Annotated in this window: 62 protein-coding genes, 1 tRNA gene, 1 rRNA gene, 1 other RNA gene, 1 riboswitch and 1 other annotated feature (1 of these 67 running past the window's edge); of the genes, 9 read left to right on the top strand and 56 right to left on the bottom strand. The window is 41.8% G+C overall.

All coding sequences use genetic code 11. The features are described 5' to 3' along the window. The 13 genes from purR to M3197_RS16005 form a co-directional block, all read right to left on the bottom strand. A protein-coding gene (gene purR, locus M3197_RS16065) for a pur operon repressor (RefSeq protein ID WP_025783699.1) crosses the window boundary here: on the bottom strand, nucleotides 1–447 show its 5' portion. It extends 387 nt beyond the left edge of the window; 447 of the gene's 834 nt are visible here — the first part of the coding sequence; the start codon lies at nucleotides 445–447; its stop codon lies beyond the left edge, outside the window. 58 nt (nucleotides 448–505) lie between these two features. Next, a complete protein-coding gene (ispE, locus tag M3197_RS16060; protein WP_251662802.1) occupies nucleotides 506–1369 on the bottom strand; it encodes a 4-(cytidine 5'-diphospho)-2-C-methyl-D-erythritol kinase in 864 nt (287 codons plus the stop codon). A gap of 193 nt (nucleotides 1370–1562) precedes the next feature. Then, the gene (locus M3197_RS16055; protein ID WP_251662750.1) at nucleotides 1563–1748 is read right to left on the bottom strand and encodes a small, acid-soluble spore protein, alpha/beta type; all 186 of its coding nucleotides are present in this window, start codon (nucleotides 1746–1748) and stop codon (nucleotides 1563–1565) included. 123 nt (nucleotides 1749–1871) lie between these two features. Continuing rightward, nucleotides 1872–2138, bottom strand: a complete 267-nt coding sequence (gene veg, locus M3197_RS16050; RefSeq protein WP_025783693.1) for a biofilm formation stimulator Veg — start codon at nucleotides 2136–2138, stop codon at nucleotides 1872–1874. 163 nt (nucleotides 2139–2301) lie between these two features. Next, nucleotides 2302–3192, bottom strand: coding sequence for a 16S rRNA (adenine(1518)-N(6)/adenine(1519)-N(6))-dimethyltransferase RsmA (gene rsmA, locus M3197_RS16045; protein WP_285851441.1), 891 nt, complete (start codon nucleotides 3190–3192; stop codon nucleotides 2302–2304). Continuing rightward, nucleotides 3186–3746, bottom strand: coding sequence for a ribonuclease M5 (gene rnmV, locus M3197_RS16040; protein WP_251662748.1), 561 nt, complete (start codon nucleotides 3744–3746; stop codon nucleotides 3186–3188). The genes rsmA and rnmV overlap by 7 nt, the downstream gene beginning before the upstream one ends. Before the next feature lie 151 nt (nucleotides 3747–3897). Continuing rightward, the gene (locus M3197_RS16035) at nucleotides 3898–5130 is read right to left on the bottom strand and encodes a resuscitation-promoting factor (protein ID WP_251662745.1); all 1233 of its coding nucleotides are present in this window, start codon (nucleotides 5128–5130) and stop codon (nucleotides 3898–3900) included. A 137-nt stretch (nucleotides 5131–5267) separates the two neighbouring features. Beyond that, nucleotides 5268–6035 (bottom strand): TatD family hydrolase, encoded by a 768-nt coding sequence (locus M3197_RS16030; protein ID WP_251662743.1) that lies wholly within the window; start codon nucleotides 6033–6035, stop codon nucleotides 5268–5270. A 123-nt stretch (nucleotides 6036–6158) separates the two neighbouring features. Continuing rightward, nucleotides 6159–8126 carry a methionine--tRNA ligase gene (metG, locus tag M3197_RS16025; RefSeq protein WP_251662741.1) on the bottom strand — a complete coding sequence of 656 codons (1968 nt, stop codon included), beginning with the start codon at nucleotides 8124–8126 and terminating at the stop codon, nucleotides 6159–6161. A 324-nt stretch (nucleotides 8127–8450) separates the two neighbouring features. After that, nucleotides 8451–9650 (bottom strand): M20 family metallopeptidase, encoded by a 1200-nt coding sequence (locus M3197_RS16020; protein WP_251662738.1) that lies wholly within the window; start codon nucleotides 9648–9650, stop codon nucleotides 8451–8453. Between the two features lie 15 nt (nucleotides 9651–9665). Continuing rightward, on the bottom strand, nucleotides 9666–10523 hold the full coding sequence (locus tag M3197_RS16015; RefSeq protein WP_251662737.1) for a MetQ/NlpA family ABC transporter substrate-binding protein: 858 nt from the start codon (nucleotides 10521–10523) through the stop codon (nucleotides 9666–9668). 36 nt (nucleotides 10524–10559) lie between these two features. Beyond that, complete coding sequence (locus M3197_RS16010) at nucleotides 10560–11222, bottom strand: methionine ABC transporter permease (protein ID WP_251662734.1); 663 nt, start codon at nucleotides 11220–11222, stop codon at nucleotides 10560–10562. Continuing rightward, nucleotides 11212–12237 carry a methionine ABC transporter ATP-binding protein gene (locus M3197_RS16005; RefSeq protein ID WP_251662716.1) on the bottom strand — a complete coding sequence of 342 codons (1026 nt, stop codon included), beginning with the start codon at nucleotides 12235–12237 and terminating at the stop codon, nucleotides 11212–11214. Before M3197_RS16005 ends, M3197_RS16010 begins: the two co-directional genes overlap by 11 nt. 146 nt (nucleotides 12238–12383) lie before the next feature. After that, nucleotides 12384–12496: riboswitch (SAM riboswitch) on the bottom strand. A 296-nt stretch (nucleotides 12497–12792) separates the two neighbouring features. Here M3197_RS16005 and abrB point away from each other — a divergent pair. Next, on the top strand, nucleotides 12793–13068 hold the full coding sequence (abrB, locus tag M3197_RS16000) for a transition state genes transcriptional regulator AbrB (protein ID WP_025783670.1): 276 nt from the start codon (nucleotides 12793–12795) through the stop codon (nucleotides 13066–13068). A 59-nt stretch (nucleotides 13069–13127) separates the two neighbouring features. Here abrB and rsmI read toward each other — a convergent pair whose 3' ends face one another. The 15 genes from rsmI to dnaX form a co-directional block, all read right to left on the bottom strand. After that, on the bottom strand, nucleotides 13128–14000 hold the full coding sequence (gene rsmI, locus M3197_RS15995) for a 16S rRNA (cytidine(1402)-2'-O)-methyltransferase (RefSeq protein WP_251662715.1): 873 nt from the start codon (nucleotides 13998–14000) through the stop codon (nucleotides 13128–13130). After that, the gene (locus M3197_RS15990; RefSeq protein WP_251662714.1) at nucleotides 13997–14272 is read right to left on the bottom strand and encodes a GIY-YIG nuclease family protein; all 276 of its coding nucleotides are present in this window, start codon (nucleotides 14270–14272) and stop codon (nucleotides 13997–13999) included. The genes rsmI and M3197_RS15990 overlap by 4 nt, the downstream gene beginning before the upstream one ends. Beyond that, nucleotides 14256–15008 carry a tRNA1(Val) (adenine(37)-N6)-methyltransferase gene (locus M3197_RS15985; RefSeq protein WP_251662713.1) on the bottom strand — a complete coding sequence of 251 codons (753 nt, stop codon included), beginning with the start codon at nucleotides 15006–15008 and terminating at the stop codon, nucleotides 14256–14258. Before M3197_RS15985 ends, M3197_RS15990 begins: the two co-directional genes overlap by 17 nt. 81 nt (nucleotides 15009–15089) lie before the next feature. After that, nucleotides 15090–15443, bottom strand: coding sequence for a DNA replication initiation control protein YabA (gene yabA, locus M3197_RS15980; RefSeq protein ID WP_025783666.1), 354 nt, complete (start codon nucleotides 15441–15443; stop codon nucleotides 15090–15092). Nucleotides 15444–15464: 21 nt separating this feature from the next. After that, the gene (locus M3197_RS15975; protein ID WP_251662712.1) at nucleotides 15465–16283 is read right to left on the bottom strand and encodes a PSP1 domain-containing protein; all 819 of its coding nucleotides are present in this window, start codon (nucleotides 16281–16283) and stop codon (nucleotides 15465–15467) included. Beyond that, a complete protein-coding gene (gene holB, locus M3197_RS15970) occupies nucleotides 16276–17283 on the bottom strand; it encodes a DNA polymerase III subunit delta' (protein ID WP_251662711.1) in 1008 nt (335 codons plus the stop codon). The genes M3197_RS15975 and holB overlap by 8 nt, the downstream gene beginning before the upstream one ends. 57 nt (nucleotides 17284–17340) lie before the next feature. Then, nucleotides 17341–17781, bottom strand: coding sequence for a YaaR family protein (locus M3197_RS15965; RefSeq protein WP_039043163.1), 441 nt, complete (start codon nucleotides 17779–17781; stop codon nucleotides 17341–17343). 21 nt (nucleotides 17782–17802) lie between these two features. Next, complete coding sequence (gene darA / locus M3197_RS15960; protein ID WP_025783662.1) at nucleotides 17803–18132, bottom strand: cyclic di-AMP receptor DarA; 330 nt, start codon at nucleotides 18130–18132, stop codon at nucleotides 17803–17805. A gap of 47 nt (nucleotides 18133–18179) precedes the next feature. Further along, complete coding sequence (tmk, locus tag M3197_RS15955; RefSeq protein WP_251662710.1) at nucleotides 18180–18809, bottom strand: dTMP kinase; 630 nt, start codon at nucleotides 18807–18809, stop codon at nucleotides 18180–18182. Further along, nucleotides 18802–20250 (bottom strand): aminotransferase class I/II-fold pyridoxal phosphate-dependent enzyme, encoded by a 1449-nt coding sequence (locus M3197_RS15950; protein WP_251662708.1) that lies wholly within the window; start codon nucleotides 20248–20250, stop codon nucleotides 18802–18804. The genes tmk and M3197_RS15950 overlap by 8 nt, the downstream gene beginning before the upstream one ends. 104 nt (nucleotides 20251–20354) lie before the next feature. Further along, nucleotides 20355–20618, bottom strand: a complete 264-nt coding sequence (locus M3197_RS15945; RefSeq protein WP_025783659.1) for a pro-sigmaK processing inhibitor BofA family protein — start codon at nucleotides 20616–20618, stop codon at nucleotides 20355–20357. Nucleotides 20619–20681: 63 nt separating this feature from the next. Beyond that, nucleotides 20682–20912 carry a YaaL family protein gene (locus M3197_RS15940; RefSeq protein ID WP_051508685.1) on the bottom strand — a complete coding sequence of 77 codons (231 nt, stop codon included), beginning with the start codon at nucleotides 20910–20912 and terminating at the stop codon, nucleotides 20682–20684. Continuing rightward, on the bottom strand, nucleotides 20909–21505 hold the full coding sequence (gene recR / locus M3197_RS15935) for a recombination mediator RecR (RefSeq protein ID WP_025783657.1): 597 nt from the start codon (nucleotides 21503–21505) through the stop codon (nucleotides 20909–20911). Before recR ends, M3197_RS15940 begins: the two co-directional genes overlap by 4 nt. A gap of 11 nt (nucleotides 21506–21516) precedes the next feature. Continuing rightward, nucleotides 21517–21837, bottom strand: coding sequence for a YbaB/EbfC family nucleoid-associated protein (locus M3197_RS15930; protein WP_039043168.1), 321 nt, complete (start codon nucleotides 21835–21837; stop codon nucleotides 21517–21519). A gap of 26 nt (nucleotides 21838–21863) precedes the next feature. After that, a complete protein-coding gene (gene dnaX / locus M3197_RS15925) occupies nucleotides 21864–23648 on the bottom strand; it encodes a DNA polymerase III subunit gamma/tau (RefSeq protein WP_251662706.1) in 1785 nt (594 codons plus the stop codon). Between the two features lie 624 nt (nucleotides 23649–24272). On the opposite strand from dnaX, the gene M3197_RS15920 reads away from it, so the two are divergent. Beyond that, the gene (locus M3197_RS15920) at nucleotides 24273–26549 is read left to right on the top strand and encodes a family 10 glycosylhydrolase (protein ID WP_251662704.1); all 2277 of its coding nucleotides are present in this window, start codon (nucleotides 24273–24275) and stop codon (nucleotides 26547–26549) included. Between the two features lie 175 nt (nucleotides 26550–26724). Here M3197_RS15920 and ffs read toward each other — a convergent pair. Then, nucleotides 26725–26992: signal recognition particle sRNA large type (ffs, locus tag M3197_RS15915), an RNA gene on the bottom strand. A gap of 127 nt (nucleotides 26993–27119) precedes the next feature. Between ffs and M3197_RS15910 the strand changes: the two genes are divergently transcribed. Then, a tRNA-Ser gene (locus M3197_RS15910) sits at nucleotides 27120–27212 on the top strand. Between the two features lie 435 nt (nucleotides 27213–27647). Here the strand turns inward: M3197_RS15910 and M3197_RS15905 are convergent. Then, a complete protein-coding gene (locus M3197_RS15905; RefSeq protein ID WP_251662702.1) occupies nucleotides 27648–28505 on the bottom strand; it encodes a helix-turn-helix domain-containing protein in 858 nt (285 codons plus the stop codon). 481 nt (nucleotides 28506–28986) lie between these two features. Here M3197_RS15905 and M3197_RS15900 point away from each other — a divergent pair, with 481 nt between their 5' ends. Next, complete coding sequence (locus M3197_RS15900) at nucleotides 28987–29709, top strand: YiiX/YebB-like N1pC/P60 family cysteine hydrolase (protein WP_251662700.1); 723 nt, start codon at nucleotides 28987–28989, stop codon at nucleotides 29707–29709. Nucleotides 29710–29774: 65 nt separating this feature from the next. After that, complete coding sequence (locus M3197_RS15895; protein WP_251662698.1) at nucleotides 29775–30956, top strand: YycP family beta-propeller protein; 1182 nt, start codon at nucleotides 29775–29777, stop codon at nucleotides 30954–30956. 166 nt (nucleotides 30957–31122) lie between these two features. Here M3197_RS15895 and M3197_RS15890 read toward each other — a convergent pair whose 3' ends face one another. The 5 genes from M3197_RS15890 to M3197_RS15870 all read right to left on the bottom strand — a co-directional run bounded on the left by M3197_RS15890 (nucleotide 31123) and on the right by M3197_RS15870 (nucleotide 35793). Beyond that, on the bottom strand, nucleotides 31123–31479 hold the full coding sequence (locus M3197_RS15890; protein ID WP_251662696.1) for a GIY-YIG nuclease family protein: 357 nt from the start codon (nucleotides 31477–31479) through the stop codon (nucleotides 31123–31125). 23 nt (nucleotides 31480–31502) lie between these two features. Beyond that, on the bottom strand, nucleotides 31503–32258 hold the full coding sequence (locus tag M3197_RS15885; protein ID WP_251662694.1) for a DUF2087 domain-containing protein: 756 nt from the start codon (nucleotides 32256–32258) through the stop codon (nucleotides 31503–31505). A 283-nt stretch (nucleotides 32259–32541) separates the two neighbouring features. Further along, a complete protein-coding gene (gene thrB, locus M3197_RS15880; protein ID WP_251662692.1) occupies nucleotides 32542–33438 on the bottom strand; it encodes a homoserine kinase in 897 nt (298 codons plus the stop codon). After that, nucleotides 33439–34497: a threonine synthase gene (gene thrC / locus M3197_RS15875; protein WP_251662690.1), complete on the bottom strand. Its 1059-nt coding sequence runs from the start codon at nucleotides 34495–34497 to the stop codon at nucleotides 33439–33441. Between the two features lie 3 nt (nucleotides 34498–34500). Continuing rightward, nucleotides 34501–35793: a homoserine dehydrogenase gene (locus M3197_RS15870; protein ID WP_251662688.1), complete on the bottom strand. Its 1293-nt coding sequence runs from the start codon at nucleotides 35791–35793 to the stop codon at nucleotides 34501–34503. A 157-nt stretch (nucleotides 35794–35950) separates the two neighbouring features. Here M3197_RS15870 and M3197_RS15865 point away from each other — a divergent pair, with 157 nt between their 5' ends. After that, entirely contained in the window at nucleotides 35951–37318 is a 1368-nt protein-coding gene (locus M3197_RS15865; RefSeq protein WP_251662685.1) for an aspartate kinase, read from the top strand. 192 nt (nucleotides 37319–37510) lie between these two features. Here the strand turns inward: M3197_RS15865 and M3197_RS15860 are convergent, their stop codons facing one another. Together M3197_RS15860 and M3197_RS15855 are read right to left on the bottom strand one after the other, a co-directional pair. Then, nucleotides 37511–38290 (bottom strand): cytochrome c oxidase assembly protein, encoded by a 780-nt coding sequence (locus M3197_RS15860; RefSeq protein ID WP_251662683.1) that lies wholly within the window; start codon nucleotides 38288–38290, stop codon nucleotides 37511–37513. Then, a complete protein-coding gene (locus M3197_RS15855) occupies nucleotides 38280–38783 on the bottom strand; it encodes a DUF2243 domain-containing protein (protein ID WP_251662682.1) in 504 nt (167 codons plus the stop codon). Before M3197_RS15855 ends, M3197_RS15860 begins: the two co-directional genes overlap by 11 nt. 192 nt (nucleotides 38784–38975) lie before the next feature. Between M3197_RS15855 and M3197_RS15850 the strand changes: the two genes are divergently transcribed. Continuing rightward, entirely contained in the window at nucleotides 38976–39392 is a 417-nt protein-coding gene (locus tag M3197_RS15850) for a hypothetical protein (protein ID WP_251662679.1), read from the top strand. Here M3197_RS15850 and M3197_RS15845 read toward each other — a convergent pair. The 14 genes from M3197_RS15845 to M3197_RS15780 all read right to left on the bottom strand — a co-directional run bounded on the left by M3197_RS15845 (nucleotide 39362) and on the right by M3197_RS15780 (nucleotide 49709). Beyond that, entirely contained in the window at nucleotides 39362–39703 is a 342-nt protein-coding gene (locus M3197_RS15845) for a hypothetical protein (RefSeq protein ID WP_251662677.1), read from the bottom strand. The genes M3197_RS15850 and M3197_RS15845 overlap by 31 nt on opposite strands. A 104-nt stretch (nucleotides 39704–39807) precedes the next feature. Further along, nucleotides 39808–40092 carry a hypothetical protein gene (locus M3197_RS15840; protein WP_251662675.1) on the bottom strand — a complete coding sequence of 95 codons (285 nt, stop codon included), beginning with the start codon at nucleotides 40090–40092 and terminating at the stop codon, nucleotides 39808–39810. 109 nt (nucleotides 40093–40201) lie between these two features. Then, nucleotides 40202–40948, bottom strand: coding sequence for a class I SAM-dependent methyltransferase (locus M3197_RS15835; protein ID WP_251662673.1), 747 nt, complete (start codon nucleotides 40946–40948; stop codon nucleotides 40202–40204). A 112-nt stretch (nucleotides 40949–41060) separates the two neighbouring features. Beyond that, on the bottom strand, nucleotides 41061–41555 hold the full coding sequence (locus M3197_RS15830) for a phosphoribosylanthranilate isomerase (RefSeq protein ID WP_251662671.1): 495 nt from the start codon (nucleotides 41553–41555) through the stop codon (nucleotides 41061–41063). Between the two features lie 278 nt (nucleotides 41556–41833). After that, the gene (locus M3197_RS15825) at nucleotides 41834–41998 is read right to left on the bottom strand and encodes a hypothetical protein (RefSeq protein WP_251662669.1); all 165 of its coding nucleotides are present in this window, start codon (nucleotides 41996–41998) and stop codon (nucleotides 41834–41836) included. A 252-nt stretch (nucleotides 41999–42250) separates the two neighbouring features. Further along, nucleotides 42251–42736 carry a tetratricopeptide repeat protein gene (locus M3197_RS15820; protein ID WP_251662666.1) on the bottom strand — a complete coding sequence of 162 codons (486 nt, stop codon included), beginning with the start codon at nucleotides 42734–42736 and terminating at the stop codon, nucleotides 42251–42253. Nucleotides 42737–42829: 93 nt separating this feature from the next. After that, on the bottom strand, nucleotides 42830–43006 hold the full coding sequence (locus M3197_RS15815) for a hypothetical protein (protein WP_251662663.1): 177 nt from the start codon (nucleotides 43004–43006) through the stop codon (nucleotides 42830–42832). Between the two features lie 146 nt (nucleotides 43007–43152). After that, complete coding sequence (locus tag M3197_RS15810) at nucleotides 43153–43695, bottom strand: metalloprotease family protein (RefSeq protein ID WP_251662798.1); 543 nt, start codon at nucleotides 43693–43695, stop codon at nucleotides 43153–43155. Between the two features lie 347 nt (nucleotides 43696–44042). Continuing rightward, the gene (gene kynB / locus M3197_RS15805) at nucleotides 44043–44681 is read right to left on the bottom strand and encodes an arylformamidase (protein WP_251662661.1); all 639 of its coding nucleotides are present in this window, start codon (nucleotides 44679–44681) and stop codon (nucleotides 44043–44045) included. A gap of 27 nt (nucleotides 44682–44708) precedes the next feature. Continuing rightward, nucleotides 44709–46049, bottom strand: coding sequence for a sodium-dependent transporter (locus tag M3197_RS15800; protein ID WP_251662659.1), 1341 nt, complete (start codon nucleotides 46047–46049; stop codon nucleotides 44709–44711). Nucleotides 46050–46081: 32 nt separating this feature from the next. Next, on the bottom strand, nucleotides 46082–46927 hold the full coding sequence (gene kynA / locus M3197_RS15795; RefSeq protein ID WP_251662656.1) for a tryptophan 2,3-dioxygenase: 846 nt from the start codon (nucleotides 46925–46927) through the stop codon (nucleotides 46082–46084). Nucleotides 46928–46949: 22 nt separating this feature from the next. Beyond that, nucleotides 46950–48233 carry a kynureninase gene (kynU, locus tag M3197_RS15790; RefSeq protein ID WP_251662654.1) on the bottom strand — a complete coding sequence of 428 codons (1284 nt, stop codon included), beginning with the start codon at nucleotides 48231–48233 and terminating at the stop codon, nucleotides 46950–46952. 174 nt (nucleotides 48234–48407) lie between these two features. Next, the gene (locus tag M3197_RS15785; protein ID WP_251662652.1) at nucleotides 48408–49076 is read right to left on the bottom strand and encodes a deoxynucleoside kinase; all 669 of its coding nucleotides are present in this window, start codon (nucleotides 49074–49076) and stop codon (nucleotides 48408–48410) included. Next, nucleotides 49077–49709, bottom strand: a complete 633-nt coding sequence (locus M3197_RS15780; RefSeq protein WP_251662650.1) for a deoxynucleoside kinase — start codon at nucleotides 49707–49709, stop codon at nucleotides 49077–49079. 135 nt (nucleotides 49710–49844) lie between these two features. On the opposite strand from M3197_RS15780, the gene tadA reads away from it, so the two are divergent. Next, entirely contained in the window at nucleotides 49845–50348 is a 504-nt protein-coding gene (gene tadA, locus M3197_RS15775; protein WP_251662649.1) for a tRNA adenosine(34) deaminase TadA, read from the top strand. Nucleotides 50349–50376: 28 nt separating this feature from the next. Here the strand turns inward: tadA and serS are convergent, their stop codons facing one another. Continuing rightward, nucleotides 50377–51660, bottom strand: coding sequence for a serine--tRNA ligase (serS, locus tag M3197_RS15770; protein WP_251662647.1), 1284 nt, complete (start codon nucleotides 51658–51660; stop codon nucleotides 50377–50379). A gap of 71 nt (nucleotides 51661–51731) precedes the next feature. Beyond that, nucleotides 51732–51945: a binding site (T-box leader), on the bottom strand. Between the two features lie 168 nt (nucleotides 51946–52113). Here serS and pdxR point away from each other — a divergent pair. Continuing rightward, a complete protein-coding gene (pdxR, locus tag M3197_RS15765) occupies nucleotides 52114–53523 on the top strand; it encodes a MocR-like pyridoxine biosynthesis transcription factor PdxR (protein ID WP_251662645.1) in 1410 nt (469 codons plus the stop codon). Between the two features lie 21 nt (nucleotides 53524–53544). Here pdxR and M3197_RS15760 read toward each other — a convergent pair whose 3' ends face one another. The 4 genes from M3197_RS15760 to rrf all read right to left on the bottom strand — a co-directional run. Then, nucleotides 53545–54894 carry a serine hydrolase gene (locus M3197_RS15760; protein ID WP_432814010.1) on the bottom strand — a complete coding sequence of 450 codons (1350 nt, stop codon included), beginning with the start codon at nucleotides 54892–54894 and terminating at the stop codon, nucleotides 53545–53547. 139 nt (nucleotides 54895–55033) lie between these two features. Continuing rightward, nucleotides 55034–56500: an IMP dehydrogenase gene (gene guaB, locus M3197_RS15755; protein ID WP_251662642.1), complete on the bottom strand. Its 1467-nt coding sequence runs from the start codon at nucleotides 56498–56500 to the stop codon at nucleotides 55034–55036. A 107-nt stretch (nucleotides 56501–56607) separates the two neighbouring features. Continuing rightward, nucleotides 56608–57084: a glutathione peroxidase gene (locus tag M3197_RS15750; RefSeq protein ID WP_251662793.1), complete on the bottom strand. Its 477-nt coding sequence runs from the start codon at nucleotides 57082–57084 to the stop codon at nucleotides 56608–56610. A gap of 482 nt (nucleotides 57085–57566) precedes the next feature. Next, a 5S ribosomal RNA gene (rrf, locus tag M3197_RS15745) occupies nucleotides 57567–57671 on the bottom strand; the annotation flags it as partial.

The raw sequence follows: 57671 nt of genomic DNA, 5'->3' as shown, positions 1-57671 counted from the left end.
GGCAATCGCTTGGGCGATTGGGATTCCCTTCGTTGCTACTGTCATAATAACGTCAATGTTGTGATTCGAGAAAGCTGAGGCAAACACTCGCCCTACCTTGTCCATCAGCTGAGGATTGCCCAGCAAATCAGTCAAATACAAGTATCCTCCGGGTAATAACCGGTCAGAGTGACTCAATTCTTCGATCATTTGTGCGATTACCTCCCGCACTGCTCGATCAGACATCAACGGTATATATTTCACCCCACCAGCAGCTCCAGAAACTGTTAACAGTTTTCCAGTTCCACTTTCTTCAAATGTCTCTTTGATAATTGTCAGGTCTTCACTAATTGACGATTTTGCGGCCTGAAAACGTTCTGAGAAAACCGTTAGCGGAATGAGTTGATGAGGGTTCTCCAACAAATGGCGTGTCATCTCAACGAGACGTTCACTCCTCTTCCATTTCATATCCAACAACTCCTAAAACCCGAATATTATAACTTCAGACTATCACAATTGTCCGTTTTCAAGCAAGGTTGATCCGTTCCCCCATCATTCGTACTGCATACACTTCAGGACAGAATCCTTTTAGTCCGTTGTAAATACGGGCAACCTGGGATTCATGTTGAACGAGTCCGAACACCGTAGGACCACTTCCACTCATCAGTACTGTGTCCGCTCCAAACTTCAACATTTGATCTTTTAGTACGCTTACTTGGGGATGCAAACGCATCGTGACCGGCTCTAATGCATTGCCTACCTTCTTGCACATCGTTTCATAATCGGCTGAATCGAGTGCCTGCATCATGCCCGCAGTATCAGGATGCTGAATACCTCGAATGTCCAGTCCTCCATAAATATCTGCAGTCGATACTGAGATAGGTGGTTTTGCTAACACAACCCAGCAGTTTGGTGGAACGGGTAAGTGTTGAATTTGTTCACCGCGTCCGGAAGCAAGTGCTGTCCCCCCATATACACAAAACGGGATGTCCGAACCAATACTTGCACCAAGCACCGCTAACTCGTCCAATGAGAGCCCAAGATTCCACAATCTATTTAATCCTCTTAAGGTGGCAGCTGCATCGGAGCTACCACCCGCTAAGCCTGCAGCGACCGGAATGTTTTTATCGAGAGTAATTTCCACACCACTCCGGATATCAAATTTTTTCCGCAAAATATCTGCCGCTTGCCACGCCAGGTTGCGTTTATCATTCGGGACAAACCGTTCAGAAGAACGGATTGTAATACCACGATCTAAAGGCTTTAACCAAATACGATCAGCAAGGTCCACTGTTGTCATGATCATTTCAACTTCGTGAAAACCATCCGGACGTTTTTGTAAGACATCGAGCGTTAAATTAATTTTAGCTGGCGCTTTTTCAGATACCATACTCATCTGGCTGCCTCCATTCAAACTTCATTGCTCACTATTTTACCATAGGAGGGTTTAAAAGTGCCTAGATTCGATAAAAAAACAATGGTTGAATACAAAAAAAGGGCTGTGCAAGGCACATAGTGTGCAGAGCAACAGCCTCTTTTGTCAGCCATACGTTGGATTTGGGTCGTACAAGGTCCAATGAACTTTATTGCGGTCGATCTTTATCCACCATTCCTTGTCCTGCCATCTCAATTGCACGCTTCACCATGTTGCCTGCATCGCGAGACTTGATGCCTCCCCAACCTTCACGTTGAACCACATCGTAAAATCCAAGTTCTTTTGCAATCTCTTCTTTAAGTTGCTCAGACATTACTCCGTTTCTTCTCGCCATTTAGGTTTCCTCCTTCTTGGCTGACAAATGTAGTATGAACATGAACCACAAAAAAACACCTCCCACTTTCAATGGAAAGTGGGAGGTGTTTTGTCTAAAAATAAATCAAAAATGATAAAAGTGCTATTTAATCTCAAACGCTGTGGTGTCTCCACCGTCCAGTATCGTTATTTCAACTGCCTCAGTTAAAATATCCGCATAGCTGTATGATACCCGTTCAAACGCATTTTCGTCCTGATCAAGTTCCACTACAAATACCGCACGATACGTGTCACGAAGGATTCCAGCTCTTTCGATCGTTTTTTTACGACCGCCGTTTGCACGAAGGTGCAGACGTTTTCCTAAGTGAGCATCCAATGACTTTTTAATGTCCGCTAATGTTTTTGGCACGTCGCTTCCACCTCACTGTGTATTATCATAACACAGTTAAAAAGTTCTGTCAATTAAAATTTAAATTTTAACAGGTTGAAATCCTCTTTGTCAATCCTTTTATAGCATTTTTTCATCTTTCGACATTCTTTTTTTCTTAAAATAGTCATAACTCCAGGATACTTTACTTTTCGATACTACAAAACTCCTCATACAAAGCATTCGACAGGTTTGCGAATTCTTCAATAGAAAGAGTTTCTCCTCTTCTGACTGGATCTATTCCTGCTTCGGTGAGCGCAGCTATAATTGCTTCCTTCTTCGCCTTTCCTTGAGGAAGAGATGTTTGTAAGTTATTTAAGATGGTCTTTCGTCTTTGCACGAACGATCCTCTTGCCACTTGAAATAGAAATTCCTCATTAATAACCGAAGCGGGTGGGTGTGCTTTCCTCGACAAACGAAGGACAGCAGACTCTACGTTTGGCTGTGGCATGAATACCGTTCTTGGGACAACCATGGAGACCTCTGCATCCATATAATATTGAATCGCAATTGAGAGGGATCCATACGCTTTGGTACCTGGAACAGCAGTGATACGGTCGGCTACCTCGTGCTGCATCATAATGACCATTCGCTCAATGGGTACCTTGCCCATCAAAAACTTCATAATAATTGGTGTCGTGACGTAGTAAGGGAGGTTTGCGACGACGGTTACTTCTTCAACATCTGAGAATTGTTCTTCCAAAGCTGCATGTAAATCGACGTCTAGTATGTCTTGATGAATGACTGTGACGTTTGAATAGGGAGAAAGAGTGTCTTCTAAAACCGGTAGCAAACGATCATCTATTTCATAGGCAACAACTTTACCTGCTGCACGTGCAATATGCTCCGTGAGTGCACCAATTCCCGGTCCAATTTCGATGACGCCCGATCGCTTATCGATATCTGCATGATGTATAATGTTTTTTAAAATATTCGGGTCGATCAAAAAGTTCTGTCCCAAACTTTTTTTAAAGGAAAACCCGTGCTTCTCCAGTATTTCCTTTGTCCTTGCGGGGGTTGCAATGTCTTTCACCATTTTTGTTCCTCCTCGTCTATCCTTAAAAGTGCCTGCATGAGCACAGTTTCACTTATTCGAAACATAGTAAGCCGTTTTTGGAGCCCTTTACCATTCACTTGACCAATTTGCAGAAGCTCACTTAAACGATCACGTCGCTTTTTAGCTTCAGGATGCCCAATTAAACGTGCTTCAATTAGTAATTCGCGCGGGGTTTCTTCTATTATAGTTGTGTCAACTGTGTAGACAGCTTGGAGAGCTTTTCTAATGTCCTCATCCGTGGCATGCTCAATACCAACTTTTTTTCCGTTTTTCGCAATCGCACGCTCCCTCGTTAAGAAGGCATGCTTAACTTCTGGAATTTGTTGTTCGATAATTGCTCGAATTCTTCTACCTGGATAGTCTGGATCCGTAAATACAATGACTCCACGTGTTTCTTGAGCATGACGAATTTTAGTTAGGGCTTCTTGACCGACTGCTGAGCCATTAGTTTCGATGGTATCTGCACCAGTTGCCCGCTTTATGGCAATCGTGTCGGACTTTCCTTCCACGACGATAACTTCTTTTATATCCACTGTACTCCTCTTTCCTGAAAATAAGTCTTCTTCAATTCTAACGGCTGTGCCCCTTATTGTACAGAATACGTAAATACCACAACAATCCGCATGGCTAGTTTCAAGCCATGCGGATTGTTGGACCTACCTCTATAGACTGTGTGGAGTACTATCACTTTAATACTTTTATCTTTACTTGCCGTCTGCCGAACTTTTTAGCAGCAGCATCATTAGGTACGTGCAAATCGATTCGATTGCCTTTTATAGCACCACCTGTATCTCCTGCAATTGCGTAACCGTAGCCCTCAACCCATACCTTTGAACCAAGTGGAATGACACTTGGATCTACCGCTATGACTTTCAAGTTGGGGTTAGCAGCTAAGTTAATGCCAGTAGCCGTAATTCCACTACAACCCGTGCAATGTGCTGTATAAGCAGTTGCATTCATATACATCACTTTGCCAGACTCGCTTCCATTTCCACGTGAAACACTTGTCTTCACAGTAGAAGATTGCGGTGTCGCACTTGCAAGCGCGACTTTAGAACCTACAGAGACTACTTGAGTTTTTGGATGCGCGACAACGTGTTCACGAATAAGCTTACGTGATACTTCTTTTCCGTTCTCTTTGACGATTTCGAATCTCTTTCTGACTTTCCCGTTTTCACCTTCTCGGACAACCTTTTTTCGTCCTTTTAGTAAATTATCGTCAGTACGTGTTTTTACGTCGAAATCCGTCGGCTCTTCCACTACATCGGTGACCTTTTCCACACGAACAATTGAGACAACAGACTTCGGTAGCAGCAACTGCTCCTTATCACTTTCCAATCGATCCAACTCACCTAGTTGAATGTTCTCGTTCTTTAAAAAGTCAGCGACCGTAGTCGAAGTAGACCACACTTTTGTAGACTTTTCACCGTCTTTAAGCGTCACTTGAAACGCTTTGTCAATCGAGATTTCACCTGAATTGCCAACTTTACTCTCTAAGCTTGGTTCAACTGAATCATGATCTGCCAGTTCTACACCCGCTTCATCCAGGATGGCTTGCACTGTAGACTTAGTTGTCCAAATCGTTGTAGAGTCGTTATTCATATTTATTGCAACGGGTTTTGCCTTTTTCCAATCAATCGTCATTCCATCTTTGATGGACGTTGTTGCTGAGGGTGAAATTACGTCGTGAGACCCAATTTCTATATCACGCTGCGCCAGTACATCTTTAACTGTTTTCGCGTGTGTTTTAAATTCTACTGTTTCGCCACCCGCTTCAAGCGTGATGTTTTTCTTCGTGCCTTCATAGAAAGCTAGAGAAAGAACAGTTATAAAAATCGCTAGTATCGCTGTGCCAGCTACGATTTTTTGTATCCTCAGTGATTGAAAGAATCCGTTTCCCATGGTACGTTTCGTCATGAAAAAAATCTCCTCCTTATTCACTCGGCTGATTATATAGGCTCAATTTCATGCTGTCAACCGTTCTAACTTTCCCGCATAGGAATGCCGGAAGTCACCTATCTTCAATGAATGGGTGATTCTCCCGGCAAATCAAGTCAGTCGATGGCAAATAATTTCATAGCATTTTGAGTGGTAATTCGAGCTACCTCTTTGAGTGATATTCCTTTTAGTTCTGCGATTTGTTCTGCAACAAGTGCGACATATGCAGGTTCGTTTCTTTTACCACGATGTGGATGGGGTGCAAGATACGGCGCGTCTGTTTCTACAAGTAAATACTCGAGTGGAATTTCAGTCGCAACTTGTTTCGGCATCTTAGCATTTTTAAATGTCACCGGGCCTCCGAGAGAAATCATAAAGTTCATATCTATGCATTGTTTGGCAGTTTCTACACTTCCACTAAAGCAGTGCATAATGCCACCCGTGGTTCCGGCTTCTTCTTCTTGCAAGATTTGTACGACATCTGCTGTTGCATCTCGATTATGAATAATAATCGGCAAATCCACTTTTTTCGCAAGTCGTATTTGCTTTCGAAACAGTTCTTGCTGAACCTCTTTCGGTGACTTATCCCAATGATAGTCGAGTCCAGTTTCTCCGATCCCAACAACTTTCGGATGTGCCGCTAACTCTTCAATCCATTTTAAATCCTCTTCGGTACAATCGATTGCATCGACCGGATGCCAACCGACCACCGCATATATAAAGCTATGTTTTTCAGTAAGCTCCATTGCTCTGATAATAGTGGGGCGGTCAAATCCGACGACCACCATTCGCTCAACACCTGCGTTAAGTGCGCGCTGAATCACTTGGTCTATGTCTGGTTCATACTGTTTATCATTTAAATGGACATGTGTGTCTATTAACATCTCATTCGCCTCACATAAGTTATAGTGTACTTTCCTGTCTTTACACAAACATCGCAGTTACATTACAAAACGATTACAAACAAAAGACAACAGCGGCTCTCCGAAGAAAGCCGCTGTCCTATATTATTTTACACGCGATCCATTTGCAAGAGATGCGTCTGCTGTAGCGAGTTTTAACACTCCGTCTGACGTACCAGCTAATATCATCCCTTGAGACAATTCGCCCCGCAATTTAACGGGCTTTAAATTAGCTACCACAATTACTTTTTGTCCAACCAATTGGTCTGGATCGTAATGTTCAGCAATACCTGAAACTACTTGTCGCTGCTCATAACCTAAGTCGACTTGCAACTTCAATAATTTGTCCGCTTTTGGTATTTTTTCACATGCAGTTACCGTTGCAATTCTCAAATCGATGGCATTGAATGCATCAATTGTAATTTCAGGGGATTCCTCCACCGTTGTTTCTTCTTTAGGCTCTTCTTTTTCTGCTTCTTTAGGAGCGGTAATCGCCATTTGTTCTTTAATGTATTGAATTTCAACTTCGTTATCCAGTCTAGGGAAAATTGGTACTCCCTTTTCAATAACTTTCGTGTTTTCTGGAATAGTATTGAAATCGCCTAACGTGTCCCATGCCAATTTGGATTCGTCTAAACCGAGCTGCTCTATAATTTTTTTCGGTGACTCGGTCATGAATGGTTGTAACATCACTGCGATATGGTGTAGTGACTGTGCTAAGTGAACCATTACAGAGGCAAGCTTTCCGCGATCTGCCTCTTCTTTTGCAAGAACCCAAGGTGACGTTTCGTCAATATATTTATTCGTTCGGGATACGAGTGACCATAGCTCGGAAAGCACAATACTGAACTGCATTTTCTCAAGAGACTCTTCATACTTTTGCACAGTAGATGTCATTGCGGATTGAAGACTTTCGTCAAACTCCGTTGGCTCTGTGAGTTCAACAGGCACCACACCATTAAAATATTTGTTTATCATAGAAACTGAACGGTTCAACAAGTTTCCTAAGTCATTCGCTAAATCATAATTCGTTCGTTCAACGAATGATTCTGGAGAAAACGTTCCATCCTGACCGAACGGTAGCTCACGTAATAGGAAGTAACGAGTCGCGTCTAGACCATAACGTTCTACAAGCATATCTGGATAGACGACATTTCCTTTAGACTTGGACATTTTACCGTCTTTCATCATGATGAATCCGTGTGCAAATACCTTCTTCGGTAGCGGTAAGTCTAATGCCATCAAGAAAATCGGCCAGTAAATCGTATGGAATCGAACGATATCTTTCCCCACCACTTGAACGTCAGCTGGCCAGTACTTATTAAATAGTGAATCGTCATCTGACAAGTATCCAAGTGACGTAATGTAGTTGGTTAACGCATCCACCCATACGTAAATAACATGCTTCGGATCTCCAGGCACTTTAATCCCCCAGTCGAAGGACACCCTGGATACGGATAAGTCTTCAAGACCCGGTTTAATGAAGTTATTAATCATTTCGTTTTTACGAGATTCCGGCTCAATGAACCCTGGGTGATCTTCATAATATTGAAGGAGACGATCGGAATACTTCTTCATATTAAAGAAATACGATTCTTCAGCTACACGTTCTACCGGACGACCACAATCTGGACAATTGCCGTCTACTAACTGAGCTTCAGTGAAATACGATTCACACGGAATACATTTCCATCCTTCGTATTCCCCCTTATAGATATCCCCATTATCGAGAAACTTTTGGAAAATCTTTTGGACGGTCTTTTTATGTCGCTCCTCCGTCGTTTGGATGAAGTCATCATACGTAATATCCATTAGCTTCCATATACGCTTGGCGTAGTCAGCGATGTCATTGACGTATTCTTGAGGAGGACGGCCTGCTTCTTCTGCTTTTTCTTGGATTTTTTGTCCATGCTCGTCCATTCCCGTTAAGAAGCGTACGTCGTATCCACGGAGTCGTTTGTAACGCGCCATTGCATCAGATGCCACGGTGGTATATGCCGTACCAATATGAAATTTACCACTTGGATAATAAATCGGTGTTGTAATATAAAATGTCTTCTTCTGTTCAGCCACTGCAATTCCTCCTGTACCCTTATCGATTACTTCATTTTATCGAACTTCTGATAATTTAGCTATGGTGAGGTGTGTAAAGATTGTATCGATTTCGCAGAAAAACTGTACTCTCATTAAAAATTTTAATGTTTTTCAAATACTATTCTTGTCAATGTAATTGCTGGACCCTGGTATATTTAAAACCTTTTTGCAAGATTGAATAGATTCCCCTCTATTAGTAACTATCCCCAATTCAAAAACAGCTTATTCTTCCACTGAATCAGGAAGAATAAGCTGTTTGTTAGTTTATGGACAATTTAGCAAACGAATTTTATATGAGCGACCTTATTGTTTTTCTTTCAAACTTTTTTCGAATTCCTTCTTAACACGATGCAGAAGCTCAGCATCTGTTAACAGTCTATATCCGGTTGATGCCAACACCTTTGCACCTTTAATGAGTGCTTCATCTCCAACAGGTGATTTGGCAGCCTCCCTAAATTCATCCGTGTGGGCAATTAGGTCATCAGGACCGATCTTTATATAAGGATGTGCTGTGGGGACTTCATAACTAATATTTCCTGCATCTGTAGAACCCTTACCGATTTTCTTTTCAGTATGAACAACTTCACCAACTGTTTCTAATTCCTCATGTAAAATTCCGTCTAATACAGAGTTCAATACAAAGTCTTTGACTTCATTTTGGAACCGTTTAATTTGAACTTCAGCCCCGGTTGCAAGAGCTGCACCTTCAGCTATCGCACGAACCTTAGTTGAAGTCTCTACGGTTTTTGACCAAGTCTCAGCACGGATGAAAAATCTTGCTGATGCGTATTCGGGAATAATATTAGGAGCTTCCCCGCCGTGTGTAATGATCCCATGTATTCTCACATCCTGTGGAAGCTGCTGACGGAGTGCGTTTATTCCATTAAAAAGTTGGATGACTGCGTCTAATGCATTAATTCCTTTCTCAGGCGAACCTGATGCATGTGCAGGCTTTCCGTAAAAATGGAAATCTAGCGGATCCACAGCTAACGTCTCACTCGTCAATGCTGTTTTACCGGATGGGTGAATCATTAAGGCTGTGTCAATCTCTTTTAAGTAGTCATGTTTTACAAAACTTCCTTTTGCACTGCCGTTTGGCCCCCCTTCTTCTGCAGGTGTCCCCAACACAACGACACGCCCTCCGCTCTCAGAAATTATTTTAGATAAAGCAATACCAGCAGCTACACTGGTAGTACCAATAATATTATGTCCGCACGCATGACCTAACCCTGGGAGTGCATCGTATTCGGCAAGAAAAGCGATTGCTGGTCCTGGAATGCCGCTGTCTTTCACCGCGTAAAACGATGTTTCATGTCCAGCAACCGCCGTTTTAACTTCAAAACCTTCATCTTTTAATAGCTTGACATGCTTCTCACTAGCAAAGAATTCTTGGTTGCCGATTTCAGGTGTGGCATGGATTTCTTGACTCGTTTGAATGTATAGATCTCGGTTAGATTCAATTGAATTTATAATAACATCGCGATTAGAAGTAATTGTGCTCATAATAGTTTTCCTCCCTTATAGTCCTTTGTAGACTTTTAGTAACTCTTCCTTTGAAATATCAACTACGACAGAACCGCCATTTGTATCTGCCTGCACCGCTTTTTTCACATCTTCTTCATGATACAATTCAATAATTCGCTGATAGGTTTCATTGTTCTTATCTGCTGACCTAGCTGCAAAGATATTTACATACGGCAATGTATTTTCGTCATCGCTGTCTTCTAGATAGATTGGATCTTTTACCGGATCAAACCCTGCTTGCCCAGCGACTCCATTATTAATGACAGAAGCGGCAACATCCGGCAGTACACGTGGAGTTTGTTGAGCTACAATTGGATAAATGTCGAGTTTCTTCGGATTTTCGACAATTTTCGACGGATCTCCAAACAATCCGAAATCATCAGCTAGTTTTATCAGGCCTGCAGATTCTAGTAATTTCAAAGCACGTGCTTGGTTAGATGGATCATCCGGAATTGCGATACGTGCTCCATCTTCAATATCGTCAATTGACTTCAGCTTTTCTGAGTAAACCCCCATGGGTGCAATGATTGTTGTTCCAATTGGTGTTAAGTCTGCATCATTTTCTTTTGTGAACTGACTTAAAAATGCAATGTGTTGAAATGAGTTTAGGTCAATATCTCCATTTGCTAAAGCCTGGTTCGGTAATGTGTAATCGGCAAACTCGATGAGTTTAATTTCAATTCCTTCAGCTTTAGCTTTCTCTTTAAGAATCGGCCAAACTTCACCATCTGATCCCGTCACACCGATTTTTACTACATTTGAGTCTTTTTCTTGTCCTGATGTTTTTTGGCTGCAAGCTCCTAATGTTAATAGAAGTAAGACAGTTCCTAAGTAGATAATTGCTTTTTTCATATTATAATCTCCCCCAAGTATGTGTCTGATCAAAAACTAACGTCTCATAACCTTCCGTGATAGCGTATTTCCTAACCACTGTGCCACCTGGACCAGAACAATTAGAATGACTACCGTAACCAGCATGACACTGCCATCGAAACGCTGATATCCGTATGTCATCGCTACATGTCCCAATCCTCCTCCGCCAACAGTACCTGCCATTGCCGAGAAGTCGATTAAACTAATTGTTACAAATGTTAAACCAAGAATTAGAGGACCGAGAGCCTCTGGTATTAGAACTGTAAAAATGATTTGAAAAGGGCTTGCCCCCATCGCTTTAGCAGCTTCCACAACTCCAGGATCTATACCTACCAAGTTGTTTTCCACAATTCTAGCGATTCCAAAAGAGGCTGCAATCGTCATTGGAAAGATAGCCGCCCATGTTCCGATTGTGGAACCTACTACAGCCCTTGTAATAGGACTTAGTGCAACAAGGAATATGATGAAGGGTATCGGGCGAATGATATTGATAAGGATATTCAATGTTTGAAACACCCATTGCTTTTCTAAAATGTTCCCTTTTCTAGTTACGTAAAGCAGTAAACCGATACTTATTCCTAAAATCGAGCCAAAGATGAGCGTTGCGATGACCATGAGAACCGTTTCACCTGTTGACTCTACAATTCTTGGCCAAAATGTTGTCCAATCAACCTTCATGAACAGCAACCTCCTCGATCTCTACGGTTTCTTTCAATGCTGCAATCAGTAGGTTTACAGAATGTTCATCACCATCAAATGAAACTAACAAATTTCCAAAAAACTTCTCCTGCAGTTCACGGATGGAACCATATACAATATTGAAATTCACTCCAAATTCTTGCGTTAGCCTTGAGAGAACTGGATCACTAGCTACTTCACCTTTAAAGATCACGCGATACAATTTTTTCCCTCCCTTTGCACGCCACTCTTTAAGCAATGCATTTGAAGGTCGATCCTGTTGTACTGACTGGATGAAACGCTTTGTCGTTGGATGTTGTGGATTTGTAAACGTGTCAAAGACAGACCCTGATTCAATCACTTCTCCATCTTCCATTACTGCGACACGATCGCATATTTCTTGAATAACGTGCATCTCGTGTGTAATCAGCAAAATTGTAATCCCTAATTCCTTGTTCACTTTTTTCAGAAGTCGAAGGATATCAGCTGTTGTGTCTGGGTCTAATGCTGACGTTGCTTCATCGCAAATTAATATATCAGGTGATGTAGCGAGTGCTCTTGCGATACCAACCCGCTGTTTTTGTCCACCGGAAAGTTGTTCAGGGTAATCATTCGCTTTATCAGATAGTCCAACAAACTCCAATAGTTCTGCTACTCGTGCAGTGACTTCTTTTTTTGCCCCTCCTGCAAGCTTTAAAGGATACGCAACATTTCCAGCAACCGTTCTCGATGAAAACAAATTAAAGTTTTGAAAAATCATCCCAATTCGGCGCCGCAGCTTCCTTAAATCTTTTTGAGAAAGTGTTGCTAGGTCTACTCCTTGTACTTGAATAGAACCCGTGGTTGGTCGCTCCAGCATATTAACGAGTCGAAGCAATGTACTTTTCCCTGCACCACTAAACCCAATAATCCCGAAGATCTCTCCTTGTGCAACGGACAAACTCACGTCATTAACTGCTGTCACTTCACGCTTACCTAGTCGAAATGTCTTAACCGCCTGTTTAAATTCAATCATGCTGGCCCTCCTTTTCTTACTGTATTGATTCTGTGCAGCAATGAGCGCAGTCATCGAACTTTCTTTTGCTTGAACGAAAAAAGCCCTCTTTCTTCTCGTGGAAACGAGAAAAAAGAGGGCTTCAATATACTATGAAACCATCTCCGTTCTCATCTTCCAAATGCATAAAGCATTTGCAGGAATTGGCACAGTGTTCATGTGTAATGAACCCGCTGCCGAGATGTCATAGGGCCTGCCCCTCGATCTCTCTGGATAAGAAAGTGATGTATTGCTATTCGATTGTGCAAGAATTATTATCTACTATAATCACAAGAACCGACAAAGTCAACCTATTTTTATTTTTATAAAAATTTATTATAAAATTATCTCTAGTATGTTCTAAATCTGCAACTTTGATTCACATTTATGTGTGTTTTTTATGTATCTATTATTCATTAAATAGTTTATAGCCTTCGCTATTGACGTTAATTGGAAGACTTGGTATGATAATAGACAGACAAGAGAAAAATGTCGAAATCTGACGAATCACCATTTTACTTTAGGAGGAAACCTGATATGAAATCTACTGGAATCGTACGTAAGGTCGACGAACTTGGTCGTGTAGTTATCCCTATCGAATTACGTCGGACACTCGGCATAGCTCAAAAAGACGCACTAGAAATTTATGTGGATGACGATAAAATCATCTTGAAGAAATACATGCCTAACATGACATGTTCAGTAACTGGAGAAGTTTCAGATGACAATTTAACACTCATCGATGGTAAACTAATTCTTAGTCCTGAAGGTGCTAAGCAACTAATTGCTGAAATCGAAGACAAAATGTCTTGATTTAATGATTTTATTTCAATAACATCTGTGCCTATTCAAGTAGGCACAGGTGTTATTTTTTATTCAACGTGATATGCCTGATAAATTTCCCGTTTCGTCACACCCCGATCGGCTGCGGTTTCTCGTATTGCCTCTTTTGATGTATATCCTTTTTGTTCGATCAATTGTTCAACGTGTTCAACAGGAGTTAGAGCGTTCCACCATACTATCTCAGTTTCTGATTTCATCTCATCTGTACCTTCTACGACTAAACAAAACTCTCCGCGAATCTCTGTTGTTTCTGCCCAGTTAAGTGCCTCTTCAATTGTCCCCCTAACAAATTCCTCATACCGTTTTGTTAGTTCTCTCGCAAGTGTAATACGTCGATTCGGACCAAACTGTTCTTTCAAAGCACGCAACGTATCTTTCAGTCGATGAGGTGCTTCGTAAAAGAGTATCGTCTCTTGTCGGTTCTGTAATGCTTCCAACTGAATACGGCGCTTTTTCTTCTGTCTGTCTAAAAAACCAAAAAACAAGAAGGGCTGTGCAGGAATACCCGACGCAACTAATGCGCTAATGGCCGCATTTGGTCCAGGTATAGGAACGACTGGATAACCCTCTGAGATTGCTTTTTCTGCAATATCGGCACCTGGATCTGAAATACAAGGCATCCCTGCATCACTCACGAGTGCAACGGTTTTACCTTCTGCCAACAACTCTAAAATTTTTCTCCCTCCCACCTCTAGGTTGTGCTCATGGTAACTCATAAAAGGCGTGTCAATTTCAAAGTGATTGGATAACTTCACAGTATTTCTAGTATCTTCTGCCGCAATCATGTCGGCTTCTTTTAAAATGCGAATTGCACGATAACTCATATCTTCCAAATTCCCAATGGGTGTACCAACTAAATACAGCACACCCTTCTCATATTCCGCACTTTTTTGCGTGATCATTGTCCTGCCTCCTCTTGTTCCAAATACCGTTCTTTAGCGGGGCGCGTCAACTGTTTGAAACGATACTCCGCTTGCATCGCTTCCCGTTTCGTTTCAAACTTTTTGTGATGAATACAACGAACCGGCCTTCTTGCCCTCGTATATTTTGCTCCTTTACCTGAATTATGCATGGCAACCCTACGGTTAATATCCGTTGTGTATCCTCCGTAATAGGAACCATCCTTACATTCAAGTACATAAAACAGATGGTTATGGTTATGCTTCTGTTCCATACAACAATTTCCTCACTTCTTCAGTATACGTACCGTCTTGTTGATAAACATATAGCGGCGGAAGGATCTTCAAATCTGGCTTTCCATCTTTCGTTGCTTCGATTAGTAGCGTATTCGCTTCCTTCCCTTCTTTCGGATATACAAATTGAATACGCTTCGGCTCCAGCCGATTCGCTCTCATCGAAGTGATAATATCTAGCAATCTCCCTGGACGATGGACAAAGGCCGCCTTCCCACCTTGCTTAAGTAATTCACTTGCAGAACGAACCGCTTGATCTAGAGTCAGTTTTACTTCGTGTCGAGCAATGGTCAGCGGTTCTTTTTGATTTTGTTCACTATGCTCATACGCTTTAAAGTACGGTGGATTACAGGTCACTACATCATATTGATCAAACCCAATCTTGGAGGCAATACCAATGACGTCGTCACATCGCATTGTAATCTGCTCATTCAGCTGATTATAAGCGATACTACGACTTGCCATATCCGCTAGTTGTTCTTGCAACTCCACCGCTATAATATCTGCTGAGGTGCGTGCACTTAAAAACAATGGAATTGCGCCATTACCTGCGCACAAATCTACAATTTTACCGCGTCTAATGGGCATATAAGCAAAACGGGCTAGCAGTACAGCATCTAGTGAAAACGAAAAAACAGATGGACTCTGGATAATTCTCAAGTCTTCCGCAAGTAAGTAATCGAGGCGTTCGTCACCTCGTAATTCAATTGGTTCCATCGGATACTCCTTTTAAAAAATATAGTAACTCCATGATATAGAAAAACCGACACCTAGATAGAAATAGGGATCGGCTAAAATTCACAAATTTTGTTTACTTAGAAACGAGAGACAAAACAGGCAATCCTCACCTTTACGTGTGCTTCCATAATGGACATTGCATACGTGGAATCCCTCATTATAAATACGAGCCAAATTGTCTACACCTTCGCCAACGTCTGCCCGTTGCGAACGTTCTGCGTTTTTTTTGTCAGTAGCAGCTTGTTGATCCAACTCGTCTAGACGTGCGCGCAGATGATGATTCTCAAGTTGAAGTGAATGGTTTTCTTCCGTCATCTTAGCAACAAAACCGATGATTTCACGGAATTGCTTGTGCATAGAGTCAAGTTGTTGTTCGTATTCGATTACCTTATCGAGAAAGTTCCCTTCTTTCAACTTTATCACCTCATCACTTCATCAATTGACGGGCTGTCCCGTCTTCTTCGACAGTTCTTCCCAAGCATATTCAAGTGTTTGGTCTTGGTCGGTTAACTTCACTTTCAGCAAACGCTCCAGTAAATTTAGACCGACAACCTTCCCTGAGCCATCTGGCGTCTCAATACGTGCACCAATATCAGGCATGAGTGCTTTAGCTTGCTCGTACTCGTCATTTTCATATTTTAAACAGCACATCAATCTTCCACATAACCCTGAAATCTTTGAAGGATTTAATGATAAATTTTGATCTTTTGCCATTTTAATAGAAACCGGTTCGAAATCTCCGAGAAAAGTAGAACAGCAAAGCATTCGGCCACAAGGACCAATTCCGCCAAGCATTTTAGCTTCATCTCTTACACCGATTTGACGTAGCTCAATTCGAGTTCTGAAGATAGAAGCTAGGTCCTTCACCAAGTTTCTGAAATCGACTCGACCTTCAGCTGTAAAATAGAAAATCACTTTATTCCGATCAAATGTATATTCCACATCGACAAGTTTCATATCAAGTTTGTGCTCTTGGATTTTAGAGACACATGTAGTAAATGCTTTTTGAGCATCCACTTGGTTTTCTTCCACTTTATCCTTATCTTCTTTGCTAGCAGGACGAATCACTTTCTTTAAAGGCAGAACTAAGTCTGAACCATCCATATCCACCATCATGCTAACCACTTTCCCATACTCTGTACCACGCGCAGATTCGACGATTACATAATCATCGACTTTCAAGTCATAGTCCATTGGGTCAAAATAATGTATTTTACCCGCTTTTTTAAAGCGGATTCCTGCAACGTTATACAACGAATAACCCCTCCTGCATACTGAGCACCAATTGCTCCATTAAAAGCGTTCGGTGCATATTGCGATGCAATTGCTTTTTTGCCTGCAAAACTGATTCCAAGATTGTGGACAACTGATCATAAGTCATTTTCATTGCTAAACTTGTTATGAATTCATCTAAATCCGGGTATGCGGGTGTTGCAGACAGTCCCGCTTTCTTCGCCACAATATCACGGTACATGTACAGAAGCAAGTCCAGTCCCATCTCGGTATCTACTTTTTCTTTTAAGAATGGCGCCCATTCAGACTGGATGAGTAATAATGCGTCTGTCACATTCAGATCGATGGCTTGAACTAATTTTACCACTGTTTTTCGCAAACTTACAAACTGCTCGTCTAATGCCAGTTCAGTAGCACGGGCTGAATCTGCAGTAAGTGAAGTTACCGTAGCTGCAAGTGATGGAGAAATCCCTTCAACTTTCAAGGTTTCCAACAGCTGTTCCCGCTGTGGTGGCAGGAAAGAGATACGCTGACATCTCGATTGAATTGTAGGCAATACCATATGATAGGCATCTGTCAGCAATATTGCCGTCACATCCCCTTCGGGTTCTTCTAAAAATTTGAGGAGTGCATTGGCTGCGGCTGTATTCATTCGATGAGCATGCCCTATCATATAAATACGGCGTCCACTCTCATATCCCTTTTTCGTCATAACTGAGAGTAATCCTGCCATTTGTTCTTTTTTTATGTCTTGACCATCAGGTTCAATCGTTAAGATGTTCGGGTGATTTCCTGATTCAACGCGCTTACAAGCGCTGCATGTTCCACATGGAACATTATCGTTTGGTTGCTCACACAATAATAATTGGGCGAAGTATAATGCAGCGTCTTGTTTCCCAATCCCTTTTTCGCCATCAAAAATATAAGCATGACCAATCCGGTGATTGCGGTAGGCAGCACTGAATCTAGCAGCAACTGCCGGCTGTTCGGTAGTGATTCGACTGTTTAACTGCTTTTCCATACGGCTGCCCCCCCTTTCGTATAAAAAAGACGTTTTCTTATGTATCAGAAAACGTCCTCATGTATATAGATTGATGAGAAGTCCTTTGATTTCACCAATTTTAGCGAGAAGTTCCACGGATGACTCTTCATCTTGAAGCAATTGTTCCGCTAATTCAATTAGCTTCTGGTCAATTGTTTCAACAATTTTCAGCCTACGCCCTTCTCCGTACTGGTTCCACGTATGTGATTGCTTCAGACCTAGACCGGTTTCGACAGACTCTTTTAGAAAACGTTTGACGAGCATCTTAAATTTAGCCATGTCCCGTAAGTTACGAGACCGGGCAAGCCGGTCACCTGCGCTGGAAATGTCGCCAAGTAGACGAGTAATCTGTTCTCCATGCAGGCGTGATTCCTGTTTTTGAACCATTTGACCAAATCGCTCCCCACCTTGAGGAGACTTTAACGGGTCGTTACGCAATTTATCGAGACCCGTGCGATACTCATTATTAACTTTCATTTAAATTCACTCCGATATGAATCAGAAATGACGGAATTGTTCAATTGGCAGAACGAAAACCGTTGCGCCACCGACTTCGACTTCAACTGGGTATGGGATATAGGAGTCAGCGTTTCCGCCCATAGGTGAGACGGGAGCTACCATTTGATCACGCGAACGACAGTTATCTCGAATGAGGTCCAACGCTTTCGGAACAAGACTATCGTCTGTACCGATCAAAAACGTCGTGTTCCCTGATTTCAAAAATCCGCCTGTACTTGCCAATTTCGTTGCACGAAAGTCACCTTTCGTCAATGCCGATGAAAGTCGATTACTATCTTGGTCTTGTACTACTGCCACTATAAGTTTCACGAGGTATCTCTCCTTTTCCGCTTTCTTTTATTATATCATGAAATGGCTTAAGAAATGAATGATGCAATCGTTTTCCATACAATTTCTGTAACTTGTTCTACCGAACCACTCGCATCAATAGGTTGAATACGCTTTGGAAATCGTTGTTGTACGAGACGATAACCTTCTGCCACATCTTTATGAAACTGCAGCGTTTCATTATCCAAACGGTTTTGTTCCCGTTCACCACTTGCTGCAATTCTTGCTAAACCAGCTTCCGGGGATAAGTCAAAGTAGATTGTATGATCCGGCATGAGTCCATTGATCGCAAATTCGTTAATCGCGAACACTTCATCGATACCTAGGCCTCTTGCATACCCTTGGTAGGCTAGTGAGCTATCAACGAACCGGTCGCAAAGAACAATCGCACCCTCTTCCAGAGCAGGGATGACTTTTTCGGTTAGATGTTGTCGTCTTGCAGCAGCATATAATAATGCCTCTGTCCGGGCATCCATTTCTTCATGATCATTATCTAAAATAATTGTCCGGATTTTCTCTGCAATTCGGATTCCGCCAGGCTCCCGGGTTAAAACCGAGGAGTTTCCTTGTTGTTGCAAACGGTTATGAATTTCTTTAATAACTGTCGTCTTCCCTGCTCCTTCTGGTCCTTCGAATGTGATAAATATTCCTTTAGCCATTCAAATCTTCTCCTTGTGCACTCAACACTTCAAATTCCGTTGTTGGTCCATTTACTCGAACTGCCCCTTGAAACCTAGCCCCTGAATCCATCATATGACACACTTCTTGAATTAGTTGTGCATTCAGTTGCTCTCCACTTAAAACCAGTGGGATTCCTGGTGGGTATGGAATAATTGCTGTAGCAACTTGGTATCCATTTGCAGACTCTGCTGGAACCCATTCCGTATCTTTTTTTGAATGAGAACTTGTTGTAATTATCAACTTACGCGATTCTTCCTCATTTGATTCATCCTCTTCGGAAACCTGTTCAGTATCTCTTTGCAATCGTTGTACTGCTGACTCAACTGCTCCACAAATGGAATCTGTAGGGTATGAAATCGCTTTAGGTAACAAAGGAAGTACGAATAATACTTGGCGCTCGTCTGCGAGTTCTGTATAGATCCCCATCTCTTCCAATGAACGCTGAAATGTATAGCCGGATTCTTCTTTTTGTCGAAGTAGAATTTTCAATGGATCCTCTGTTTCGATTACTTCAAGATCTTTAATCTTACTCAGCTGATCGATAAATTCACCACGCCATACTAGAAATGCTTGCTTGTCCTCTTCTGAATAGGCAGCAATCATTGCTCGTGCATCGTCAAGAGATGCGAGCAACATATACGATGGACTACTTGTTTGTAACATAGATAGTATGCGAGCCAATCGGTCTATATCGACTAGCTGTGAGTTTACATGTAGAAAAGATGCTTGGGTCATCGCAGACAATGTTTTGTGCGCCGATTGAACAACGATATCAGCACCAAGACGAAGCGCAGATACCGGAAATGGAGAACCTATTACAAAATGCGCACCATGTGCTTCATCTACAAGTACAGGTATACCCTTTTCGTGCGCTTTTTCAACAATTGTCTGCAAGTCACTACCTGTTGTTCCGTAATACGTCGGGTATGTAACAACTATGCCTTTTGCATCTGGATACCGTTCTAACGCATCCTCCACAGTCGTCGTTGAAACTGCGCCTGCTGTGCAAGTTGCTTCGTCCCACTCCGGTGTAAGCAGAATTGCTTGTGCTCCCGACAACTCTACTGCATGAAATATAGATTTGTGTGCGTTGCGCTGTACGAGCAATGTATCACCCGGTTCACAAATCGTTCGGATCATTGCAAGATTGCCGACTGTAGAACCGTTCACCAGGAAAAAGCTTTGATCCGCTCCATATACATCCGCCAACATCATTTGTGCTTCTGCAAGCATTTCAGTAGGGGCGTGCAGATCATCCAGCCCTGTCAATTCCGTTATGTCATATCGTAGTGCAGCTTTAAAATCTTCGGGCAGTCGAGAAAGCATGCCGTGTTTATGACCGGGTACATGAAAAGATACGGGCTGTGCCCCTAGAAAGGTCTGCAGCGCTTCCACTACAGGTCTTTTGGTGTGATCCATTCGTTTCTCCTCCTTCCTCATGAGAGTTTGCTCCATCTTCTATGTAAAAAAAGTCAGCACACATTGGCTGACTTTGTGGTAGGACACCTTTCACCTATTCATCCTTACAGGAAAACTGCCAGGACTAGTAAAGACGCCAATCCCGGAATACCAAGCACTGCCAGTAAAAAGCCTGATCCAATATTAATCGGCACGTACAATCCAACAAACCCGCCTGCGATGTTGAGGATGAATAAAATTAAAAACGCAAAAGCGAGTCGAAACCATAAAATGGACAGTTTTTCAGCCGCTGTTTGCAGTTGGGGCTTGGTCAAACGCAGAACGAAGAGCAGGACAACACCGAGTGCAAGAATTATAGCAACTTTCATAGCAGAAGTTGCCCCCTTTACAATAGACTACTAGCAGTCTATGCAAAGCAATCGTTGTTTAGTTCACTCGATGCCAAGATTTCTAATTTTAGCTTCTTTGTACAAATAGAAATGATTGCTTTCAGCGATTTTTTTTCGAATCACAACTTCCTGATCGAAATCGTCTGCATACTTTTCAATCGATTTCGCCTGTTCCCACTCTTCTCGTGTATCTACCATCAATGTCCGTAATTTTTCATCGTATTCTCGTTTCAGCTTGTTTTTCCTGCGAAACAGTCCCCCGGATCGTCTCACAGTTGTCGCCGCCCTTCTAAAGCTTTAGACAGCGTCACTTCATCAGCGTATTCCAGATCTCCACCCACTGGTAACCCGTGAGCGATTCGACTCGTTGGAATGCCAGACGGTTTCACGAGGCGCGAAATGTACATAGCCGTTGCTTCGCCTTCAATCGTCGGATTGGTTGCTAGAATTAGCTCTTCAACTTCCTCATCTTGTAGACGCTTCAGCAAGTCGGGGACGTTAATGTCCTCTGGCCCAACACCATCCATAGGCGAGATGGCACCATGCAGAACATGATAAAGTCCTTTATAATCACGCATTTTCTCCATAGCAATGACGTCTTTCGGATCTTGGACTACACAAATCAGGGTGCGGTCTCGTGACTGATCCTGACAAATGTGACACGGATCGATGTCTGTAATATGACCGCATACGGAGCAAAACCTTAGATTACGTTTGGCATCAACCAACGCTTTCGCAAAATCGAGCACAGTATCTTCTTTCATACTCAACACAAAAAATGCCAGCCGGCCCGCAGTTTTCGGGCCGATGCCTGGCAGTTTCATAAAACTGTCAATCAGTTTAGATATCGGTTCAGGGTAATGCATGGTTTTGCCTCCTAGAACATCCCTGGAAGGTTCAATCCCTTCGTGAATTGTCCCATCGTAGAGTTCGTTAATTCTTCTGCTTTTTCCATCGCGTCGTTCGTGGCAATTACGATAAGGTCTTGTAACATTTCAGCATCTTCAGGATCGATGACGGATGGATCCACGATGACCTCGACAACTTTTTTGTCGCCGGAAACGATTACTTTCACCATACCGCCGCCTGCTGCTCCTTCTAAACGCTCTTCACCTAGTTTTTCTTGAGCCTCGCCCATTTGCTTTTGCATCTTTTGCATTTGCTTCATCATACCTTGCATATTTCCCATACCACGCATTTTTGTTTCCTCCTCTTTAAGTTAAGTTACTCGTCATGAACGGTAATAAATTCTTTACCAAATATTTTTTCTGCTTCCGACACGACCGGATCTTCTTGTGTCAGTTCAGCGCCGTCAAGGAACGCTGGAGGTTCTTCAGACCCTGATGCTTCGGAAGGTTCACCGCTAGTCGCGGAGTTCTCCTCTGTTTGAGATGGTTGCTTAGACATCCCACTCTTGCGGATGAAATCCTCTCTAACTTTAAGCCATCCCTCTTCAGGAACGTAAACTACGTCGTAGGCTTTACCTGTTTGTTGACGCAACGCTTCCGCAAGACCTGAACGGAGGGATGCATTTTCAGACGCCATGAGACAATGGATTTCATATTTGAATTTTAACACAAACGCGCTATCCGATGCTGCTACTGGCTCTGTTTCTTCCAGAAGTGCGGAATGCGAACGTTGCATCGTCTGCATCATGCGTGCCCATTCCTCCCGAATCACTTGAATGTCCTGCTTAGTCGCAGCACTGAGTACTTGATGGACTTTACCGGTTGGAATCTTGTAAGCACGAGCATTATTGGATGAATTTTTGCGTGCAGCTGGTGCTTTCTCGCCCGCTTGTGCAGCATGTCCGCCGCCGTTAGCAAGTTGTTGCTGCAATTCCCCAACAATCCGCTCCAGTGTAGCAATCTTTTGTTCTAGTTCAGGAGAAGCTGCTGTACCGCTTGTTCCTGAATTAGAAGTGCCACGCGTTTGTACCATCTTCAATAATGCAGATTCAATATACACTTTCGCATGATTAGAGAATCGCATTTCTTGCTGAGTTTCTCCTAGAATGTCGATATAGGCGTATAATCTATCTGGCTCAAACGCCTGTGCCAAGGCAATGAAGCGTTCATCACCCGAAACGACTTCCAGTAAGTCAGTAAGATCAGGGGCTGTCCGTAATAATAGCAAGTCACGGAAGAATGTGATTAAATCCTCGGCTAGACGTGAGACATCTTTCCCCTCTGCAATGAGTCGGTTTAATAATGTCAGTGCGCCACCAGCGTCTTTCGTGAGCAATGCTTCCGCGAGCTGATGGAAGATATCTTCTCCGACAGAGCCCGTGACAAGTAGCGCCTCTTCTGCAGTGACTCGATCACCACTGAAAGAGACAACTTGGTCTAGCATGCTGAGTGCGTCCCGCATCCCACCTGAAGCTGCTTGTGCGATTACTTTTAGTGCACTGACGTCAGCTTCAATATCCGCATCTTTTAAAACGTGCGTCATGCGCTCCACTATTTCAACGGCTGTAATAGGCTTAAAGTCGAATCTCTGACAGCGAGAAATAATTGTGAGCGGCAGTTTGTGCGGCTCTGTTGTTGCTAGGATGAACACCGCGTGAGCAGGTGGTTCTTCCAACGTTTTCAACAGCGCATTGAAGGCTGAATTGGAAAGCATATGCACTTCATCGATTATATAGACTTTAAATTTGGAAGAAGCTGGTGCATATCGGACCTTTTCAATGATATCCCGCATCTCTTCAACACGGGAATTGGAGGCTGCGTCAAATTCAATGACATCTGTATTCGATCCTTCTGTAATCGTTCGGCACGTCTCACATTCGTTACACGGTTCTTTGGCTGGTCCGTTTTCGCAATTCAATGCCTTCGCGAATATTTTAGCGGCACTCGTCTTACCAGTTCCGCGGGGCCCTGAAAACAAGTAGGCGTGGGTCGTTTTGTTATGGAGGAGAGCGTTTTGAAGTGTTTGTTTTACGTGTTGCTGTCCTGACATTTCGTGGAATGTCTGTGGCCGGTATACCCGGTAAAAAGCTTGATAACTCAACCGTCCGCTCCCCTTTCTTTTCGCTTCATTCATTCCTATAAGTATACCACAAAACAACGCATAAGACGTGATTTGAGAAAGGTATTTACAAATGATTTCTTGTAGAAAGAATTTGTATTTCCAGTGCAGTTTTTCACAGACAGGACAACTCTATTCTGAATCGCCGAGTATTTCAAGCTCATATTCTATTAAAATCTCTTTTAGTTTAACTAAATAAATTCACTGTTTTTTAACAAGTTCACAATTCGTCAACTCTTAATATCCTGTACTTAAGTATAAATACTGAAATTTAGCGCAGCGTGTACTTTTCTAAATAATAATCTAAAAATTAGTGTCCACATATTTTGGAAATAATTCGGTAAAAATAGGCGAAAAGCCACTGTTAAAATGAAATTTCTCGTGTAATCTTATCCATTGTGGTGTCCTTTTATTGGAAGATTAATAGGTTAATATCATTTTTTGCGCAAAATTAGTCAAAGCATCTTCCGCCTTCAAAAAGCTGATACCTATTTTGTTGAGGCGCTAGTGTGGATAAAAAAATACTCTTTTTCTGTACACGTTAATTATTATCCTCATCACTAAATATATAGACAAACAACTATCTTTGGGAGGAACACAATCATAATGTCTAAAAAAATCTTTGTCCGTTATCTAGCAACTTTTTTAGTTTTAGTATTACTTATTCCAGTATTTAAAACTCAAAATGTCTACGCCAGTACAACTCATCCTAAAACTGAAATGCGTGCTGCATGGATTGCAACCGTTACAAATATTGATATGAAAGCTGGAATGAATAAATCTGCGTATACTCAATGGGTAAAAACCACATTGGACAAGCTAAAAGCCGATAATTTCAATACCGTTATTTTCCAAGCTAAACCTTTAAACGATGCCTTATATCCATCCAAGCTCGCACCTTGGTCTTCCTATATTACAGGTAAGAAGCAAGGGACGAATCCTGGATACGATCCTTTACAAATCATGATAGATGAAGCACATAAACGTGGTTTAGAACTACATGCATGGGTAAATCCTTATCGCGTTACAATGCCTTCACAGAAATTATCTGATCTAGCTACTAATAATATTGCTCGCAAGAATCCTGGGTGGGTAGTGAAATATGGCAATCAATACTATTTGAATCCCGGTCTACCAGAAGTGCAAAAGTACTTAGTTTCTACTGTAAAAGAATTAGTAGCCAATTATGATATTGACGCTGTACACATGGATGATTATTTCTATCCTTATAAAATACAGGGTGAAACATTTAAAGATCAAGAAGCCTTTAAAAAATATAAGGGTTCTTTCAAGCAAGTTGAAGATTGGCGCCGTAATAATGTCAATCAATTAGTTAAGAATGTCTACAATACTATAAAAGCAACAAAACCACATGTTCAATATGGAATATCCCCGTTTGGAATTTGGAGAAACAAGGGACAAGATTCTACTGGTAGTGATACTAATGGAATGAGTAACTATGATGACATTTACGCGGATACTAGACAATGGATCAAAGATGGTAGCATTGATTACATTGCTCCTCAGATCTATTGGTCAAGAAGTTATAAAGCCGCAAATTACACTAAGTTATTAAATTGGTGGGGACATGAAGTCCAAACTTATGCAAAAGCTCATCCTGTGAACTTGTACATAGGTATGGCTGATTATAAGGTCGGAAACGATGCTGATAAAGCATGGAATGACAAAACGGAGCTTACGAATCAAGTAATTGCAAATAGAGGGAGTACTAGTGTAAATGGACAAATGCATTTCTCATTAAGGAGTATTAACAGCAATTCTCTCGGTTATGCTACATACCTTAAACAACAAATGTATCCTTCAAAAGCTTTAACGCCTTCTGTACTTTGGAAGGGTTCTTCAATACCTGCTCGCCCAACCGATGTTACGTTAAGTAAAGAGTCTTCCGAAACAAAACTGACTATTACAGACAAAAATAGTACTCTCCCAAGAAAATACGTAATCTATCGATTTGATGGAACAAAAGAAGGCTCTTATGAAGATCCTAAAAATATTTTGGACATTGTTTATCATACAAAAGGTAATACGGTTTACGTAGATACCACAGCGAATAGAAGCAAAGTATATACGTATGGCATTAAATCCGTGTCTCATACAGGCGTTGAAAGTAAAAATGCTTTCGTTTTGAGTGACGGAATAACTGAACTCCCAACTCCGGGAGTATTTAATGATATTAGTTCGAAGCATAGAGCTTATAAAGAAATCACCTACTTAGCACAAGGCAACATAGTATCGGGTGATACTAAAGGTGATTATAATCCAAGTAGACAAGTTACACGTGCGGAAGCTATGGCTATGATTGGTCGTTCTTTAAATCTCGACGGAACGAAAAGAAAAACAATCTTTAACGATGTAAATCCTAATTCATTTGCATCGGGCTATATTCAATCTGCTGTTGATAAAAAAATTATTTCTGGTTACAACAATGGTACGTTTAAACCTAATGCACCTCTTACACGCGGTGAAATGGCTCTTATGATCAGCAAAACATTTGAATATGATTATAATAATTCTACATCCGGAGCTGCTCAAGCGCTTATAACAAGAGGAATAGCAGTTGGATTGGAAGATGGAACGTTTGGCACAGATAAAAAGATTATTAGATCTGACTACGCAATCTTTTTAGCGAGAGCCATTGATTTTACTCTTCGTGTAAATAATCCTACTATCTCTTTTGATAGCGAAATGACTGTAAACATCGATTCATGTGTGATCAAAAAAGGACCGTCAGATAAATTTGCCCAAGTGGGTACTTTAAAACGCAATGAAAAAGTTAGAATAGGATATAGTGTTGGAAGTTGGACACTTATTCAATCACCTACAAATGTGATAGGATTCGTTCCACATTCCTCCTTAAATTAACTTACCCTATTAATTGAAGGACATTACTTTTCATTCTCTATGAATGCTGCTCAAAGAACTATTGAGCATTTCATAAACGTTTTTGTTCAGAACTTGTTTCTAACATATAAAAATTTATCTAAAAACATGCAAAAGCCTCTCATCCACATTGGGATGAGAGGCTTTGCTATGTACGCCGTGCACCTTCCTTCGACCGCCGCACATAAGCGTTACTCTTGTCGTTGGCTCGATTTAGGCGACCCCGCGGCACATGAGAAATTCCACTTAATGCTGCTTCCTTCCGGACCTGACATGGTTCATGGGTTCCCATTGCGCGGGACCCAAATGTCAACACTACGTGCAAAAGGCAGACCCTACAATACGGACGGCCTCAGGAAAGGGATTCAGTCTTGCTAGAGCGGATTGCAAGTTATAGGGCACCGCTACCTCCCCACCTAGCACGGCAACTTTTATTATACGAGTAGCCCGTAAAAAAATCAACTTTCACCCATTTGTCTATCCCACAAAATTTTTCATTTAAAATTGTTGACTTCTTTTCTGATGCCTGATATACTATTACTTGTCTAACACGGAGGTATACCCAAGTTCGGCTGAAGGGATCGGTCTTGAAAACCGACAGGGGTGTCAAAACCCGCGGGGGTTCGAATCCCTCTACCTCCTCCATACATAATTTTTAGATCTAAACTTAGATCTATACCATAGAAAAAGCTGTCCACTGAAGGGAAACCTAATTGCGGACAGCTTTTTTGTTTATTTGATTATCCTAATTGGCCCTAACTTTTCAAGATAAACTTGCCATTCTTGCACGAGATGATAATATTTTCCTTCTTGAAAACTCCAATCAGCACACTGAGGTTACTAACCTATACTCTTTCCATCTATTTAGGATTCAGACCCCTTGTTGTTTACTACCTCGTGCTGTTCATCTGATGAAAGATTTGTGTATCAGACGGTTGTCTCCATCGTGTTATGACGAAACCGGTCTCACAAGGCAACAAAGCTACCATCTTTATCATTCCATCGCTTTGCAAAGGAGTAGCTAGGAAAATCCATGTACGCTATTCTGCATTTGCTCGTAATTATGTCCAGTTTATAGGATTAAATTTTGGAATACAGATTAATTTCAACTGTTGCCATTTGTAATAGCGCATATTCTTCTAAAACTGTTAGAAGTTCCATCCCCTTTTGAACCCACGGGAAGCCGTTTTGATTTAAACAGTTTAAACAAATACCTTTACGCACATAACAAACAGCTAATTGTAAATACGCCTTTTGCTGTTTTGAAAAAATAATAGCTGTTTCAACCTCCTTCAATGCCTCAACATAGCATTTTTCTTTTATGAGCATGAGTGAAATATTTACACAGAAGTTTATTTTTAAACGCTGTATGTTTTGAAAATCCCCATATCGTTCAATACTTTTAAATGCTAGTTTTTTTATCTCGAGCATTGTTTCCAGTGGAAAAAAGTAAAAAATCGAATTTAACAAGTATAAATCAGAAAAGTAAAACTGATTTCTAACTGAAAGTCTTTGCCATACACTTGAGACACTTGTTAGAAGTTTTGTTTTATCCGCTGTGTGTATGAGTATTAGTAAAGCCTCGGATAACGACTTAATATCACTTATTAATTGGTCCTCTTTTTTGTCTAAATAGCTCATTGCCATGTTTAACAACTCATTAATATTTTCTTCGTCATTAAAGGAAAGTGAAATAAATTTCTTAAATATTGCATCTTTTTCAGTATGCTTGAAACCATTTTGAATATATAAGACTTCTTCAAATGTTACTTCTATATTTTCGAGTATACTAGTTAAAGACGAGTAAGTAATTTCTGTTTTGTTTAACTCGAATTTCGAATAAGCACTTTGCGTCATTACTCCATCAACTACATACTTTTGTGTGAAATCTTTATCACTTCTAATCCTTTTAATAGTTGAACCTATATTTGTCTGCATCTACTAACCCCCTCAAATAGTCATTTGCGACTTTTATAAAACCTTTCTTTACTAGTAGAAGTATCATCACATTGAGTGGAACTATTTTTACAAAGATAGGAGGTGCCAACCATGTTAGATTTCATTATATCGATGTTAGACATTTGGTTTATTGGTGGTGGTTAAGTTCTTCGAAACAAAAGTACAACAACCTTGTAAATGAGTTTTAAAATGGGCACTCCTTTTTTCAAATGCTTATTTATGTTACATTGTACAATTTAAAGACTGAATATTACAATTAATCAACCTAATTTTTTCTAACTTATTTACAATGATGGATCGAACACGTAACTTAGATATCATTTGTCGGACACTTCAAAATACCACGGTTGCAGCATTTCTATTGAGTATGTACCTAAGTAATTGAAAGTTGTAAAAGAATTATTTTTATTTGTTATCAAAAACCTAGTAAAATACAAATAAATATAAGGGAGTTTTAAAAATGAAAAAAACCATTTTAGCCCTATCTTTAACAACAACTATGTTATTTAGCCAAGCTAGTTTTGCATCTGCTAGTACACAGGTAGATGAAATTCTAAAACTACAGCCGGATATCTCGAAACGAGAATTGCTACAGGATGTTCGAATGATTGCATCTAATACTGGCCAGTCAGAACAAAGTATTCTTAATCAAATTTATACGGAATTAAAAAATGATCATGATAAGGGTGTGGATGAGAAATTAGCCCGCGCTGATATGTCTACCTATGGGGGTTCTGGAGGTACTGTAAGTGTGGGTTCTAGTACAAAAGGAAACTTCTATTACACACCATCGCAAACAGCATATTTAGATCATGGTCATGTGGGTATGTACTATTCTTCAACAACAATTGTAGAATCTGTTCCTTCAGCTGGGGTTCGAACAATTTCAACTACTGCACGTAAAGTAGATAGCTCAGGTGCTAAGGTGAAGTCGGTCACAACATCTACAACAAATCGTAATAATGCTGCAAACTGGGCGAATAGTCAGGTTGGACAATCTTATTCTTATAATTTCGCTACAAATCGTTCAACTAGTCATACTGGAGCTAAAAACTGCTCCAAATTAATTTGGTCTGCTTATAAATTAAATGGCGGGTTAGACTTAGATGTAGACGGTGGATTAGGTGTTTATCCGCGTGACGTTAGGGATGCTAAAGGTACTGTTTTAGTAAGAAACATCTAATCTTTCAAACAAGACCGTCTAATTAATAGGAGACGGTCTTATTTGTTAACTTGGAGGTACTGAATATGAAAAAAAGTATTTTAATAGGTGCCGTATTATTATTGATCCCTATTTTAGTCATTAGCCTTTCAAAGGAAAAAAATATCCCTGATACTTCGTTACTCTCAGCAGACGAAATTTCTGAAAAAGAGTTACTCCAGAACACTAAAGCAATTATTTATTTATCAACAACAGCTGACCAGGATATTGATAATAAAGGAGTAAGTTATGGTGTTTTTGTACAGGATGATAATTCAGTTCAAGCCCTCCCTATGAAGGGGCTAGAACTTGGAAGTATAGCTGTAGGCAAAGATCAGATCCTATTAGAGGATAAAAATAACATTAACATTATAAGTGACAACATTAAAAAATTTAAAATGGATACTCCACAATATACAGGTGAACGGACTGGCTATCTTCCAGGAAACGAATTATTCTTTAGTATCTATAACAGTGGGTTTGTAGAAGATGGATACAGTTCAGATGTCCGATATGGTGATTCTAAAGGTTTCAATGTAGATAGTATTCCTTACTATATCGTTGCATCTGGAACAACTGAAAACTCGGTTCCTATACTCACACAAGATTTCGAAACAAATAGATTTAGTTTAAAGGAAGTAACATTCGGTGAGGAACTGAAGATTAATGATAGAACTACTATCCAATCCGAATCTACTGAAAACATGCAAGTTCTCGCACCCATCTTATCGGATGAAAACTATTATTACCTAATTTTATCTACAATTATTAGTGATACTAATGAAACAGTATCGATTTATAGAATAAATAAAGAAACATCGGAGCAAGATACATTTGAATTCATTAACTACAATAATGTAGATTTAACAGCTACTATTCCTTATAACTATAAAAACTCAGCCACACTTCATAACAATAAACTATATTATGCTAACGGATTAGGTGAAATATATTCTTTTAATTTACATTCATCTGCTATATCAAAAGAATTTAGTCTCAATAACGTCAGTACCTCTAAAGTTCGCCACAATGAAGAAACATACTTTACCGCAGGAAATCTATACGTATTGCGATATAGTCCAGATAAAAAAGAACACTACTATTTAGAATCTTATTCATTGGAGAAAGGGAATTTAACGGATTCTATTGATATCCAGGGTCTTGATACCATCATCAATGAATCCCAAAACAAAAAAGTATACTCCTATGACTTAAAAATATTAAAGTAATACATCTGCTATAGTGGCTTGCCTATAAGCTTTCTTTTGCTTCTTCTGAAGTTCCTTCTCAATATACACATATATGCTCCTCATTTATAAATCTATAACCCAAATAGCTGTCCATTGACAAGGAAATCCCAATCATGGACAGCTTTTATAGTTGGCGAGCCCTGTGTCAAAGGGTTTTTTTCTTGTTATACCCACGCTCTCCGTAAGGTTGAAGTTGGTCTAACCATTTCGTCTCCAGTTCTGATAGTGCTTCTTTCTCGTTGAAATAAGGTTCTTCTTTCTTTTTCAATTTCTCTAATATGTCGAAGGTAAATACATCTTTTCCAAATTGGTCCCACTCTTGTTGAAGCTGTTTGTTTGTGTGAGTATTAGTTGCTAATTGAAACTTTACCCCATTGAGTGTTTTGAAGTTTTTAGTACTTCCTACAAAGACTTTATTGTTCTCTGTGTTTTTAATTTGATAAATTCCAGCTTCAATCGCCGTTTCTTTGTATTGTTGCTTTAGTTCTTTTTTACGTTCCATTTCTTTTCACTCACTTTCCATCGTTAGTTCTTCAGCCAATACTCGCTTCCATCTGCAGTTCGATCCAAAAACCCATACTCGATTAAATACCTTCTGATTAAGACATAGTCGTCATGAATTTCTTTTAATAGCTCATTGAGTTCTTTTTCTGAGTAGGTTGTTTGGCTGTCAATCGAGGTTGCAATTTCTCTTAATACAACCAATCGCTGTTTTTCTTTAGGAGGAAATTTCGTTAACTTACCGCTCACACTCTCAGGTAAAAATTTCTTAAGAATTTCCGTCTGCTCCGCTTCAGTAATCGCATACCGATCATCAATCATCTTAGCTGTTTTATGTGGAGGTATGAATGCAGGTGTATGATCATCTTTTTCTTTCAACAGTTCCATCATTGTTAAAAAGATTTTTGCTTGCCGTTCCTTCTCTTTTAATGCAAATCGATGATGTCGTACCGTAGATACGCTGCCAATCCCCATTTCATGCTGAACTTCTTTATCCACTTTGCCTTCATAAAAAAGACGCAATAGCTGATTTTGGTGATCAGTGAGACCTGTTAGCCTTTTCTCCATTCCAATTAGGTAATCAAATACCGATTGATGCTCACTTTCGATATGGAGACGCATGTACCGCTCCGCTTCATAAAGCGTATTCCCGTCAGGATAGACAATTCCTTTATCAACTCGTTCACTACATAGCAAACACGTATAAGAGTGTTGGTCTTCAATATAACCATTTTTCATGTCAGTTAATGAGGCATTCCAAAATAAGTCTAAGTTTCTCATGATACAAACGCACCTCTTCATTGTTTAACTTTAAGCAAACAGACAACTAAATCGTTTGCTATGCACCTTGAATACTATTCTTTTTTCTTAGTTATGTCAAACGGAAAACAAACATTTTAATACACTATTTATTCATTGACCAACAAAATTAAATTTTGTCTGTCTTTGAAGATAAGAGGTTGACTAAAACACCAAATGAATTACATTTTTGAAAGGAAGTTGTTGAACACAAAAAAACAGAGGTCACTTATGCATAAAGCAAATGTGAACTCTGTTTTCATGATTAGTTACTTACCGTTGCACCTTCTGCAACAGGTGTGACGGCTATACATGTATAATAAGGGAATTTCTCTCCCAGTACCCGTGCTGCCTCTTCTTCACGGCCTGAATGCACAGCAACAAACAGTGATGGACCTGCGCCGCTCAGTGTCATGCCATATGCGCCATGTGCGTGACTCGCTTCACGGACTGCATCGAAATCAGGAAACATCTTCTTTCGATAGGGTTCGTGGAAGATGTCGCGATCCATCATGCGTCCGACGAGCGACCATTCTCCCTTTGCAAGGGCTGCGGCCATAAGACTACTTGCTGCGCTTCCTTCTGTTGCTTTTTTGTGCTCCAATTGATGCGGAAGAAGCCCACGAGAGTGATCGGTTTTCAACTCGACCGGAGGTACCAGTATTACGCCTCCAATAGGTGGGGAGTCGAACTTCATGACTTCCAATGACGTATGATCGTAAAAAGAGATCGTCACGCCTCCAGCAATCGCAGCAGTCACATTATCTGCGTGTCCTTCGATACCGACACCAAACCACATTTTTTCTTTCTGATTCATCTTAAGATCATATAGCTGGTCAGCGATTTCAATTCCTGCGGCAATCGCTGCAGCACTACTCCCCAATCCTTTGCCTAAAGGGATATCGGACTTCACGCGTAATGTGCATGGTATCATATCACGACCTGCGCGACGTACTACTTTTCCGATAGTCTGGACAATCAGATTCTCTTCATCTGTTGGAAGCTCCTTCATCCCTTCGTCATCATAGACGACCAACCATCGATCTGCAGGTTCTACAGTCACTGTCATATATAACGACAGCGCAATACCTATGCTATCAAAGCCTGGCCCTAGATTTGCAGTCGTCGCAGGAACCGTTACGGTAAATGGAGAATTGCCCATTTACTTCGCCTCCTTTTGCAAGTCAGCTGCGAATGCTTCAAATTCCGCACGTGTCATGAATGGCTTCCCATCATTAACTCGAATTGCAGTTTCAGGATCTTTCAATCCGTTCCCGGTTAAGACCCCTACAATCGTCGTTCCTTTCTCAATTTCTCCTGATTCTATGCGCTTTTTAAGTCCGGCAATTGTCGCACATGAAGCAGGCTCAGCAAACACACCGTCGGTTGCAGCAAGCAGGCTATACGCTTCTAGAATCTCTTCATCTGTAACCGATAAAATATGACCACCTGATTCCGACAAAGCCGTTTCTGCTAAGTGCCAGCTTGCTGGATTACCGATGCGAATGGCAGTCGCAACCGTTTCAGGCTCTTCAAAAACACGACCGTAAACAATCGGTGCTGCACCATCCGCTTGCACTCCTAATAATTGTGGCTTGTCTTCACCTTTTTTCTCTGCATACTCCGTAAAACCTTTCCAAGCAGCTGAAATATTGCCGGCGTTTCCAACGGGCAATGCAAAAATGTCTGGAACGCATCCGAGTTGTTCAATCGTTTCAAAGGCAATTGTTTTTTGACCTTCCAACCGGTACGGATTGACCGAATTTACAAGAGCGATGTCGCCTCCTCCAGCTTCTCGTACCATTTGCAACGCTTCGTCAAAGTTCCCTTCGATTTCAAGGATTTCGGCGCCATACATCTTGGCTTGTGCTAATTTCCCGAGCGCAATCCGACCTTCCGGAATTACGACTATTGTTCGCATCCCTGCGCGTGCACCGTATGCTGCTGCTGATGCAGAGGTATTGCCTGTTGATGCACAGATAAGTGTTGTTTTTCCTTCTTCTTTCGCTTTTGCGACGGCCATTACCATCCCACGATCTTTAAACGAACCTGTCGGATTGGCACCTTCCGTTTTTACATATAAATTCACGCCCCACTGCTCAGATAAGTTTTTCAAATGAATAAGTGGTGTATTACCTTCTTGTAGTGTTAGATCGGGCGTTTGCTCCGTTACAGGAAGCCATTCCCGATATTCGTCAATTAGTCCATTCCATCGTCTCATCGGTCAGTCCCCCTCTACTCGATAGTGGCTTAGTACGCAATTTACTTCTGGTGCCACTTTCAATTCTTCAATAACTTTCAAATGTTGGTCTCTGGATATCGCATGTGTAATGAAGATTAAATCCGCATTTTCGCGCTTTGGATTCGCATGTTGAATCACCGTTGCCAAGCTCGCCTTATTGTGACTGTATATAGAAGACAAACGCGACAGCACACCGACTTCATCCTGGACAGAAATCCGGTGAAAATAGCTTGCAAACTTCTGATCATCCGACTTCACTTTGCGTTCATATTGGAAAGAATGAATTCGTTTACCATTCACCCCGAGCAAAAGATTTCGGCAAGCTGCTACGATATCCGACGTGACGGACGTCGCAGTCGGCAACGAACCTGCACCAGGTCCATAAAACATCGTTTCCCCGACTGCATCGCCGTAAACGTAGACTGCGTTGAACTCGTTGTTAACAGAAGCAAGAGGATGTTCATTTTTCACGAAAACAGGTTCAACAGCCACTTCAATACCATTTTCATCCTTCCTCGCAGATCCCGCCATCTTAATGGTATATCCGAATTGCTCCGCAAGTTCCAGATCTCCATCTTCAATGACACTCATACCGCGGACGAAAACATCATCCAGTTGCACTTCAGAAGAAAACGAAAGCGATGCAAGGATGGCCATTTTACGGGCTGCGTCAATGCCGTCTACATCAGCTGAAGGATCCGCCTCTGCATAGCCAAGTGCTGTTGCTTCAGCGAGTGCATCCTCATACGTCTTCTTTTCTTCCTTCATCTTTGTGAGGATGAAGTTCGTTGTTCCGTTTACGATTCCGAGTAACGATGTAATTCGATCAGATGCAAGTCCATCTTCAAGCGTCCGAATTAGTGGAATTCCTCCCCCTACACTCGCTTCATAGAACAGATCGCAACTGTTTTTATCCGCTAACGCCAGCAACTCTTTTCCATAAACAGCCATGACGTCCTTGTTGGCCGTAACAACTCCTTTCCCCGCATTTAACGATCGCTCTATCGCCGTTTTTGCGTCATCCGTTCCACCAAACACTTCTACGATGAAATCGATTGAGTCGTCATTTAGCAAGTCGTCCAGTTGGTCTGTGAATGCCTCTTTCGGCAACTCCGTATTACGTTCTTTGTTTTTATCTTTTATCAACACACGCTTAATGCGTACAGGTACGCCTAATTTGTGCTGTAAGTCATCACGGTGATTGTGCAAAATCTTTGCAACGCCACTTCCAACAATCCCGAAACCTAGTAAGCCAATTCCGATTTCTTTTCTCATTTGACGATTCCCCTCACTATATGTACACTATGTAACAACATTCGTCCTCACCATAAAGACAGTATAAAGATAAAGTCTTCACAGGACAACCCTATCGTGGTATTGTTATTCAATATATCACACAAGTCATAATTAATTAAAGATTGGATCTGGTGACATGAAAGTTTGTAAATTTGGCGGAACGTCTGTTGCATCGGCACAACAAATCAAAAAAGTAGCAAACATTATCCATTCCGATTCATCCCGAAAAATTATTGTTGTTTCCGCACCCGGTAAACGACACAGTGAAGATACCAAAGTGACGGATCTGCTCATTCTACTGGCAGAAAAAGCACTGATAGGACAAGATGTAGAGTCTGAGCTCCGACTAGTCCTTGCACGCTATGAAGAGATTGCAAAAGAGCTAGGTCTCGATGGCACGATGAACTCTGTAATCGAAAAAGACTTGCGTGAACGACTCTCTCTCGACAAACAAGATCCAATTCTTTTTATGGATAGCCTAAAAGCGTCCGGCGAAGACAACAATGCGAAACTCATTGCTGCATATTTACAGTCGATTGGTATGGAAGCTACATATGTCTGTCCGAAAGAAGGCGGCCTGTTGGTCAACGAACGCCCTCAACGTGTGCAGGCGCTTCCTGAGGGCGAGGAGCTCCTTGCTGAATTACGAAATAGACCCGGAATTGTCGTGTTCCCAGGATTCTTCGGATATACAAAAGACGGAACACTCCGCACATTCAATCGTGGCGGTTCCGATATTACCGGTTCCCTGCTCGCTGCAGCAACTGGGGCTGAACTGTATGAAAACTTCACCGACGTCGATTCGGTGTTTTCTGCAAACCCAAACGTCGTGGATCAGCCGTGCGCGATTCATACGATGACGTACCGCGAAATGCGCGAGCTTTCATACGCTGGCTTCACAGTATTCCACGATGAAGCGTTGCGCCCTGCGTTCTTGCGCTCGATTCCGGTGTGCATTAAAAATACAAATAATCCGAGTGCTCGTGGCACAATGATTGTGAAAGAGCGAGAGTGTGGTACACAACCGGTTGTCGGAATCGCTGCGGATGATGGATTCTCAACACTCTTCGTCGATAAATACTTAATGAACGTGGAAATCGGCTTCGGTCGTCGCTTGCTTCAAATTTTGGAGGAAGAAGAAATTCCATTTGAACACACGCCTTCAGGTATCGATAACATGTCCGTCATTATTCGGGATACGTTTTTAACTGAAGAAAAAGAAGCGCGCATTTTACACCGTGTGAAAGAAGAACTTGAAGCCGACGATGCCTACTTCCGACGCGATTACTCCATGGTAGTGCTTGTAGGAGAACGTATGCGGGATACGACCGGTTTAACGGCACGTGCCGCAACAGCGATTGCGAAATCCGGCGCAAGCATTCAAATGATTAACCAAGGATCGACCGAGGTCAGCCTCGTGTTCGGGGTTCATAAAAAGGATGAAACAGCTGTACTCCGTTCGCTGTATGATGAGTTTTTTCAAACGGCTTCTGCACAAGTATAAGTGTTAAAAAGAGCGAAATCGGATTAGTAGTTAATCCAATTTCGCTCTTTTGGTATTACCAGACAGATTAATCGTCCAACCGAATCTCTTCCCCCAAATGGTTGAAAGGTTGAGTTGCTGTTGTGAATGCACCTCTTAAGAAGGCTACCAAGACCCTAAACAACTCTACAACAATTTTGAATCGTACTTGAATTATGTCAGGATCTGGTTCCTGACATTTGCTGCCGACAAATACCAACCCCTGAACAGTAACACAATCATCACCAAATCGACCGCATCCCCGCCATAATACATTAACATCGCTCCGGCACGGGATTCTTCAATTGGCACCCCGACAGGCGGATAGGCGTAGAGAAACTTTGAAAGGATTCCATGCCCTGCCAGCGTCAGAATGAAAACAACCGTGCGGTAGGGATAGCTAAACCGGCGCGATACCGGATCGATCGATAGTATAGATACCGTAAACAGATAACCCGCCGCAAACACATGGACATGGATCAGGACATACAGCCAGAAATGATGGTGCATCGCTGCAAACAATCCGGTCGTATACAACAGCCAGAGACCGCCGATATTCAGCACGGAAGCTGTAATCGGGTGGATATAGAAACCGGCCATCCGGCTCCTCAGTAAGCGGCTCAGCTGCCGTGCCCGACGAACGGGAAGCGCCCGGAACAATAATGTCACCGGCGCCCCGAGTGCCAATAAAAGCGGACCAAGCATCCCGAGGAACAAATGCCCCGCCATATGCCACGTAAAGTTTTCATGCGACAATGCAGCAAGCGGACCAACCAGCGCACTCGCTGAGAGCAGCACGCCCGATCCCCACCAAACAATCCGGATTCTCGGCCATCTCCGAAGACGTTCCTGTCGATCGGACCGATAGACGCCGAACAGATACAGCCCGATCCCTAGAAGCGCAGGAACCCCGAATAGCCAATCCGTCACCGTGAACATCGAATCATGCGACATGAGGTTTCACCTGTCCTTCACTTCGCGCATCCCTTCCAGCCGAGCGAACCAGCAGAAGACCGGCCACAATCATGATAACCGCCGTCCCGTTCCAAACTATGTCATACGGAACAATATCTACACCATAGCGAATTTGATGGATCTGCAAGACCTTATGCTGCACTGTTCCGTCATACAATTGGAACGCACCGCCCCCCATAAGTTTGCCACCCCAGAACACCTTATGCCACAGCGCATCCCGCCTGTGCAGATCTGCCACTAAAAATAAACCACCTACTGTCGCAAACCAGCTAAATGCATGAAACAGTCCATCCGACACCAGCCCCACCGCCACTGTGGATTTATCATAAAATTTATGCCAATGTAGTAGCTGATGAAACACCGTCTCATCCATAAACGCTACAAAACCGAGGCCAAATAATATTCCCGCCCACAGATTCTTTGTCCGATTCTTCTTTCGGTTTTCCCAATTTATTACTCGATTTACCGACATTCGCCATCCGCCCTCTTTTTTGATTCAGTATTTCCAAGGAGAGAGCCTGGTAAACCGAGTAGAAATGTAATAACGATCTTCCGCGTAGTCCGGGTTTGAATAGGCAGATAACATCTATGTTCGTCATACCAAAAGTGTTTATGTTAATGGAAATCGGTTAATTTGCTGGTGTCTTTTTGGGTTGCGGTAATATTGTTAGATCTGGAACGAAATTGGGGTGACATTAGCGGATATGTGAGAGAAGAAAAAGAAGCCCGTATTCTACGCCGTGTGAAAGAAGAACTTGAAACCGACGATGCCTACTTCCGACGCGACTACTCCATGGGTGGTGCTTGTAGGAGAACGTATGCGGGATACGACCGGTTTAAGGGCACATGCCGCAACATCGATTGCGAAATCCGGCACAAGCGCATTCAAACGTTCAACCAAGGGGCTACCGAGGTCAGCTTAGTATTTGGAGTGCATAAAAAAGAGCGAATTCGGATTATTAGTCAATCCGAATTCGCTCTTTTGCGTTGTTTATCAGACATAGATTTACAAGAAAGTTTCGTCCTTATAAAAATTTTGATCATTTCATCTTATAAATGTTTCACTATGTCACCCGTTTGATTGATTGGTTCTCTCTTACTGTAAATTTCATAAGCAAAATATCCAAATAATAATCCTATTCCAGCTCCTAAACAAATTATAGTTACCAGAGAGATAGAGAAAAACATGCTAAAAACCACACTGATAGCACTCCCAAAAAGCATTCCCAATGGTATTAAGCTATCTAATAAAGCTTGAGCATCCTTTGTTTTTTTCTGGCCTAGGTTACCCTGGTTGTATTTGTGTTTAAGCCTTAAAACTACAAACACTCCAATCCCACCTACTATTATAAGAGGTAGTACATTACGCATAATTTCTATGGCTAATCCCATATCGGAACCTCCTTCCGCTCTTTTAAAATTCGTATTCAACCTAATTTTTTTTACAATCTGGCCCAACTTTAAAACTGAGTCTTTTCAAGAGTATTTTCCTTAAGTTAGAATATATTTTTTAACCAAGTCAATATATAAACAAACATAAGCGGTTCAAACCAGACAAGACAGAATAAAATGATGAAAAAGGATACGCCAGATATAATTTTTGTTATGCCTTTTTCTTTTTTTAAGAAAGCGATAAAACTAAATAAAATACCTACTAATAAAAGTATGAATCCTAACAGAACAATCGGCTCAATTATCCCTGTTGTCGTCCAATTAATCACCATTGCTAGTGATCCAAAAACTATGAAGACAATTGATCCCATACTAAAAGGTATGTTCAAATTAGTACAACCTCCTTTTGATGACCGTCCACTTAACAATCCTGTCTCTAATGAAATAGCGCCCCCGCCTTACTACATAATTTTTCCACTTAATAGAAGAGTGCTTAATTTATTTCTTTGCCAAAATTGTAAATTCAAAAGGGATATTTTCATTATTCCAGCCACGGTGTTCATCAAATTGTTGCAGCGTAAAACCAGATTTGATCACGGAATTTATAATTTCACTAAGTGTAAAGAACCTAACTGAAACATCTGGGAAATCCTGCTGTTCTTGTTCATCAAAATAATTTTTATAAGCCAAATCCCCCTTTTGTAAATTCTTATCAAAGTACTCAGGGACATATTTAAAATCAGAGCTGATACATCTTTTCAAAGGATGAAAATCACTTAAAATCAATTTTCCACCCAGCTTTATAAGTGAAAAAAGAATATCCATAAACTTATTGATATCATTAAAATAGTGCAATACTCCACCTTCGAGATAGAGGATGTCGAAGTGTTCTGTGTATTTACTCAAGTCAATATCGTAAATATCGCCCACAATAAAATCAATAGATGTATTTGCGCAATCTGCCAATTCTAAAGCATACTTCTTATTCTCTTCAGAAATATCGAATACGGTAACATCTGCTCCCAGTAAAGACAATGGGACAGCTTTTCTCCCATTTGAACCACATATATTCCCTATCTTCATTTCCTCAATGCTTTCAAAGTGATGTTGATGTTTTTTCAGACTCGCTTTAGGGTCTTTTAAAATTTCTTTAGCTTTCTCCATTGGGGTACCATCCCTAATGTTCCAAAACTCATACGCACGATATTCCCAAGCCCGTTTATTGATAATACTTTGATCATTCATCAGGTTGGTACCCCCTTTGTAAACTAAACCAATACCCCGAATCCGCTTTTTTACAACAATTTGGCCGATTGAAGCACGAGCCTTATGCAACAACTGCCCCCGGTTATGGAAATCATGCTTTCGCTTTTAAATATTTGATTTTATGAATGTCCTTATGATTATTGTTTTCTGCACGATAACTGTCCTTATACGAAGCCTCATATACACGTAAATATTGCTTCGGTGTTAACAAGTAAAACTTAGCATCTTCCTCTTGATGTATTTCTAAATCCTCCAGCGATACTCCTGCAAAAGATGGTAAAGTATCAATAATACCAAACTCGACTGATAAGACATTTTTTAAAAACTCATGTTCTTGTAAGTCTACCAAACGATATTCAAGAGACTCTATAATTCCCACAATACGATTCCAATCAAAAATGGACTTTTCAGCAGGTACTTCCCAACCTCTTTCGTCACCAGGTACATGGATATCTAAATCTTGAGCATCCCAACTACTGCCTGTGACAATCTCCAAACCAACTGAACCCATCAGCAATGGTGTGATTTGAACTTCATTTAATATTTTTGCTATTTTTAAGAACTCTCGGAATTTTTGGTTGTCCATTTCTTTCTACCTCATTTGTTTAGTTTACATTTCCTTTTGACTGTTTTTTTGGTAGTCGATCTTCAACAAAATGGCCCGATTGTTGTACAGCCCTTATGCATGAATAGCCCCCGATTAGTAAATAAAATTTGTTCTTATCGAGTAAAATGTTCTTTAAAAATCTGTTTAAAGTAAGGCTTAAAATCAACTTCAATCATTTGTTGAGAGTCCTCATTAATAACTGTTAATAACACGCCTGAATGGTCTTTCTTATCTACTGTAATTTCAAATTTATCAACTCATTTTAAGTCCAAGAGTGATAACAATCTGTTTGAAGAACGTTGAGTTACTTCTATTTTCACTTCACCATATGAGGGAGAAAGTGTAACAATAAAGTCTTCCTCTCCATTAGAAAATCGATATGTTGCTTCATTATAATAAAATGGCAAGTCTTTCGAAGTCATATCTAATAACGTTGGTTCTCATTCAAATAACGAAAGAAAGTCATTTTCTCATCACCTTTTTTATCACTATTTTAACATTTTCTTGTTCAACTATTATTTAACTGCCCGTTACTTTAAGTAAATATTACATAAAATTTCCTGATTCTGACCTAAAACGTTGCCGTTAATACAACCGTTTACAGAAATCTAGATCTTAATTTATTCACCTTTATAATACATGGAAAAAATCTATCTAAGTAGATTTATTCATAACTACTTCCAAATTTCATCTAATTTATTCGAATAGAAATTAATAGCCTCTTTATAACTTAAAATATCATCGTCAACCGTTGTATCTGCTAAGCATTTAAGTAACAACTCCATAGCTTTACTATGCTCATTTAAGTTATATAAGGTCATTGAATAGAAGGTTTGAAGGGCCTTATTATTTGGAAATGATTCCATCCCTATTTCAAATACTCTTTTGGATTTTTTATATTCTCCCAATGTCCTATATGTACTGCCTAACCCCAAAAATGCCCCTTCTAGTTCCTCTGAAGACAATCCTAATTTAATTGCGTTTTCATAAAAAGCGACTGCTTTCGACTCTTCTCCTAATAAATCAAAACTCCAAGCACAATGGTAGTTAACTGACGCATTGTCAGGAAATTCTTGTACCAGTTCCATAAATAGTTCATTTGATTTTTGATAATTTCCTCGTTTCCGTATTTCAATAGCTTCATCAAATATCTTTTTCATTACTTTCACATCCAATACATTATCTACTTGTTTATATGGTCCTTATGTAGATCGGAGGCAATCCCTATGCTGAAATCGCCTCCAATTAAGGAATTAAACTTGAGCGTTATGTCTTTTAAGTCTTCTATAAAAATATATATACACCAAAGAAACTACTATGCCAGTAACTCCTAATATGTTCACCACCGTTGTTGAATAAGAACTAACCATAATAATCGCAATGAATAATAGAACCAAGAGAGCTTGGGTAGCTCTAAATAACTTTTTCATTCCCTCTCGCCCCCTTCTTGTATGAAAAACAAACTGGCCCGTTTCAAGCACAACCCTTATCCCTTTATTGCCCCGTTTTTTTAAACATTAAATTAAATCTTTTTGTTTTGCACTATTTACCTTAGCCTATAATTGTAAAAATGCTACTAACCCTTCTCCACTCTATAATAACCTCTGAAAAATATTGAATTCTTAGGCTTAATGGCAATTAATAATGAATTTATGATGTCAGAGGAAGAAATTATTAAGTTTATCCAACTTATAAACAATAAAATTGATTTAATATTTCCTGATACAAAGAATGAGGCAACAGCGGGCATTATGGATAATGAAATGAAGGGCAAGCTCATAAAGAGCCAAAATCTCATTTTAGATAAGACTGCATTTGTATGTATCCAAAAAAATGTACCGCTAAATGTTAAGCTAATATCGCCTTTCTTATTTATCACAAGTATGTGAAGGTATTCGTGAATGATGAAGACAAAGACACCTATTACGGTGAGAGAAAATGTATTGATGCGACTAACCCATGCATCAAAAAATAGAGACATCAAAAAAATAATTATCTGGAGTAAATAAACAAATTTCATATAGTGCTTTCGAAACCAATTACTTTTTATGAAAGGAGTCCATTCTACAATATCTATACTCATTTGCGGTAAGTGACGAAACCAAATTATCATAAGTATCCACGCTCTCTTTTTGTTTGTTTCAACTCAACTTCTTTACTTTGCTTTTTCATTTCCATTTGAAATGCTCTACAAAATGATCCAGTTTTTCAAATTAAGTTATTCAACAATACGATTTAATTGTATCAAACTTCCAGGCGAAATATCTCCATTTATTCCAAATAATCAATCTCGTCTAGATCATCAAAGCTCATTTCACAACCACACCAGACATTTGTGATGCATGTTCGATAACACATAGTTTTTTATTCATTACTGATTAGTGATTACTCGGTAATCCCACGCACAATCCATACAAAAAGAGCTACTTAAAGGGGCTCTCCCCCTATAAGTAACTCTTAATAACTTTACCCCTCCAACGAACGCAACACAGCGCGCACCGGACTGCCATCCGAACCTTCTAGTGCAAGTGGAAGCGCGATCAGCTCATACACTCCAGGCGTCACGTTAGACAATACGGTGTTCTCTAAAATGTTCACGCCGTTATCATAAAGAGAGTGATGCGCATCCATCGTTTTGCTGTCGACCGAATCGACGGATGGGACGTCGACGCCAATTAACCGAATTCCCCGTTCTTTCAAAAATGGGCCGATGTCTGCCTTCAACACTGGATAGTTTTCTGGAAACGTATTCGGATCAGGATGACCGCCCGTTTTAAGAAGGAGTCGCTCCACATCTTTAAAGTCAAAACTCTCGAGTTCTACACGACCGATTTCTGCATGGCCTGTGACGTCGACAACCATAGCTGGTCCGATATACAAAGACAAATCCAATTCATGCACACGCTTGCCATCATTATCATAGTGGAACGGAGAGTCAATGTGTGTCCCCGTATGGACACTCATCGAGACTTGACCGATATTTACAGAGCCTGTCTGTTCTTTCGTAAACGTCAGCTCATAATTGAACGGCTTATCCCCGGGCCATTCTGCAATCGAATTGCTGAGGGGCTGGGTGATGTCGATCCACTGTGTTAACTTCGTCATGCCCATCATCCTTTCTAGTTACACGTATCAAAGATTATTTATAAATACAGCGACAATCGTCAGTGGTACGACGACAGTCATCAAGACGAGCCATACCCGGAACAATCCCGGAGAATCCTTTGTACTCAAATTGAATTCTTGTTTCACAAGTTCACGATCCATTTTGTGTATGATAAAAATCGCAATCAGTAAATTTCCGATAGGCAGAAGTATGTTACTAACGAGGTAGTCAGTGCTATCGAAAATACTCTTGCCATTAATCATAAATGACTCCAGCAAACTGGATGACATGGCAGATGGAATCGCCGCCACGAACACGATGAGTCCTGTAAGCCAAGCTACTGTTTTCCGTGTACGTTTGCCATTTGCCGTTAGTGCAGCGACAATGATCTCGTACAAACTGAACGATGAAGTTAATGTCGCAAATAAGAATAGCAGCAAGAACAATGCTAAAAATAGTTCCCCGAATGGCATTTGCCCAAACACTTCCGGCAATACCATGAACAGCAATCCAGGTCCTTCGTCAGGCGCTAACCCGAACGCAAACACAACTGGGAAAATCGCAAGTCCTGCTAGCAACGAAACAAAGATGTTCATGCCCACGACAGATCCTGCTGATGACCGCAAGCTGACGTCTTTTTTCAAATACGAACTGTACGTCACCATACACGAAAACCCGACGGCTAACGAGAAGAACGACTGTCCAAGTGCATAGAGGATCGACTCACCTGTTATCTTAGAGAAGTCCGGCGCTAAGAAAAACTTCACGCCTTCCATTGCACCATCTAACGTTAGTGAGCGCACTACTAAGATTATGAAAAAGATGAATAACAGTGGCATCATATATTTGTTGGCACGCTCAATGCCGTTTTGAATCCCTGATGCAATGACGATGACGTTAATGACCGTAAATAGCAGTAATCCGAGCAACGTAATCCAAACAGAACCGGTGACGGAGCCGAATAGCTCTCCGTAGTTCGTTCCATCTCCAATTACCTGACCAGGGATTGCAAGTCCGCTATAGACGAGCACCCATCCGCCAACTACGCTGTAAAAGGAAAGCAGTAAGAAGCATCCTAAGACACCAAGTCGGCCGATCCACACCCACAGACTATCCGGTGCTAACTTTTTATATGCACTGATTGCTTCCTTACCTGTACCACGCCCGATGATAAATTCAGAAAGCAGCATCGGTAAACCAATGACCAAGGTGAAAACGATAAATAACAGGAAGAATGCTCCGCCCCCACTCATCCCCGTCACATAAGGGAATTTCCAGATGGCCCCGAGTCCGATCGCAGCCCCCGCAGATGATAATATAAATCCTAACTTAGAGGACCATTGTTCAGTTCGTCCCTTCTCCTCCATACAACTCCCCCTCTTTCATCTCTCTCTCGTTCTTACAATTTGGTACGCAAATCCCATAGTTCAGGGAAGAACCGATGGTCGAGCACGTGGCGTAAGTAGTTCACACCAGACGAACCGCCTGTACCTGTTTTGAATCCTATAATACGCTCAACAGTTTTCATATGACGGAACCGCCACTGCTGTAGCCAATCCTCAACGTCCACAAGCTTTTCAGCAAGCTGATACAAATTCCAGTATTTATCGACATCGCGATAGACCGCTTCCCAAGCTAATTCAACGGTTGGATCCCCTGCATACGTGACACTGAAGTCGCGGTCCAGTAATTCCGGATTAATGGCAAAACCAGCCTTTGATAATGCTCGAATTGCCACGTCATAAATACTCGGTTGGTTCAACGCGTCTTTCAGCATCGCATGCACTTCCGCGTCCTTCTCGTAAATCTTTAAAATATGAGAAGACTTATAGCCAAGCGCAAATTCAATCAGACGATACTGATAGGACTGGAATCCAGATGCTTTGCCGAGTGAATCGCGGAATTCCAAGTATTCAGCAGGCGTCATTGTCGAGAGGACGTCCCATGCTTGTATAATTTGAGACTGAATTTTCGTCACACGGGCTAGTTTTTTGAATGCCGACTGCATTTCACCCTTGTCAATTGCGTCAATGGCCGCCGTCAGCTCGTGCAACGTTAGCTTCATCCACAGTTCGCTCACTTGGTGGATGATGATGAACAACATTTCGTCGTGATGCCCTGACAGTCTCTCTTGACTCGATAAAATCTGATCGAGATGCAAGTATTCCCCGTACGTCATATCCTTTTTAAAATCAGTATGAATGTCCTCTTGATCCAAATTCAAATCTGAAATCCCTTTATTCATCACAAATACCCCCAGTTCCTGTTTACGCGACGACTTCTCGCTTATTTTCAAATTGCTTATATTGTTCTTCGTCCATAATACGCTTTAAAATGTTCACCGTCTCAAGCACTTCTTCAAACGTGTTATACAGTGCAACTGGTGCCAGACGAATTCCATTCGGCGTCCGGAAATCCGGAATAACCCCATTTGCTTTCAGCGCTTTACAAATACGTGCCGCTTCTTGATGAACGATAAATACATGCCCTCCGCGTTCCGCATCGACTTTCGGACTCGTCACCGTAAATCCGTAATCTTCCAGTTCCGTTTCAATTAACTCCTGTAAGTAACCCGTCAACGCCAGTGATCGTTCACGAATTGCGGCCATTCCGACTTCGTTCATGAGTTCAAGTGAACCGATCAACGGCGCGGAACTGAGTAAGTTAGGTGTGCCCATCTGAAGTGCTCCAGCACCCTCTGCAGGCGTAAATGTATGCTCCATATCGAACTGACGGTCTTTCGCTGAACCGAACCATCCTGCGAGTCCAGGTTGCACACCAAAATGCATTTTGTTAACGTATATCCCGCCCGTTGCACCCGGTCCTCCATTTAAGTGCTTATAATTGCACCAAAATGCGAAGTCGACATTCCACTCATCCAGTGCATGTGGAATTGCTCCTATCGAATGACACAAGTCGAAGCCAACTAAAATCCCTCGTGCATGAGCCGCTTCTGTTACCTTCTCCATGTCGAGTACTTGTCCGCTACGATAGAGAACACCGGACAAAATCACAACGGCAACGTCGTCGGTCATCGCCTCGATAATATCTTCCGTCCGCAGTGTTTGTCCATCACGGCTTTTTACTTGAATTAGGCGCTCTGCAGGATCTAGTCCATGCAGCTCTAGCTGACTTTTTATTGCGTAAATATCCGTTGGAAAGTTCAATTCATCGGCTAAAATTTTTGTTCGACCGGTTGAGGGTTTGAAAAATGTTGCGAGAAGCTGATGGAGATTCGCGGTAGTCGAACCTGTCACAATCACTTCTTCCGCTTCTGCACCTATAAGCGGAGCAAGTGACGCTCCTAATTCTTCGGATAAGTTAAACCAAGGACGCTCTCCTTGCATCCATCCGTCAATACCATGGGTTTTCCATGAATCCAGAATGGCGAGTAATGAGGTTTCTGCACGTTTTGATAGTAATCCAAGAGAGTTGCCATCAAAGTAAATAATACCTTCTTGTACGTAAAACTCTTCACGCCGGCTCGCTGCCGCATAACGTTGCTCGAGTTCATTGGCATATGCAATCGTCGATTTTTCGTTCGCAGTCATAGGGAATCGCTCCTTCACAATGGAATTTTCTATAGGGTTCACTATACGTGAATCATTTTCAACGCGTCAATAACGCTTGTTCACGGATAGGAATACTCTATTCCTCCATTCGATAAAAAATGAAAAAAACCTTTCCAGACAGGTTTTCGCTGCCGGAAAAGGTCTTTTTCTTTGTTAGCTACGAAGCGGTTCTGTTTGAGACAAAATGCCGCCAATCTTCTCGACAATCAGTTCCACTTCATGAGCGTTCGTGATGAGGTCATAGTCGTTGATGTCTAGGCGAAGCACTGGGCAAGCCGTGAATGAGTCAATCCACTTCTCATACCGTGCATGCATTTCTTCCCAATACGTAATTGGTGTCTCTTGCTCCATCTCACGGCCCCGTTCATGAATCCGGCCAATAATGCTATCCAGAGGACCTTCCAAGTAGATGAGCAAATTGGGATGTGGGAAATACGGCGTCATGACCATCGCGTCGAACAAGTTCGTATACGTCTCATAATCGACAGGATCCATCGTGCCTTCTTCCATGTGCATGCGGGCAAATATTCCTGTGTCTTCATAAATAGATCGATCTTGGATGAATCCACCGCCATATTCGAAGATACGCTTCTGTTCTTTGAATCGTTCTGCGAGGAAGTAAATTTGTAAATGAAAACTCCATTTCTTGAAGTCTTCATAGAATTTATCCAAGTACGGGTTTTGGTCTACGTTTTCAAAAGAAGTGCGGAAGTCGAGCGCTTCAGCAAGTGCTGTCGTCATCGTCGATTTTCCGACACCTACTGTTCCAGCGATTGTAATGACCGCGTTTTGCGGAATTCCGTATTTTTCTCGTAAGTTCACTTAAACTACCTCTTTCTGGATGACGGCATTGACTGCGTCAAGGATGTATTGGCGGTCCCGGGAGTTCGCAACGAAGTCGAGCTCGTCTCCATTGAAACGTAAAACTGGAATTTCCGGATGCATGAGTTCGAATCGATTAATAAATGTATCGTAGTCTTCGGACAACTGGCGCAAATAGTTTGGATCCATGCCCCGCTCATAATCACGACCTCGCATTGCAATTCGCCTCATGAGTGTGTCGAGGCTTGCATGCAAGTAGACGATAACATTTGGCACTGGCATCCCTGCGGTCAAGATAGTATAGATTTGCTCGTATTTTGCATAGTCGCTTTCAGACAGACTGCGTTGTGCAAAAATGAGGTTTTTAAATATATGATAGTCTGCGACGACGGGCTTGTCTTCTGCAAGATAATGCTTTTGAATGTCGCCGAGCTGTTTATATCGGTTACAGAGGAAGAACATTTCGGTTTGAAAGCTCCACTCTTCGATGTCGTCGTAAAATTTATTGAGAAACGGATTTTCATCCACGATTTCCATGAGTAACTGGAATTGGCGGGTGTCTGAAATCGCTTTGGACAAAGTCGATTTTCCTACCCCGATCGGTCCTTCTACTGCAATGAATGGAATGGTCATGACCAACGCTCCTGTCTTTCACTTAGTGTCGTCCCTTTAGTTTATCATAGGAGTCACTCAATTGGTTGTGACAGTTTTTCCACGTGGAACATTCTGTTCAAAACCATGCTAAACTAAGGATAAGGAGCGATGAGTATGAATGTGAACGAGCAAGATCAGTACTTTATGGAGTTGGCGATAGCGGAAGCGAGAAAAGCGGAGGCGCTCGGTGAGGTCCCTATAGGAGCAGTGATTGTGTATCACGGTGAAGTGATTGCGCGTGCCCATAATTTACGAGAGACGACGCAAAATGCGGTCACTCATGCGGAGCTTTCCGCCATTCAAGATGCGTGTGAGATCATTGGTAGCTGGCGACTTGAAGAGACCGCTCTTTACGTGACACTTGAGCCTTGTCCGATGTGTGCGGGAGCTATTTTACAATCAAGAATCCCGACAGTTGTCTATGGCGCCCGAGACCCGAAAGCAGGGTGTGTTGACTCCCTCTATAGACTGTTGAACGACGAACGGTTCAATCACGAATGTGAGGTCCGTGAAGACGTCCTAGGAGAACAATGCGGTGCACTCCTCACGAACTTCTTCAGGGCGTTGCGTGAAAAAAAGAAACGGGCAAAAAAAGAAGCGACACCGGAAGCAGATTGACTTCCGATGTCGCTTTTTACGTTCACTCTTATTCAGCAGCTGTAATGTACTCTTTTCCACCCATATATGGACGCAATACTTTAGGGATCAAGACAGAACCGTCTGCTTGCTGATTGTTTTCGAGCAGCGCAGCAACCGTACGTCCAATTGCTAGACCGCTTCCGTTTAGTGTGTGTACATATTCAGGCTTCCCTTTAGCTTCACGACGGAAGCGGATGTTAGCACGACGCGCTTGGAAATCTTCAAAGTTTGAACAAGAAGAAATTTCACGGTATGCGTTTTGTGCTGGAATCCATACTTCCAAGTCATACTTTTTCGCAGCAGTGAATCCAAGATCAGCTGTACACATTTTTAACTTACGGTATGGAAGTTCAAGCATTTGCAATACTTTTTCCGCATGTCCTGTCAGTTTCTCCAACTCGTCATACGAATCCTCAGGCTTCACAAAACGTACGAGCTCCACTTTGTTGAACTGATGCTGGCGGATCAACCCCCGTGTGTCACGACCTGCAGAACCCGCTTCAGAGCGGAAGTTTGTGCTATACGCTGCAAAGCCTTTCGGAAGCATGTCAGCATTCAGAATTTCATCCCGATAAAAGTTCGTCACGGGCACTTCAGAAGTTGGAATCATGAAGTAATCTTCTTTTTCAACGAGGAATGCATCCTCTTCAAACTTCGGTAATTGCCCTGTCCCCGTCAAGCTTTCACGATTCACAAGGTACGGTGGTAACATTTCTTCATAACCATTCTCATCCTGATGCAAATCCATCATGAAATTGATAAGTGCACGTTCTAAACGCGCGCCCATTCCGCGGTAAAATACGAAACGGCTTCCCGTTACTTTTGCCGCTCGTTCAAAGTCAATAATTTTCAAGTCCGTCCCGATTTCCCAATGCGGTTTTGCTTCAAACGAAAACTCTGGCGTCTCTCCCCACTTACTAACTTCCACGTTATCATCTTCACTGTCACCAACTGGAACACTTTCGTGAGGAATGTTCGGAATGCGCATTAAGACATAATCTAATTGTTCTTCGACTTCATTCAACTCCGTGTCGTATGCTTTAATGTCTTCTCCGACTTTACGCATTCTCAAAACAAGCTCGTCAGCGTCCTCTTTGTTACGTTTTAACTCTGCTACTTTCTGAGACACTTCGTTACGCTCTGCTTTGAGCACTTCAACTTTTGCTAATAATTCACGGCGTCTCTCATCGAGCGCTGGGAACTTGTCCAGCTCAGAGATATCCTCTCCACGCATGGCAAGCTTTTCCTTCACACCTTCAAAGTCCGTACGCAACACTTTTCTGTCTAACATTACGATTCCTCCTCAATTTGTTATAACGATTTCCGAAATTCGAGCACAAAAAAAGCCCTCCATCCCCTATCAATAGGGACGAGAACTACCCGCGGTACCACCCAGCTTAATCAGCACAATGCTGATTCACTCCAGGAAGATAACGGCTCCGGTGCCGGCACAAACCTACTGCTGTTCAGTCTGGCTGCTCAAGGATGGATTCACAGTTGTTTTCACCGACTCGCACCACCCGTCGGCTCTCTTTAGAAAAACGTAGCTGCTACTACTTCCCTTCATCGTTTTACGTTTGAAATTACTTTAACTTTACTATACCCCGAAACGTTTGGCAAGCAAAGGCTGAATTTAGAAAATAGCTGTCATTTTCACTTTCATCTGCTTACGGTATACTTCACTTATAACCTTTGCAAATTTTATATACATGAGAAATCGACATGAACAGAATGGAGGATATTGATGGAAGAGTGGTTACTTTTATTGGATAAATCACATGCAATTCCTCTTTATGAACAGATTTATCGGCAAATGAAACAGGATATTACCGACCAGCGGATTCCTGTCGGTAAAAAATTACCGTCTAAGCGGAAGCTAAGTGAATTTCTATCAGTCAGCCAAACAACAATTGAACTTGCTTACGGTCAGCTGGTTTCGGAAGGATATATCTCGGCAGTCCCTCGTAGTGGCTACTACGTTCAAGACATTGAAGAACTTGCCTATACAGAGTCTGCAGAAGTAAAGGAAGTGCTCACTCCTGTAAGACCCGCAGCAGCGATCGACTTTTCACCCGGAATGGTGGATCCTGCATTGTTTCCTTTTTCGAAATGGAGGAAAGTTGCAAAGGACGTCATTGATGAACACGCCGCTCACTTATTGCAGCTAGGTGATCCCCATGGCGATGTGGAATTGCGCAATGAGATTGCCACGTATTTGTATCATTCACGAGGAGTTATTTGCACTCCTGAACAAATCATCGTCGGGTCGGGAACCGAGCAACTCATTCCACTCATTATCCGAATTCTTGGTGAAGAGGCCGTGTATGCGGTGGAAGATCCAGGTTACCCACTGACGCACCACGTATTTGACCATCATTTGAGGCCAGCGATACCCATATCCGTGGACGACGATGGTATGGACGTAGATGCACTACAGCGCTCGTTGGCAACAGTTGCATATGTAACACCTTCCCATCAGTTTCCTACAGGTACCGTGCTCTCTGCACCCCGCAGAGCCGCATTGTTAAACTGGGCATCTGCCAATCCAGAACATATTATTATTGAAGACGACTATGATGGTGAATTCCGGTATGCGGGACGACCGATTCCTTCCCTTCAAGGTATGGATCGTGGGGAAAATGTCATCTATTTAAGTACATTCTCTAAATCACTCATGCCATCGCTACGAATCGCCTACATGGTGCTCCCAAAAGCGCTCCTGAAGCGTTATAAAGGGGCGTTCATCCAATACGCATCCACTGTCCCGCGACTTGATCAGCACATGCTTGCGCGTTTCATGGGAGAAGGACAGTTTTCCAGACACTTGAATAGGATGCGCAAAGTGTATCGCAAAAAACTTCAACTGCTTAAGGAAGTTCTTACTCCTTATGAACCTGCAATTTCTTATTCAGGAGATGAAGCTGGAATGCACATCATCGTAACTGTACATAAACAGCAAACAGAACCTGTATTAGCTAACCTTGCTCTTCAAGCAGGGATACGTGTCTACAGCTTGCAAGACTACAAATCCGGACATGCTACAAGCCCACCATCCTTTTTGCTTGGCTTTGGTGGATTGAGCGAAAGCCAAATAGAGCGAGGCATTGAAAAACTCATGGACATCTGGGGCATACAAAAAGCGGAACACCGCTAGATAGCGTCTGTTCCGCTTTTTTTAGTTGAACAAGCCTTTTACGAAGCCTGTCCCACTATCCCAAAGACCTGAGAAGAAGTGACCGATGCCTCCCATTGCTAGAGAGAACCATCCTGCCTTTTCAACAGCTTCTTTTGTTACCACTTCGGACTGTACATTTTTCCCGTCGATATACCCATAATCTTCAGAGCCGTCTTTCTTCACGAGCTCCACGTGTCCTACTACTGTATCTTTTTTAATAGGCGCTAGAAGTGAGCCATCTTTCAACTTTTTCTTGTCGATAACTAACTTAGGTGTATACTGATCTTTTTCACTCGTTCTCACCATCATTTTAATCGGTTCTTTTACTTGAATGGCAACCTCTTTCTCTTTCCCTTTCAGAACCTTCATTGTCTCTTCACCTTTGAACTGGTAGCCTTCAGGAACAAACTCCACTTCAGAGAACTGTGAGAAACCATAATCGAATAGGGAACGTGTTGCGTCAAATCGTGCTTTATAGGAACCTTCGCCTTTAGCGTCTACAGCTTTCATCACAACAGCGATGACGCGCTTACCGTCACGAATTGCAGTTCCTGTAAAGCAATGACCTGCAAAGTCTGTTGTTCCTGTCTTCAAACCATCTACACCTTCATAGGCATATAAGAAACCTGGCAACATGGAGTTCCAGTTGATCATATTGATCGCGTCTGAAGTACCCTCACGAAATACCTTTGTTGGTATCTTTGTAGTATCAAGAACTTGAGGATAATCATTGATGAGCGCGTATGAAAGCTTCGCAACCGATTTAGCCGGCATTACGTTTTCATCTTCAGGACCTGATCCTTCTGGATGCATGCCTTGTAAATCTTTATTATTCAACCCTGTTGAGTTGACAAACTTATAGTCCTTCAATCCAAGCTCTTTTGCTTTTTCGTTCATGAGCTTTACGAACTCTTTTTCAGTTCCACCGATTGTTTCAGCAATCGCAATCGTTGCCGCATTTGCGGAATAAATTGCAAGAGCTTCATACAATTCTTTAATCGTATACGATCCATCTCTTCGTAGCGGCACGTTACTCAACTTACGATTTTGAGACACCTTGTATGTATAATCTGTTACTTTGTACTCCTGATCCCAAGTGATGGATCCTTCATCAATTGCTTCGAATAGAAGGTACTCGACCATCATTTTTGACATACTAGCAATTCCAAGTGGGGCGTCTGCATTTTCTTCATATAAAATCTTTCCACTATCCGCGTCAATTAGAATGGCTGCATCCACATGGAGGCCAAGCGCCGATTCCGCCTGAGCGGGTGTTGTTGCACCAAATACTGCTACGAGCAAGACTGCCGAACATAGTACAGACAGCCATCTGTTCTTCATCTTCTTCACATTTCTACCTCCGTCATCGCGATTTACTCCCATAGTTTATCATACCTAAAGGAAGGGATGGATATAAAATAAAAAAAAGCACCTTTCCGCCCATATAAGACGAGAAGAAAGGTGCTGAAGTTCCTGACGCATTGTGGTTTTAAGAAATTGTATAGTTAGGTGCTTCTTTCGTAATCTGAACTTGGTGAGGATGGCTTTCACGAAGACCTGCACCAGTCATACGGATGAATTGAGCTTCTTCACGCAATGTGTATAAATCTTTTGTTCCGCAATACCCCATACCTGACCGAATGCCTCCTACTAACTGGTGAACCGTATCAGCGAGAGACCCTTTATAAGGCATGCGCCCTTCGATTCCTTCTGGTACAAGTTTTTTCGCATCTTCTTGGAAATAACGGTCTTTGGAGCCGCGTTCCATTGAAGAAACAGAACCCATACCGCGATACACTTTAAAACGACGACCTTGGAAGATTTCAGTATCTCCAGGGCTCTCAGTCGTTCCAGCAAGTAAACTACCGAGCATGACCGCATGTCCACCTGCAGCAAGTGCTTTGACGATGTCTCCGGAGAACTTAATACCTCCGTCAGCAATAATTGTCTTGCCATGCTTCCGAGCTTCAGCTGCACAATCGTATACAGCTGTAATTTGGGGTACCCCTACACCTGCAACAACTCGAGTTGTACAGATAGAACCTGGACCAATTCCGACTTTCACTACATCGGCTCCCGCTTCATACAATTCATGAGCCGCTGCTGCAGTTGCAATGTTTCCTGCAATAATATCGAGTGACGGATATGTTTCCCGAATTTTCTTCACCATATCAATAACACCTTTAGAGTGACCGTGTGCAGTATCGATAACAATGACATCTACTTCAGCCTCTACAAGCTTCTGAACACGAACCATTGTATCCGAAGTAACACCAACAGCTGCTCCAACAAGAAGTCGGCCATGATGATCCTTTGCCGCGTTCGGGAATTCAATCACCTTTTCAATATCTTTAATGGTGATTAACCCTCGCAAGGTTCCATCTTCATCCGCAATCGGAAGCTTTTCGATTTTATGCTGTTGTAAAATCTTTTCTGCATCTTCAAGCGTCGTACCAACAGGCGCTGTAACAAGTTTTTCTTTGGTCATCACATCGGCAATTGTTAACGAGTAATCCTGGATGAAACGAAGATCACGGTTTGTAATAATTCCAACCAACTTCCGATTCTCAAGCGTGTCTACAATAGGGACACCGGAAATCCGATATTTCCCCATTAAATGTTCCGCATCAAATACTTGATGTTCAGGGGTCAGGAAGAATGGATTTGTAATGACACCATTCTCAGAACGTTTTACTGTGACAACTTGCTCAGCTTGTTCTTCAATGCCCATGTTCTTATGAATAACACCGAGACCACCCTGACGTGCCATAGAAATCGCCATTTTAGATTCTGTGACCGTGTCCATTCCTGCACTGATCAACGGGACGTTAAGCTTAATCTTTTCCGTCAATTGAACAGACAATGATACGTCTTTTGGTAACACTTCAGATGCTCCTGGTATCAGCAATACATCATCAAACGTTAACCCTTCACGTGCAAATTTAGTTTCCCACATGCCTGATGCCCCCTTATAGTTTCGGTTAAATATTAGATAATAGGTTATCAGCGGTGTTAAGGTGTGTCAAGGAAGCAACGATAAGTAAAAGTATTAGCTCTTTTCAGTCATATCAACTTTTCAATTGCATCCTTCATTTTTAAAGGACCCGTTTGTGGAGCAAAGCGATCCACTACATTGCCTTGGCGGTCTACGAGAAACTTCGTGAAGTTCCACTTGATGCCTTCCGTAAGCATTCCTTTCTTTTGTGAGGAAAGATATTGGAATAAAGGCTCTGCGCTATCACCTTTTACATCCACTTTTGCAAACATCGGGAAAGACACACCAAAGTTCATCCGACAAAACTCCTCCGCCTCTTCACCGCTATCAAATTCTTGATTGTTAAAGTTATCCGAGGGGAAACCTAGAACGGTCAGTCCCTGGTCCTTATACATCTCATAGACTTCTTGTAACTCGTCAAACTGCTTCACAAAGCCACATTTGCTTGCTGTGTTCACGATGAGCAATGGCTTTCCTTCGAACTCAGAGAGCGATTGCTCGGTTCCATCAGGTTTCTGTACAGTAAACTCATAAACGGATTCCATGTGCGCCATCTCCTCGTGGGTTAGTCCCTTAACCATAATGGAAACCTTCCTCGAGCGCAAAAAAGAAGTCTTGAATTAAAGGCACGGGATATGGAGTGGTAGTTGGATGCGATTATGAGCCCTGGATTGTGATCAGAAACACTCGGTTCCGCTCATAAACTTTGGATTGTGATCATAAACTCAGATTTCCGCTCATAAACTCCAGATTGTGATCATAAACACTTATTTCCGATCATAAACTTCGGATTGTGATCAGAAACACTCGGTTCCGCTCATAAACTTCGGATTGTGATCATAAGCCCTGGTATCCACTAATATCTCTCAGTACCTAATCGTATTTCCACCGACGTAACCCACTGTCTACAATAAGTTTCTCCCAAAAGAACACCATCCAACCAGCCTTTTAGAACATAGATACAAATAAAACACAACAAACAAAAAAGCGAGCCAAGGAATGAACTCCTTGACTCGCTTTACAAATTGCCCGGCAACGTCCTACTCTCACAGGGGGAAGCCCCCTACTACCATCGGCGCTGAAGAACTTAACTTCCGTGTTCGGTATGGGAACGGGTGTGACCTCTTCGCCA

This window comes from Sporosarcina aquimarina (genome assembly GCF_023715615.1).
Classification (GTDB): domain Bacteria; phylum Bacillota; class Bacilli; order Bacillales_A; family Planococcaceae; genus Sporosarcina; species Sporosarcina aquimarina_A.
Note: the sequence above shows the minus strand (reverse complement) of the source record. Positions and strands in the feature narration are given on the sequence as shown.

What these genes read in the sequence shown, in the direction of transcription:
- M3197_RS16035 (WP_251662745.1), bottom strand. Translation starts at nt 5,130, where the DNA reads ATGACGAAACGTACCATGGGAAACGGATTCTTTCAATCACTGAGGATA.
- M3197_RS15750 (WP_251662793.1), bottom strand. Translation starts at nt 57,084, where the DNA reads ATGGAATCCGTTTATGAGTTTACTGTACAGAAACCTGATGGAACCGAG.
- M3197_RS15885 (WP_251662694.1), bottom strand. Translation starts at nt 32,258, where the DNA reads ATGAGAAACTTAGACTTATTTTGGAATGCCTCATTAACTGACATGAAA.
- M3197_RS15825 (WP_251662669.1), bottom strand. Translation starts at nt 41,998, where the DNA reads ATGACTTCGAAAGACTTGCCATTTTATTATAATGAAGCAACATATCGA.
- guaB (WP_251662642.1), bottom strand. Translation starts at nt 56,500, where the DNA reads ATGTGGGAAACTAAATTTGCACGTGAAGGGTTAACGTTTGATGATGTA.
- M3197_RS15865 (WP_251662685.1), top strand. Translation starts at nt 35,951, where the DNA reads ATGAAAGTTTGTAAATTTGGCGGAACGTCTGTTGCATCGGCACAACAA.
- thrB (WP_251662692.1), bottom strand. Translation starts at nt 33,438, where the DNA reads ATGGGCAATTCTCCATTTACCGTAACGGTTCCTGCGACGACTGCAAAT.
- holB (WP_251662711.1), bottom strand. Translation starts at nt 17,283, where the DNA reads ATGGAAAAGCAGTTAAACAGTCGAATCACTACCGAACAGCCGGCAGTT.
- M3197_RS16010 (WP_251662734.1), bottom strand. Translation starts at nt 11,222, where the DNA reads ATGAAGGTTGATTGGACAACATTTTGGCCAAGAATTGTAGAGTCAACA.
- M3197_RS15965 (WP_039043163.1), bottom strand. Translation starts at nt 17,781, where the DNA reads ATGAAAGTTAATAATGAGTATCGCACGGGTCTCGATAAATTGCGTAAC.
- M3197_RS15950 (WP_251662708.1), bottom strand. Translation starts at nt 20,250, where the DNA reads ATGGATCACACCAAAAGACCTGTAGTGGAAGCGCTGCAGACCTTTCTA.
- M3197_RS16020 (WP_251662738.1), bottom strand. Translation starts at nt 9,650, where the DNA reads ATGAGCACAATTACTTCTAATCGCGATGTTATTATAAATTCAATTGAA.
- M3197_RS15945 (WP_025783659.1), bottom strand. Translation starts at nt 20,618, where the DNA reads ATGAAAGTTGCTATAATTCTTGCACTCGGTGTTGTCCTGCTCTTCGTT.
- kynB (WP_251662661.1), bottom strand. Translation starts at nt 44,681, where the DNA reads ATGACGAAGTTAACACAGTGGATCGACATCACCCAGCCCCTCAGCAAT.
- tadA (WP_251662649.1), top strand. Translation starts at nt 49,845, where the DNA reads ATGAATGTGAACGAGCAAGATCAGTACTTTATGGAGTTGGCGATAGCG.
- tmk (WP_251662710.1), bottom strand. Translation starts at nt 18,809, where the DNA reads ATGGCTAAAGGAATATTTATCACATTCGAAGGACCAGAAGGAGCAGGG.
- M3197_RS15780 (WP_251662650.1), bottom strand. Translation starts at nt 49,709, where the DNA reads ATGACCATTCCATTCATTGCAGTAGAAGGACCGATCGGGGTAGGAAAA.
- abrB (WP_025783670.1), top strand. Translation starts at nt 12,793, where the DNA reads ATGAAATCTACTGGAATCGTACGTAAGGTCGACGAACTTGGTCGTGTA.
- pdxR (WP_251662645.1), top strand. Translation starts at nt 52,114, where the DNA reads ATGGAAGAGTGGTTACTTTTATTGGATAAATCACATGCAATTCCTCTT.
- M3197_RS16015 (WP_251662737.1), bottom strand. Translation starts at nt 10,523, where the DNA reads ATGAAAAAAGCAATTATCTACTTAGGAACTGTCTTACTTCTATTAACA.
- M3197_RS15870 (WP_251662688.1), bottom strand. Translation starts at nt 35,793, where the DNA reads ATGAGAAAAGAAATCGGAATTGGCTTACTAGGTTTCGGGATTGTTGGA.
- M3197_RS15905 (WP_251662702.1), bottom strand. Translation starts at nt 28,505, where the DNA reads ATGCAGACAAATATAGGTTCAACTATTAAAAGGATTAGAAGTGATAAA.
- M3197_RS15990 (WP_251662714.1), bottom strand. Translation starts at nt 14,272, where the DNA reads ATGGAACAGAAGCATAACCATAACCATCTGTTTTATGTACTTGAATGT.
- serS (WP_251662647.1), bottom strand. Translation starts at nt 51,660, where the DNA reads ATGTTAGACAGAAAAGTGTTGCGTACGGACTTTGAAGGTGTGAAGGAA.
- M3197_RS15890 (WP_251662696.1), bottom strand. Translation starts at nt 31,479, where the DNA reads ATGGAACGTAAAAAAGAACTAAAGCAACAATACAAAGAAACGGCGATT.
- M3197_RS15815 (WP_251662663.1), bottom strand. Translation starts at nt 43,006, where the DNA reads ATGAAAAAGTTATTTAGAGCTACCCAAGCTCTCTTGGTTCTATTATTC.
- M3197_RS15860 (WP_251662683.1), bottom strand. Translation starts at nt 38,290, where the DNA reads ATGTCGCATGATTCGATGTTCACGGTGACGGATTGGCTATTCGGGGTT.
- rsmA (WP_285851441.1), bottom strand. Translation starts at nt 3,192, where the DNA reads ATGGTGAAAGACATTGCAACCCCCGCAAGGACAAAGGAAATACTGGAG.
- rsmI (WP_251662715.1), bottom strand. Translation starts at nt 14,000, where the DNA reads ATGATCACGCAAAAAAGTGCGGAATATGAGAAGGGTGTGCTGTATTTA.
- M3197_RS15900 (WP_251662700.1), top strand. Translation starts at nt 28,987, where the DNA reads ATGAAAAAAACCATTTTAGCCCTATCTTTAACAACAACTATGTTATTT.
- M3197_RS15920 (WP_251662704.1), top strand. Translation starts at nt 24,273, where the DNA reads ATGTCTAAAAAAATCTTTGTCCGTTATCTAGCAACTTTTTTAGTTTTA.
- M3197_RS16030 (WP_251662743.1), bottom strand. Translation starts at nt 6,035, where the DNA reads ATGTTAATAGACACACATGTCCATTTAAATGATAAACAGTATGAACCA.
- kynU (WP_251662654.1), bottom strand. Translation starts at nt 48,233, where the DNA reads ATGACTGCGAACGAAAAATCGACGATTGCATATGCCAATGAACTCGAG.
- thrC (WP_251662690.1), bottom strand. Translation starts at nt 34,497, where the DNA reads ATGAGACGATGGAATGGACTAATTGACGAATATCGGGAATGGCTTCCT.
- M3197_RS15985 (WP_251662713.1), bottom strand. Translation starts at nt 15,008, where the DNA reads ATGGAACCAATTGAATTACGAGGTGACGAACGCCTCGATTACTTACTT.
- ispE (WP_251662802.1), bottom strand. Translation starts at nt 1,369, where the DNA reads ATGGTATCTGAAAAAGCGCCAGCTAAAATTAATTTAACGCTCGATGTC.
- M3197_RS15820 (WP_251662666.1), bottom strand. Translation starts at nt 42,736, where the DNA reads ATGAAAAAGATATTTGATGAAGCTATTGAAATACGGAAACGAGGAAAT.
- M3197_RS16005 (WP_251662716.1), bottom strand. Translation starts at nt 12,237, where the DNA reads ATGATTGAATTTAAACAGGCGGTTAAGACATTTCGACTAGGTAAGCGT.
- M3197_RS15800 (WP_251662659.1), bottom strand. Translation starts at nt 46,049, where the DNA reads ATGGAGGAGAAGGGACGAACTGAACAATGGTCCTCTAAGTTAGGATTT.
- M3197_RS15855 (WP_251662682.1), bottom strand. Translation starts at nt 38,783, where the DNA reads ATGTCGGTAAATCGAGTAATAAATTGGGAAAACCGAAAGAAGAATCGG.
- M3197_RS15835 (WP_251662673.1), bottom strand. Translation starts at nt 40,948, where the DNA reads ATGAATGATCAAAGTATTATCAATAAACGGGCTTGGGAATATCGTGCG.
- recR (WP_025783657.1), bottom strand. Translation starts at nt 21,505, where the DNA reads ATGCATTACCCTGAACCGATATCTAAACTGATTGACAGTTTTATGAAA.
- M3197_RS15830 (WP_251662671.1), bottom strand. Translation starts at nt 41,555, where the DNA reads ATGGACAACCAAAAATTCCGAGAGTTCTTAAAAATAGCAAAAATATTA.
- M3197_RS15930 (WP_039043168.1), bottom strand. Translation starts at nt 21,837, where the DNA reads ATGCGTGGTATGGGAAATATGCAAGGTATGATGAAGCAAATGCAAAAG.
- M3197_RS15895 (WP_251662698.1), top strand. Translation starts at nt 29,775, where the DNA reads ATGAAAAAAAGTATTTTAATAGGTGCCGTATTATTATTGATCCCTATT.
- M3197_RS15845 (WP_251662677.1), bottom strand. Translation starts at nt 39,703, where the DNA reads ATGGGATTAGCCATAGAAATTATGCGTAATGTACTACCTCTTATAATA.
- kynA (WP_251662656.1), bottom strand. Translation starts at nt 46,927, where the DNA reads ATGAATAAAGGGATTTCAGATTTGAATTTGGATCAAGAGGACATTCAT.
- M3197_RS16055 (WP_251662750.1), bottom strand. Translation starts at nt 1,748, where the DNA reads ATGGCGAGAAGAAACGGAGTAATGTCTGAGCAACTTAAAGAAGAGATT.